Source organism: Cryobacterium inferilacus, assembly GCF_019599185.1.
GTDB classification, from domain to species: Bacteria; Actinomycetota; Actinomycetes; order Actinomycetales; family Microbacteriaceae; genus Cryobacterium; species Cryobacterium inferilacus.
Genome location: NZ_JAIEUL010000001.1, coordinates 172,743 through 228,816 on the forward strand (window position 1 = coordinate 172,743; position 56,074 = coordinate 228,816).

Here is a 56,074-nt window from a genome sequence, read left to right on the forward strand (position 1 = left end):
TGTTGGTGCACGAGGTGATGGCCGCAACGGCCACGGCGCCGTGGTCCAGGGTGTACTTGGCGCCGTCGGCGGTCGTGATCGGCACGGGGCTCGACACCGAGACCGGCGCGTGGCTCACGTGGCTGTGCGCAATCTCGTGGGCGCTCTCTTCGTCTTCCGCGGTGAACCCGATCGGGTCGGAGGCCGGGAAGGAGGCCTCGACGGCTTCGTCAACCCTGGACATGTCGTGGCTGGCGTAGTTCTGCAGGTCGATCTCGAACTGGGTCTTGGCGTTACTGAGTTCGACCCGGTCCTGCGGACGCTTCGGGCCGGCGATCGAAGGCACGACGGTGCCGAGGTCGAGCTCGAGGTATTCGCTGAAGGTGGGTTCCTGAGCCGGGTCGTGCCACAGGCCCTGCAGCTTGGAGTATGCCTCGACCAGGGCGACCTGGTCTTCGCTCCTGCCGGTGAGGCGCAGGTAGTCCAGGGTGACGTCGTCGATGGGGAACATGGCGGCGGTGGAGCCGAACTCGGGGCTCATGTTGCCGATGGTGGCGCGGTTGGCCAGCGGCACCTGGGCGACGCCTTCGCCGTAGAATTCCACGAATTTGCCGACCACGCCGTGCTTGCGCAGCATCTGGGTGATGGTGAGCACCACGTCAGTGGCGGTGACGCCGGTGGGGATGGCGCCGTTGAGCTTGAAGCCGACGACCTTGGGGATCAGCATCGACACGGGCTGGCCGAGCATGGCCGCCTCGGCCTCGATGCCGCCGACGCCCCAGCCGAGAACGCCGATGCCGTTGACCATGGTGGTGTGCGAGTCGGTGCCGACGCAGGTGTCCGGGTAGGCGCGCAGGACGCCGTTCACCTCGCGGGTGAAGGTGACGCGGGCCAGGTACTCGATGTTGACCTGGTGCACGATGCCGGTCCCGGGCGGAACGACCTTGAAGTCGTTGAAGGCGGTCTGACCCCAGCGCAGGAACTGGTAGCGCTCACCGTTGCGCTGGTACTCGAGCTCGACGTTGCGCTCGAGGGCGTTCTCGCTGCCGAACAGGTCGGCGATGACGGAGTGGTCGATGACCATCTCGGCCGGGGCGAGCGGGTTGATGGTGTTGGGGTCGCCACCGAGGGCGGCGACGGCCTCACGCATGGTGGCGAGGTCGACGATGCAGGGCACGCCGGTGAAGTCCTGCATGATCACCCGAGCCGGTGTGAACTGGATCTCGGTGTCGGGGTCGGCCGTCGGCACCCAGGCGCCGAGGGCACGGATGTGGTCGGCGGTGATGTTGGCGCCGTCCTCGGTGCGGAGAAGGTTCTCCAGCAGCACCTTGAGGCTGAACGGGAGCTTCTCGAATCCCTCGACGGCGTCCAGACGAAAGACCTCGTAGTCTGTCGAACCGACGCGCAGGGTGTCCCGAGCTCCAAAACTATTAACTGCAGACACGATGTCCTCTCCTTTGTGGAAACCGACGGAATACCGTCCGCAATCCCCAATCCTGACTATGGGACGCCCGCAATCGCCAGCAAGGGTAGCCTTACCAAACTATCTTGACGTCAAGATAACTATACCACCTCGACCCCCAGCGAAGCCGTGGCGCGCGCTCTGCCCAGAGCTACGCAGGCTAGTCCGTGGTGGGGGTTTTCGGGTTCGCTCCGGCGGTCGCCGCGTACACCGAACGCACCATCAGCCAGGACAGCACGAGGAGCGGCGCGTACAGCGGGATCCCCATCAGCAGCTTGGTCGCACCGAGCCACTCGATGTTGCCGGCGTAGTAGAGCGGCAGCTGTACGGCCAGGCGCAGGATGAACAGGCCGGCCCACATGAAGGTGAGGATCGCGAAGACCCGACGCTTGGACGGGTCGCTGCGCCACGCGAGCTGTTCCCCCATCAGGTAGCCCACCCCGACACCGATCAGTGGCCAGCCGATCAGGGCGCTGACCAGGAGGACGGCGCCGTAGACGCCGTTGGTCCAGAACCCGGGCAGGTAGAAGTCCTCCGCCCGACCCGTGAGGAGGGCGAGCACCGCGCTGATACCGATGCCGACGAGCCCGCCCACGGCCTGGGTGACCGTCTGCTTCTTGGCCAGTCTGAGCACGAAGAACACCACGCCGATGGCCACGGAGGCGACCAGCGCGGGCACGAGGTCCCTGGTGAGGGTGTACGCCACCAGGAAGACCAGTCCGGGCAGGACGGCCTCAACCACTCCGCGCACCCCGCCCATGGCGGCCATCAGGGCGTGGCCGCTGATCGGTTCGCCCTCTGCGGCCGGGCTGAACCCGGCTCGCCTGGCGGCGGCGGCCATACTGTCGGCCAGTGCCCCGCCCGCTGAGGCGTTGGTCTCGGTTTCGGCCGGTCGGCGGCTCTCCGGGTCTGTGGGTGAAGGGGAGTCGGTCATGGGGTGTCCGTCACCTGGTGGCTAGGCGCCGGTGGGCTCGGTGCTGCCGGCGGGAGTGGCGGGCATCCGCAGCGGGATGAGGTCACGGGGCGGCATCGGCGACGAGCCGCGCACCACGACGATGCTGCGGAACAGGTCCTCAATTGCGGCGGCGGCCTTCGGGTTGATGGCGCCCTCCCCCGCGATGACACCGCGCAGGAACCAGCGCGGCCCGTCAACGCCGATGAACCGAGCGAGCCGGGTGGTGCCGGAGGGACCCTGGCCGGCGGCGACCGGGATCTCGGCGACGAGTTCCGGGCCGAACGGGCCCTCGCGAGGGGTGGTGGACCCACCCTGCTTGGCGATCTGGTCGGCGATCTGGGTGCGGATCTCGTTCCAGAGGCCGCTGGAGCGCGGTGCGGCGAACGGCTGCACCTGCAGGGTGGAGCCGGCGTAGTCCAGACCGATGGCCACGACCCGCTTGCTGCCCTCCTCGATTTCGAGGCGCAGGTGCAGGCCTTCCCTGGGCAGGATCTTGACCCCGCCGAGGTCGACGTACGGCCGCACCGGGTTGGCTTCCGCCTCGTCCAGCGGGCCGTCGATGTCCCGGTTCTCCGGCGCGGACTTGGCCGTGGGGTCCTCGGTCTGCTCGTCGACCTCCGCCGGGGCCGTCTCGGCCAGGTCGGTCGCCGTGCTCTCGTCGGTCACCGTCGGCACGGCTGCGTTCTTGCGGGCCTTCTTCTCGGCCTTCTCAGCCTTTTTGGCGGCCTTGGTGTCGGCCTTGGTGTCGGTACTCGAGCGCGTGTCGGGATTCACGTTGTCACTCACAGGTTTTCTCCGCTCTGCTGGGCAGCCGCCGGATGCGGCGCCGCACTGGTGGGTGGGGTGGCGGCACCACGAGGCGCAACGCCGGTCGAACCGAAGCCGCCGTCGCCGCGCTGACTACCGGGAAGCCGTTCGACGGGGATGAACTGGGCGCGGACCACCGGCGACACGATGAGCTGGGCGATCCGGTCGCCGACGGCCACGGTGAACGCAGCGGCGCTGTCGGTGTTGAGCAGGCAGACCTTGATCTCACCCCGGTAGCCGGCGTCGACGGTGCCGGGTGAGTTGACCACGGTCACGCCGTGTTTGGCGGCGAGGCCGCTGCGCGGCACGACGAAGGCGGCGTAGCCATCCGGCAGGGCGATGGACACCCCGGTGCCGACGAGTGCCCGTTCGCCGGGGGCCAGGACAAGCGCCTCAGCGGCGTGGAGGTCGGCTCCGGCGTCTCCCGGATGGCAGTATGTCGGGAGAACGGACGCTGTAATCAGGACTTCGACGCTTTCGGACACGTGTCGAGGGTAGTGCAGTTATCTGATCGAATAGAGCCATGCCCGAATATCGCGAAAAACTCTGGCCATCCCCGTGGCTCTTCGTCATCATCGCCCTCGTCATCCCCGCGAGCCTGCTGGTGTTCCTGCCGATCTCACCGCTCGCCGGTGTGCTCACAGCGGCCGGTCTCTACCTCGGCAGCGCCGCGCTGTTGGTGCTGGCCTCCCCCACCGTGCGGGTAGCCGACGGCACCCTTACGGCCGGACGGGCGAGTATCGACACCAGCCTGCTCGGCGACGCCGTGCCGCTGGAGGGGAGCGAGGCCGCCCTCGAACGTGGCCAGCGGCTGGATGCTCGCGCCTGGCTGTTGATCCGCGGCTGGATCGCCCCCGTGGTGCGGGTTCCGCTGACCGACCCCACCGACCCGGCACCGTACTGGCTGATCTCCAGTCGCCGCCCACAGAAAATGGCCGCCGCGATCAATGGATCGCGACGGCCAGCATCAAGTAACTAAGCGCGCTTAGGCGTCGCACTCCAGGCAGACCGGGCCGAGCTTGGTCTCGTGCGACATCTGCGACCGGTGCTTCACGAGGAAGCACTCCACGCAGGTGAACTCGTCGGCCTGCGGGGGCAGGACGACGACGTCGAGGTCGAGGTCGGACAGATCGGCGCCCGGAAGGTCGAAACCACCGGGATTGTCGGAGTCGTCAACATCAACGACTCCGCTCATCTTGTCGGGTACACGCTCCTTGAGGGCCTCGATCGACTCTGAGTCGTCTTCGGTCTTTCGCGGTGCGTCGTAATCGGTTGCCATGCCCATCCATTTCATTAACGCCGATAAACGAAATCGGCGGCCATAGTTTGCAACAATCCGTGCGGAATAGCAAACCAATCACCAACCTCTCAGGTTGGCAATGACAGCAACTTGCGGCACGCCCGCAGTATTCCCCCGTTTTGGTCACTTTGCATGGCAAGGTTGGGCCATCAGTGATCGCGAGAGGGCTTTCGCCATGCAGGATTTGAAAGTTATCGGAGTCGAGAACGGCGCGCTGCTTGCAGCGTCAGAGGAGGGTGATCGTTTTAGGATCCCCATCGATGCGGTTCTCCAGTCCCGGCTTCGCCAAACCCAGACGGATGCGTCCGTCCGGCCCAAGTTGTCGCCCCGGGAGGTGCAGGCGCATATCCGTGCCGGCATGTCCGCGGAGGACGTGGCGGCGGTGACCGGCGCGTCGATCGACTTCGTGCGCAGGTTCGAGGGGCCGGTGGTCGCCGAGCGCGAGTACATCGTCTCCTCGGCGCTCAGCGTTCCGGTCCACGCCGCCATCGACCCGGAGCCGCTGGACGAGCCCGCCAACTTCGGCAGCGTCATCCGCGAACGTCTGGCTTCGCTGGGCGCGTCGAATGAGCGCTGGGCGAGCTGGAAGGAACCCGGCGCCGGTTGGATTGTGAAGCTCGCTTTCACGGCCGACGACATCGACCACGATGCCCGCTGGGCTTTCGAACCCAAGAAGAACGCCCTCTCGCCGATCGGCAGCGAGGCCATCGCGCTCTCTCAGCAGGGCGAGCTCAAGGGTGCCCTCATTCCGCGTCTGCGCGCCGTCGGCGCCGAGACCAGCCTCGCCGACGTGAGCCGTTTCGACAGCGGCGCCTTCACGTTCAAGGAGTCCCTCGCGGACGACATCCTCAACGACACCGCACCCCTGCACGAGGCGGTGCCGTACAACCGTTCGTCCGGTACCACCGAGGCCGTGTCCAAGGCGGCCATCAAACGAGCCGCTGAGCCGGCCAACAGCCTGAGCGAAACCGCGGATCTTCTCGAATCGCTGCGCCGCCGTCGCGGTGAGCGCGAAGCCGCCGCCGTGGTCACCGACACACCGGCGGCCCCGGAGGTCCGTACGGAACGCGCCCCCGCTGAGGCAGCGGTGCGTCGGGTGGACGAGAAGGCACCGGAGCCTGAGGCCGCCACGGCCACCCCGGAGCCGGCCCGCAGCGTCTGGGCCAGCCAGGCCGCCACCGGCCAGCCCCGCGCCGCGCAGACCGGACGTCGCGGTCGCGCCTCGATGCCCAGCTGGGACGAGATCGTCTTCGGCGCCCGCACGGATGACGACCTGGCCTGAGCCACACCGGCTGACGACAGCACGCCGGCAGCCAGAACACGTTGACGGCGCTGGCTGCCGAAACCGGTAGACCCTGCCACCCTGGTCGCATGACCCGCGCGACCCGCACCGACATCACCCGACGACGTCTGATCAGCCAGGGGCTCGCCGGGCCTGCGGCAGCCCTCGGCCGGGATCCGGCCCAGGTCGTCGACAGGCTCCTCGCCGTGCAGGCGCAGGACCTCCGCTGGGCCAAGTGGGCCGTGGGGGTGCGTGCCCCCGGCACCACCTCCGCCGACATCGACACCCTTCTCGACACGGGTCGGGTCGTTCGGTCCTGGCCGATGCGGGGAACACTGCACCTCGTGCCGGCAGAAGATCTGGGCTGGATGCTCGCGCTCACGACGCCCCGACTGTGGGGGGGGCGCGGCGACCCGCCGCCGTGAACTCGGCCTGGACGACGTCACCATCGAACGCGCCAGGGACGTTGCCACGGCCGAGCTCGCCGGCGGCCGGGAACTCAGCCGCGCCGATTTCCTGGCTGCGCTCGCTCGCCACGGCATCAGCACCGCCGGGCAGCGCGGCTACCACCTGATCATGCACCTGGCCCAGTCCGGCACCCTCTGCTGGGGACGCCAACTCGACGCCCAGCAGATGCTGGTGCTGCTGGAGGACTGGGTGCCCACACCCCGACGGTTGGAGCACGATGAGGCGCTGGGTGAGTTCCTGCTGCGCTATCTGGCCGGCCACGGTCCGGCTCCCCTCACCGACTTCGCCTGGTGGTCCCAGCTGACCATGGCGGCCGCCGGCACGGCCCTGGCGGTCGCCGGTGAGCGGTTGACCGCTCTCGAGGTGGACGGCGTGCGGTACCTGTACCCCCGGTCGAGTGATCTGGGCCCCGTGGGTCGGGCGGCCCCCGGGCGCGGACGGGACGCGGTGTTGGCACTGCCGGGATTCGATGAGTACCTGCTCGGCTACCGAGATCGCTCCCTCGCGATCGATCCGGCCAAACTGTCGCGTGTCATCCCGGGCAAGAACGGCATCTTCCTGCCCCTCCTGGTACAGCACGGCCGGGTCGTGGGTACCTGGCGCCGGCACTGGCAGCCACGGCAGATCACGGTCGAGCCCGAGCCGTTCACACCGTTGTCCCCCACCGCCGCAGGGCAGGTGCAGCGGTCGTTGCAGGACTACGCCAGGTTTCTGGGTCGCGAGGTGCAGGTACGGCCGTGAACGGATGCCGACCAGCGGAGGGGCCGCCGGGGCCTCGGTCCGCACCGGTGCCGATCGTGCGCCCCGTGCCGGCCTTGTACCCTATGACAGTGCGAATAACGGCCAGCCTGCGAGTGTCCAGACGGATCCCCCTTCTGCAGACCCTCAAGACCTCCGTGGCCGTGGCCGTGGCCTGGATCATCTCGCAGTGGTTGCTTCCGGGCGAACTGCCCATTTTTGCCGCGATGGCCGCGATCTTCGTGGTCCAGCCCAGTGTCAACCAGTCATTGGGCCGGGCCCTTGAGCGCAGTCTCGGAGTGGTGGGCGGGGTGCTGGTGGCTCTCGCCATCGGCATCCTGTTCGGCCAGGACAGCCTGATCGTGCTCTCGGCGACGATCGTCTGCATCCTGCTCGCCTGGGCGCTCAAGCTCTCCCCCGGCTCGGCGAATCAGATCCCGATCAGCGCGATGCTCGTGCTGACCCTGGGCGCCGCGACCCCGACCTACGCCAGGGACCGCATCATCGAGACGATCCTGGGGGCCGCGATCGCCGTCATCGTCAACGCCCTGATCGTGCCCCCGGTGCTGCTCACTCCGGCCCACGACGCCGTCACCCGCCTCACCGACGAGGTCGCCGCCACCTTCGACCGGGTGGCCAACGCGCTGCTGAGCCCGCAGAAGTACGCCGACCTCGAGACCCTGATGATTCAGGCCCGCCTGCTTCGGCCCATGCTCACGAAGGCGGAGAAGGCCATCAGCCAGGCCGAAGAGAGCCTCACACTCAATCCGCGTCAGTCCAGGCACCGCGAGGTTCTCGACGCCGACACCGCGCTCTACGCCCGGCTCGTGCCCCTCGTCACCCGCGCCCTGGGCATGACCCGCGCACTACGTGACCACTACGACGAATCCCTGCACCTCGAACCCACCGTGCAGGCGTTCTCGATCGAGCTCGAGCGAGCGGCCCACGACCTGCGGCTGCTCGCCACGGCCCCCGCCACCGTCTCGGCGGCAGCACCCGTCGTCGAACCACTGGCGCTCACGGCACCGTTGACGATCATGACCCCGCATCCGCAGCACTGGATCCTGATCGGCGCGCTGATGGAAGACCTGCGACGGGTACGCGAGGAGATCACCGGCGAGTAGGCTGCCCGCATGCCGAGCACATCGGGGCCAGGGCCTGGCCGCACGCCCCCCGATGATCGGCCGAGCGCCGACCGACGCACCGTGCTCTCCACCAGGCGGCTCGAGTCCTACACCGACGGTGTCTTCGCGATCGCGGCCACCCTGCTGGTGCTCAATCTCTCGGTCGACGGGTTCCGCGCCGTTCGCACGGATGCCGATTTCCTGAACCAGCTCGTCAGCGTGGCACCGAGCCTTCTCAACGTCGTGATCAGCTTCCTGCTGCTCAGCGTGCTCTGGCTCGTGCATGTCCGCCAGTTCGAGTTCATCCCCCGGGTGGACACCACGATCATCTGGCTCAACAATTTCCGCCTGCTCGGCGTTGTCCTGGTGCCGTTCAGCACGAGCCTGAACGACGAGTACAGCGACTTTCTGCTCGGGCGCACGCTCCTTCCGCTGAACTTCGTGCTGATCGTGGCGTTCAGCACCTGGCAGTGGTTCCACGCGAGTTCCCCGCGCCGGCACCTGGTGCACGGCGCGTCGGCGGAGGCGGTGCACAACGGCAGGGTCAATTCGATCAGCGCCCTCGCCCTCGCCGTCGGGGTCGTCCCGCTCGCGACGCTGATCGGGTCAGCGGCATTCGCGCTGTTCGCGCTCGACCCGGTCATCGCCAGGGTCTTGCGACGCCTCGGCGTGCTGCGGGCCACTCCGGACGGTGTTGTCGCCGGCTGACCCGGGCAGTGCCGAGGAACACACACCCAATTGATCACACACCTGAAACACACAACACCTTAAACACACAACGGGGACCCCACCTGGGGTCCCCGCCGTGATGGGTTCTGCTTAGGCCTGGAGTGCGCCCTGCAGTTCGAGCGTGATGGTGACCTTGTCGCCCAGCAGCACGCCGCCGGTCTCGAGAGCGGCGTTGTAGGTGAGGCCGAAGTCTTCGCGGTTGATCTCGGTCTTGGCGGTGGCACCGAACTTGTAGTTGCCGTAGGGGTCGCCGCCGAAGCCGCCGAAGTCGAAGTCGAAGGTGACCGGCTTGGTGACGCCCTTGATGGTGAGGTTGCCGTCGACGAGGTAGTCGCCCTTGACGACGCGCACGCCGGTCGACACGAAGTCGATGGTCGGGTAGGTCTCGGCGTCGAAGAAGTCGCCGGTGCGCAGGTGGCCGTCGCGGTTGGGCTCGTTGGTGTTGATCGAGGCCACGGTGGCGGAGGCGGTGACGCTGGTCTCGAGGGGGTTCTCGGTGGTGACGAAGGTGGCGTCGAAGTTCTCGAACGTGCCCTTGACCTTGCTGATCATGATGTGGCGGATGCTGAAGCCGACCGCGCTGTGCGTCGGGTCGATGGTCCAGGTTCCGGCTTTGTACCCGGGGATGGTGGTGGTGTCGATGTCGCTCATGGTGCTCCTCAAGTCCGTGGGGCAAGTGGATCCCTCACCCTCAGGTATATGCAAGCGCATACGACTCCACGTTATTCCATCCATCGCAAGAATTTCTGGGAACGATTCAGGAACGGCCGCGACCGCGTCTCGCCACGGGGAAGTAGGCTCGGTCCTTCGAGAGGACTCTTCATGCGACCCAGCCAACCGCGGCAGCCCGCACCCGGTCCCCGGACCCCGGCGCTGGGTATCCGCCAGATCGCGCCGGAGAGCGTTCTCGTGCTCGCCGGGGGTCGAGCCATCCTGCTGCAGTTGGCGAACCCCGCCGTCGGTCATGGAGTGGCCAGGCACAGCGACTTCGCCGCACGGCCGCTGGGCCGGCTGAACGGGACCCTCGCCTACGTCTACGCCGTCACCTGCGGATCCCCCATCCAGCGGGCGGCCGCGGTGCGGCGGGTCGCCCTCGCCCACCGGCCGGTCCACGGCGCGCAGGCGGCGACTTCGCCGGCCTATAACGCCTTCGATCCCGAGCTGCAACTGTGGGTGGCCGCGACCCTGTACGAGTCGGCGACGCGCATGCACGACCTGGTCTTCGGTTCCCTCGACGACGCCGACGCCGAGTCGGTCTACCGCGACTACGGCGTGCTCGGTACCGCCCTGCAGGTGCCGGCCGGAATGTGGCCGTCCGACCGTGCCGCCTTCGCCACCTACTGGCACCGCGCCACGGCCACACTGACGACCGACGCCACCACGCGTGCCGTCGCCGACCAGCTGCTCCATCCGCGCAGGGCTCCGCTCTGGTTGCGACTGGCCATGCCTGTGGCCCGGCTGATCACCACGGGGCTGCTGGATCCCGCCGAACGGGCGCTGTACGCGCTGCCCTGGTCGGCCGGTCGCCAGCGTCGGTTCGACCTGGTGCTCGGCGTGATCCGGGCGGTCTATCCCCGGCTCCCCGCCCGGCTGCGGCACGCGCCGATGCGACACTACCTCCGGGCCGAACCCACGGCCGACCCCACGATCGAACGAGCCTAGAAGAAGTCGTCCGGAGTACCGGCGGCGCGCCTGACCGCATCCGTCGAGACGCCGGCGGATTCGAGCTTGGCCAGGGCCACCCGCAACCCCGACTCCATCTGGGCGGCCCAGGCGTCGGTCTCGCGGGCGTTCTCCCGAACGGAGTCGAGCGTGGCCATGGCCTTCTCCTTGTCGGCACGTTCGGTGCCGACCTGGTGGATGCTGAGGGTGACGGCGTAGTAGGCCGCCACCATCGAGGCGATCGGCGTGGCGATCACGGCGAGGGCGATGACACTCTCGCTGGAGACGTTGACGAAGATCATGATCAGGAACGCCAGGGTCAGAACAGCGATTCCGACCAGCACGACGATGGCGGCCCGTTGAGGCGGACCGGTGCGCAGGTTCATCCCGGTGCGACTGCGGGGCGCGGTGCCGGAGGGAGCCGGGTCAGGGGCACCGATGGATGGGGCCGTCGGCTCGGCCGTCGGCATCCGCAGGCGTTCGGTGGTCGCCACCGGTTCGGCGGGCCGGTCGATCGGGCGGGTGCGGTCGAAGGGGTCGTAGTTCTGATCGGTCATCATCACTCCAGGGTCGAAAGGATGCCCTCGCGTGTGCGAGGACAGCGGACCCGGCACTGGGTCAGCCGCCGTGGTCGGGGGACGGGGGATCTTGTGCTGTCAGGGGCTGTGCTGTCGGGGGCTGTGCTGCCGAGGCCGGTTCTGCTGTGGAGGGTAGCGCGTCACCGGGCAGGAAGACCCGTTTGTAGCTTCGTCCGTCCGGCAGTTCGACGGTGCGGCTGGTGAGCTTGCCCCTGCTCACCTGCAGGTACACGGCCTGCGGGCTGACCCCGAGGCTGGCCGCGGCGTCGGCCACGGAGTGGCCGGGCAGGTCCGTCGGCACGCTGCTCGGCCGGATGCTGCGCTTGCGGCCCGCATCCAACCGGGCGGCGATCTCGGCGTCGCTGCCCTGCCACCGCCACTTCGCCGCTGTCGGTTTGAGTCCGGCAGCGTCGGCGATCTCCGGCCAGAGCGCCCCCTCGGCCAGTGCGTCCCGCACGCTCCGCAGCGCCGCAGGGTCGGCATCGAGGTGCAGCAAGACGGCGCGGATGGCACGCATCCGCTCGAGCGCCGGCGCGTCCCGGTCGGCGTCCAGGGCGGTCAGCCGCGCCAGTGCGGCGGCGGTGTCCGCGGACAGGAAGTGTCCCACTGCTGCTCCTTTGCGGGTTGTGGTGGTCGTGGTGGTCGTGGGTCAGATTCGCGGGTAGAAAATGGCGCCTCAGACGATTACGGCCACGGAGTGCGGCGGCAACAGTACCCGGCCGTTCTCCAGCGCCGGCACCGCGTCGGCGTTGTTGGCGAACGAGCTGACGATGCTCGTCCCGGTCACGGGAACCCAGCGACCGCTCGTGGACAGGTTGATCACGATGTCGGTGTCGCCTCTGCGCAGTCGCAGCCAGCCCTCGTTCTCGTCGAACGTGACCGCGACCTGGCCGAACCGGGGGTCGGTCACATCGGCGAGCTGCCGGCGGAGACCGACGAGGTCCCGGTAGAAGGCCAGCAGGCGGACGGCCTCTGGGCGGGTGGTCTCCGACCAGTCCAGCTTCGACCTCTCGAAGGTGCCGGGGTCCTGCGGGTCGGGCACCACGGCCGGGTCCCAGCCCATCCGGGCGAACTCGCCGATGCGACCCTCTGCCGTGGCAAGGCCCAGTTCGGGTTCCGGATGTGAGGTGAAGAACTGCCAGGGGGTACGGGCGCCCCATTCCTCCCCCATGAACAGCATCGGGGTGAACGGGCCGAGCAGGGTGAGCGCGGCGGCGATACCCAACTGGCCGGTGTCGAGCTGGGCGCTGAGCCGGTCACCGATGGCGCGGTTGCCGATCTGGTCGTGATTCTGCGAGGCGACGACGAGGCGCCAGGCCGGCATCCGCTCGACGTCGATCGGGCGACCGTGCACCCGCCCGCGGAAGCTGGAGAAGGTGCCGTCGTGGAAGAAGCCGCGGGTGAGCACCTTGGCCAGCGCACCGAGCGGGGCGAAGTCGGCGTAGTAGCCGACGGTCTCCCCGGTCAGCGCGACGTGCACGGCGTGGTGGAAGTCGTCACTCCACTGGGCGTCGAGCCCGTAGCCGTTGGCCTCGCGGGAGGTGATCAGGCGCGGGTCGTTGAGGTCGGACTCGGCGATCAACGTAAGCGGGCGACCGACGTGGGCACTGAGCACCGCAACCTCACCGGCGAGCTGCTCGAGCAGGTGCACGGCGGAGTGGTCCTTGAGGGCGTGTACGGCGTCCAGCCGGAGACCGTCGACGTGGTAATCCCGCAGCCACATCAGGGCGCTGTCGATGATGTATCGGCGCACCTCGTCGGAATCCTGCCCGTCGAGGTTGACCGATGCGCCCCAGGTGTTTCCCTCTGCGTCGCTGAGATAGGGGCCGAAGTTGGGCAGGTAATTGCCGCTGGGGCCGAGGTGGTTGTGCACGACGTCCTGGATGACGCCGATGCCCGCGGCGTGGCAGGCGTCGACGAAGGCCTGGTACGCGGCGGGTCCGCCGTAGCCCTCGTGCACGGCGTACCAGAGCACCCCGTCGTAGCCCCAGTTGTGGGTGCCATTGAAGCCGTTCACCGGCAGGAGTTCGATGAAGTCGACGCCGAGGTCGACCAGGTGGTCGAGGCGGCCCGCGGCCGCTTCGAGGGTGCCCTCGGGGGTGAAGGTGCCGATGTGCAGTTCGTAGATGGTGGCGCCGGCGAGCTGACGCCCGGTCCAGGAACTGTCCTGCCAGGTGTGTGCCTGCGGGTCGAAGGTGCGGGAGAGCTCGTGCACGCCCTGCGGCTGCCGGCGCGACCGCGGGTCGGGGAACGGACCTGCGCCGTCGACGAGGAAGCCGTAGTCGACGCCGTCAGCGCGGGCGGGCAGGGTGCCGTGCCACCAGCCGGCATCGTCGCGGGTCATCGGGGCGGTCGCGTGGGTGTCGGCGCCTGTGACCAGCTGCACGGTGTCGGCGGCGGGCGCCCACACGTCGATCGGTTGGGTCTGGTCTGTCGTCACGGGGCGACCTCCTCGGTCGGGGTGGGGGCATCGGTCGCTGCGGGCACCAGCAGGGCGACCGGGTAGCGGGAGAGCAGATCGGCCAGGCGCACCAGTCCGCCGTCGACGATCTCGCCGGTCAGGGTGTTCTGCCAGCGATGGCCGGCGAGCATGATGGTGGTGTCTCCCCAGCCGGTCTCGGCCAGGGTGAGGGGCAACCGGGTGGCCACCGTGACGGCGCCGCCGCGGTCGTAGGCCACCACGTGGGCGGCGGCCGGTCCGAACGCCTCGACCGGTGCGTGCCGGCTGAACAGCTCCGGCCGGTCACGGCGGAGGCGCAGGGCGCGCGTGCTGACGAGGAGCTTGGCCGCACCGGTCGCGTCGATCGGCGGCAGCCACCCCGCGGTGACGCGGGCGAGGTAGTCCCGCCGCACCGCGTAGTCCACCGGGCGGCGGTTGTCCGGATCGACGAGGGACATCTCCCAGAGCTCGCTGCCCTGGTAGATGTCCGGCACGCCGGGCGCCGTGAGTTGGATCAGCTTGAGGCTGAGGGAGTTGCTCCAGCCGGCCTGTTGCACCCGGTCGACGAAGGCGCTGACCGTGTCCTGCAGCGGGCCGGGCTCGGCCAGGCGGCGCACCAGGGCGCGCATGGCGTGCTCGAATTCCTCGTTCGGTGCGGTCCAGGTGGTCGAGAGATTCGCTTCCCGTGACGCCTTCTCTGCGTAGCCGATCAGTCGGTCGGTCGAGGCCGGCCACGACCCGATGATGGCCTGCCAGAGCAGGTTCTCGAACGGAGCATCACCGAGCGGGGCCAGTGCACGCAACTCGGCCAGGAGCTCCGCCCATTCCTCGGGCAGCTCCGCCAGAACCGAGATGCGCGCTCGCACGTCTTCGCCGCGCTTGGTGTCGTGGGTCGAGAGCGTGGTCTGCGACGCCGGGGCCACGGCCAGGCGGGTCTGCTGGCGGCGGTGGAACTCGTCCACGGTCACGGCGAATTCGCTCGGGTCTGCTCCGACCTCGTTGAGCGAGGTGAGCCGGCTGTAGCGGTAGTAGGCGGTGTCTTCGACGCCCTTGGCCATGACCATGCCGGAGGTCTGCTGAAAACGCACGGCGGCGGGATGGGCCGGGTCGGTGAGGACGGGGATCAGCGCGCTGATCGTGCCGTCGAGGTCGGGGCGGCGCTGCCGGGCGAGTCGAACGGCGGTGTCGAATTCATGCCGGCCGACGGGCAGGTAGGAGCGGTACACCGGGAACCAGGCGATCAGTTCGGCCAGGGCGTCCACGGCATCCGGCACCTCGGGGATCAGCCGGTCGAGTCGTCGCACCTCGCTCTGCAGGATGCTGTCGGCGATGCCGCGCTTGCCGGTGTAGACCAGCTCGGTCCAGGAGACCGGCTCGGCCGGGTCCTCCGATTCCCGCTCGGCCTGCAGGGTGGCCTCGAGGGCATCCAGGCCGGGCTGGCCGGCCGGGTCGACGAGTACCCGGTCGAAGTCCGCGAGGGCGTCGTAGCCGGTGGTGCCGTGGGTCGACCAGCTGCTGGGCAGCTGTTCGCGTCCTTCCAGGATCTTCTCCACCAGCAGGTAGCCGTCCGGCATGGCCGCGTGCAGCCTGTCCAGGTAGCCACCGGGGTCGGCGAGGCCGTCGGGGTGGTCGACCCGGAGTCCCTGCACCAGGCCGGTGTGCACCCAACGCAGGATCTCGCGGTGTGACTCGTCGAAGACCCAGGGCACCTCGACCCGGAGGCCCGCCAGGGTGTTGACCGCGAAGAAGCGGCGGTAGTTCAGGTCGGCGTCCGCCCGGCGCCAGTTGACCAGTTCGTAGTGCTGCCGATCGTGTACCTCGCGGGCGGAGGCGCCGTCGTCCGCGCTCCCAACGGCGAGGGGGAATCGGTTGTCGTAGTAGTGGAGTTCGTCGCCGACCACCGTGAGCCGGTCGAGTTCGGTGTCACCGTCGCCCAGCACCGGCAGCAGCAGGCGGCCGTTGCCGGCCGGCCAATCCACGTCGAACGCCTCGGCGTACCGGGAGTCCTGCCCGTTCTGCAGCAGGTCCCACCACCAGGAATTCGAGTGCGGCGTGTTCACACCCACGTGGTTGGGCACGATGTCCACCAGGATGCCGCGGCCGGCGGCGGCCGCCCGCTCAGACAGGCGGGCGAGCGCCTCCGGGCCGCCACGGGCCGGGTCGACGGCACCGTGGTCGACGACGTCGTAGCCGTGGTCAGACCCGTCCTCCGCCGTGAGCAGCGGGGACAGGTAGATCCAGTCGGCGCCGAGCTCGCTGACGTAGTCGAGCACGGCGGCCGCCTCGTCCAGGTCGAAGGCGGAGGTGATCTGCAGGCGATAGGTCGAGGCGGGGATGCTCATGATGCTTACGAGGGTCCTTCGGTCGAGGCGTAGGGGTCGCTCACCACGGGCAGGGTGATGGCGGATGTGGGCGGCGCCGGGTGGCTGGCGAGGGAGGCGGCGACGGAGTGGTCGGGGGCCACCTCCGGCTCGTGGTATTCCCGCAGCACCACGAGGGAACGCGACTTGACGGTGTGGCTCGCGCCGGCGGGGCGTGCTGCGGAGTCGGCGCCCTCTCCCCCGGTGTCGATCACGATTTCCCAGGCCGGGGAGTACTCGGCGCTGGGCAGCGTGAACTCGACGTCGTCACCATCCGCGTTGAAGAGCAGGATGAAGTTGACATCGGTGACGTCGCGGCCGCGGGAATCGCGCTCCCTGATGCCCTGACCGTTCAGGAACATGCCCACGGTACGAGCACGACTCTCGTCCCAGTCCTCCGCACGCATCTCGTCGCCGTCGGTGTTCAGCCAGACGATATCGGCCAGCGGGTCACCCTCGCCGCGCTTGCCGGGGTGACCGTCGAAGAAACGGCTGCGACGGAAGGTGGGGTGTTCCTTGCGCAGGCGCACAACGGCGGCGGTGAACTCGATCAGGGGCTGGTCGGCCTCGTCCCAGTGGATCCAGCTCAACTCGGAGTCCTGGGCGTAGGTGTTGTTGTTGCCCTGCTGGGTGCGACCCAGCTCGTCGCCGTGCAGGATCATCGGCACACCCTGGGAGAGCAGCATCGTCGCGATGAAGTTCCGCTGCTGGCGACCACGCAGGGTGCGGATCGCGTCGTCGTCCGTGGGTCCCTCGACCCCGGCGTTCCAGGACCGGTTGTGGCTTTCGCCGTCGTTGTTGTCTTCACCGTTGGCGTCGTTGTGCTTCTCGTTGTACGACACCAGGTCGTTGAGGGTGAAACCGTCGTGCGCGGTGACGAAGTTGATCGACGCCACCGGGCGCCGGCCGGAGTGCTCGTAGAGGTCGGCGGAGCCGGAGATCCGAGAGGCGAACTCGCCGAGGGTGGAGGGCTCGCCGCGCCAGAAGTCGCGCACGGTGTCGCGGTACTTGCCGTTCCATTCCGTCCACTGCGGCGGGAAGTTGCCCACCTGGTAACCGCCGGGGCCGACGTCCCAGGGCTCGGCGATGAGCTTGACCTGGGAGACGATCGGGTCCTGCTGCACGAGCTCGAAGAAGGTGGACAGCTTGTCGACGTCGTAGAGGTCGCGGGCCAGCGCGCTGGCGAGGTCGAACCGGAACCCGTCGACGTGCATTTCGATGGCCCAGTAGCGCAGCGAGTCCATGATCAGCTGCAGCGAGTGCGGGTGGCGCACGTTCAGGGTGTTGCCGGTGCCGGTGTAGTCCATGTAGTAGCGACCATCGTCATCCATCAAACGGTAGTAGGCGGCGTTGTCGATGCCCTTGAACGAGATGGTCGGGCCCAGGTGGTTGCCCTCAGCGGTGTGGTTGTAGACCACGTCGAGGATGACCTCGATCCCGGCGGCGTGCAGGTTCTTGACCATGCCCTTGAACTCCTGCACCTGCTGGCCGAGGTCGCCGCTGGAGGAGTAGGTGTTGTGCGGGGCGAAGAAACCGATGGTGTTGTAACCCCAGTAGTTACTCAGTCCCTGGTCCTGCAGGGTGGAGTCGTTGACGAACTGGTGCACGGGCATCAGCTCGATCGCGGTGACGCCGAGCTTCTGCAGGTGCTCGATGACCGACGGATGCGCGACGGCCGCGTAGGTGCCCCGCTGTGACTCCGGCACGTCCTGCATCAGCTGGGTGAGGCCCTTGACGTGCGCCTCGTAGATCACCGATTCGCTGTACGGGGTGCGCGGCGAACGGTCTCCGGTCCAGTCGAAGAACGGGTTCACCACCACGCCGAGCATCATGTGCGGGGCGGAGTCCTCATCGTTGCGGGAATCCGGTTCGCCGAAGTTGTAGGAGAACAGCGCCTGATCCCAGTCCATGACACCGCAGGTGGCCTTGGCGTACGGGTCGAGCAGCAGCTTGTTCGGGTTGGCGCGCTTGCCCTCGCTGGGGTTGTACTCGCCGTGTACCCGGTAGCCGTAACGCTGCCCGGGCTGCACCTCCGGCAGGTAGACGTGCCAGACGAAGGCGCTGGACTCGCGCACCTCGACGGGGGTTTCCTGGCCGTTCTCGTCGAACAGGCAGAGCTCCACCCGCTCCGCGGCCTCACTGAAGAGGGCGAAGTTGGTGCCGCTGCCGTCATAGGTAGCGCCGAGCGGGTAGGCAGATCCGGGCCAGGTTTCCACGGTGGACTCCTCGAGGAATAGAGCGAAAGGGTGAGGTGGGCGGTGTGCCTGCGCCGGGCCCACTTGTTCACGCTACCCCGTCCGGGGACCGTGGATTGCCGGTCCAGGCCCCGCAAGGTGACGCTCAGGCCATCAGTTCGTGCACCAGAGGTGCGACTTCGGTGCCGTACAGCTCGATGCTGGTCATCAGTTTCTCGTGGGAGAGGGTGCCCAGGCTGTACTTCAGGTCGAAGCGGGACAGGGACAGGCCGGTGGCCATCTTGGCGATCTTGGTGGCCACGGTCTGCGGCGATCCCACGAACAGGGCGCCGTCCGGGCCGGCATCCTGGTCGAAACGGGCCCTGGTCGCCGGACCCCAGCCACGTTCCCGGCCGATCCGGTCCTGCATGGCACGGTAGTGCGGCCACATCTCCTCGCGCGCCTGCTCGTCGGTGGCGGCGACGTAGCCGGGCGAGTGCTCGCCGATCGGCAGGCGTTCCCGGCCGAACTGGTCGAGGGCCCGGTGGTAGAGGTCGGTGAACTGGGCGAAGGCCAGGGGCTCGCCGCCGATGATGGCGAGCATCAGCGGCAGGCCGTAGTGGGCGGCGCGCACCACGGACTGCGGGCTGCCGCCCACGCCGATCCAGGTGCGGATGCTGCCGGACTCTGTGGGCGGGAACACCCGCTGGTTCGCCAGCGACCCGCGAGTCTTGCCCGCCCAGGTCACCGGCTCTTCCTTGAGGAGTTCGGTGAAGAGTTCGAGCTTCTCCTCGAACAGCTGCTCGTAGTCGCTGAGCTCGAGGCCGAACAGCGGGAAGGACTCGGTGAACGACCCACGGCCGAGGATGACCTCCGCGCGACCGTTGGACACCGCGTCCAGGGTGGCGAAGCGCTGGAACACGCGCACAGGGTCGTCGGAGCTGAGCACGGTGACGGCGGAGCCGAGCTTGATGTTGTTGGTCTGCCCGGCGATGGCGGCCAGAACCACTTCGGGGGCCGACACGGCGAAGTCTTCGCGGTGGTGTTCGCCGATGCCGAAGAAGCTGAGGCCGATCTCATCGGCGAGCACGGCCTCGGCGACGACATTGCGCAGCACCTGGGCGTGGCTGAGCAGACTGCCGTCCGCGGCGTAGGTGACGTCGCCGAACGTGTCGAGACCCAGTTCCAGTGTCGGTGCCATGGTGGTGCGCCCTTTCGATCGTTTTGTATGCATACGCATACTACGACCCAACCGGGGGCCGGGTGGTTCTATTCCACCCCATGGGTCCGGCCGGTGGGCACAGCGGGTCTGGTGGTCAGTCGGTGTCGCCGGTCGCGCCGCTGCCGGCGATCATCACGGGGATGTTGTGGTTGAGCCTCAGCAGGTTCTCCGGGTCATAGACCCGTTTCAGGGCGGCCAGCCGTTCCAGCTTGGCCGGCCCGTACACGGCCAGGGCCTGGGCGACGGGGTCGGACCCGGCTTCTGCGCCGAGGAAATTGAGGTACCTACCGCCGGACCCCAGCGCCTCCATCTCCGTGCCGAAGCCGCGCACGAACGCCACCCGTTCCGCGTCATCGGCCGGATCGGTCCAGAATCCGTAGATGTTCAACCAGAACCGCGCTCCCCGGTTGGGAAACGGTGTGGCGTCCTCTGGCACGCGCCCGAACGCACCGCCCATGTGATGGATGTCGAAGCCGGTGCCGAACCAGGTCTGCTCACCGCCACGACGCAGCACGGTCTCGATCACGGCCGGGTCGATCCTGTCGAACGAGGTGTTCCGCCAGTAGCCGCGCACCCCCTTGGGGAACATCCCATCGACCGCGGACTGCCACGCCGTCCACGGAACGGGCTCATCGACCTCGATCGCGGGCGGCGCGGCCCGGCGCATCCTGTCGATCACCTGTCGCCCCTCGCCGGCATCCGCGCCGGTCCAGACGAACCCGAGCAGCATCAGCGGCTCTGAGCCGAGTCCCATGGCGGGAGGCGGCACGAGCACGCTGAGGATGGAGGTGAGCTCATCCGGCAGGTCCAGGGTCCACTCCTCGTATGCGGCCAGCGTCGCCGCCCAGTGCTGCCTCGGGTAGACGAAGTTGCCCGTCACCAGACGAGCGGGCAACGGATGCGCCCTGAAGGTGAATGACGACACCACACCGAAGTTTCCGCCGCCGCCGCGCAGTCCCCAGAAAAGGTCGGGGTTCTCGGTGTCGCTGGCCCGCACGGTTTCTCCGGCCACGGTGATCATCTCTGCCGAGAGCAGATTGTCGGCTGTCAGCCCGTATGCCCTGGTCAACCAACCGACTCCACCCCCGAGGGTGAGGCCGGCGACCCCGGTGGCGGAAACCACGCCCAGCGGCACGGCGAGACCGTATACCTCCGTGGCCCTGTCGATATCGGCCATGGTCGCCCCGGCCTGCGCTCGAACCGACCGCGAGTCCGGGTCGACCTCAACGGTGTTCAGGGCGGACAGGTCCAGCACGATGCCGGCATCGACGGTTCCGTTGCCGGCCACGTTGTGTCCGCCGCCGCGCACGGCCAGCGGCAGCCGGTATCGGCGGGCGATGGCCAGTGTCGGCGCGATGTCGCTCTCGGTTCCTGCACGTACCACCAGCAGGGGGCGGCGGTCGATCATGCCGTTCCAGACCCGTCTGGCGTCGTCGTAGCCCGGGTCGGTGGCGACGATGAGATCGCCGGCCACAGCGGGGCGCAGTTCCTCGACCAGCTGGTGCGGATCCACGGTGTTCTCGGAAAAGGTGCTCGGTGTCATGAGAGTCCTCCTGATCACAGCAGAGATGACGACTACCCCTCTATGACAGCACCGTCAGTGACCGGAGGCAACGCCCGGCTCGCTCTCCCAGACCCGGCCTGCACGCACAGCCCAGTGCCGGTCGATCCGGACGGTGGCGAGCATTCGCCTGTCGTGGGTTACCAGCAACAGCGTGCCGGTGTACGACTCCAGCGCCTGTTCGAGTTGTTCGATCGCCGCGAGGTCGAGGTGATTGGTGGGTTCGTCCAGGACCAGCAGGTTCACCCCGGTAGCCTGCAGCAGCGCCAGGCCGGCGCGGGTTCGTTCGCCGGGCGACAGGGCGTCTGCCGGGCGGTTGACGTGATCGGCGGTGAGACCGAACTTGGCCAGGAGTGTGCGGATCTCGCCGGCGGCGAGCTCGGGCAGTCGCTCCTCGAAGATGGCCACCAGGGTGTGCTCGCCAGTGACACTGGCCCTGGCCTGGTCGATCTCGCCGACGGCGACACTGGCCCCCAGGCTTGCCGAGCCCTCGTCAGGGGTGCGGCGGCCCAGCAGCGCCCGCAGCAGGGTACTCTTGCCGGCACCGTTCGGTCCGGTGATGCCGATGCGCTCACCCGCGTTGACCTGCAGCGACACCGGTCCGAAGACGAAGTCGCCCTGTCGGATGAGAGCCTCGTTGAGGACGGATACCACGGCGCTCGAGCGCGGGGCGCTGCCGATGGTGAACTCCAGCTGCCATTCCTTGCGGGGTTCGTCGACCTCGTCGAGTCGACTGATCCGGCTCTCCATTTGGCGCACCTTCTGCGCCTGCTTCTCGCTGGATTCGGCGGCGGCCTTGCGGCGGATCTTGTCGTTGTCCGGGGACTTCTTCATCGCGTTGCGTACGCCCTGGCTCGACCACTCCCGCTGGGTGCGGGCCCGACCGACCAGGTCGGCCTTCTTGTCGGCGAACTCGTCGTAGGCGGCGCGCTTCTGCCGTCTGGCCGTTTCGCGTTCGTCGAGGTAGGACTCGTAGCCGCCACCGAAGACCCGGTTGGCACCCTGCGCGAGGTCGAGTTCGAGGACCCGGGTGACCGAGCGGGCCAGGAATTCCCGGTCGTGGCTGACCAGCACCACTCCCCCGCGAAGGCCGGTGACAAAGGCTTCCAGGCGTTCGAGACCATCGAGGTCCAGGTCGTTGGTGGGCTCGTCGAGCAGCACGATGTCGAACCTGGACAGCAGCAGGGCGGCCAGGCCGACCCTGGCGGCCTGACCGCCGGAGAGTGAGGTCATCAGGGTGTCAGCGGCCACGGCGGCGTCGAGAGTGAGGCCGAGGTCGTTCAGCACTCCTGGCAGCCTGTCGTCGAGGTCGGCCGCGCCGCTGGCGAGCCAGCGGTCCAACGCGCTCGAGTAGACATCGGCGGGGTCGGTCCCGCCTGGCGCTGGCGGCTCGGCCAGGGCGGAGGCAGCGGCGTCCATCTCCCTGGTGGCCGCTGCGCAGCCGGTTCGCCGGCCGATGTACTCGGCGACGGTCTCGCCAGGCACCCGTTCGTGTTCCTGCGGCAACCAGCCGACGAACGCATCGGCGGGCGACAGCGCCACGGTGCCGCCCTGTGGCTCGTCGAGGCCGCCGAGCAGCCGCAGCAGGGTGGATTTGCCTGCGCCGTTCACGCCGACCACGCCGACGACGTCTCCGGGAGCCACGGTGAGGTCGAGCGAATCGAACAGGGTGCGATGGGCGTAGCCACCGGCCAGTCCCTTGGCGACGAGAGTTGCGGTCATGGGTCTAGTTTCCCATTCCGGTGACGGGCACCGATTCACGCCAGGACGGGCGGGTTCACGCCAGAATGGAGAGAGTGCGAGCCCACCGGGGTGCGCCGAACGGAGCCACCATGAGCGAATCCGAATTGCTGACGCACTGGGCCACCGCCCGCTGGCACATCATCGTGTCCCAGGTCGCCCCGACCGTGCTTCTCATCGCCCTGATCGGCTTCACGGCCGTCGGGATCTCCGGCACACCGGTGAGTGTGCGTCTAGCGGCCGCCGGTGTCCTGCTTGCCTCCGGCATCCTGGGCGCCCTGGTTCAAGTCAGTGCGGCCAACGAGGGGCGTGCCGTCATCGACGACCTCAACTCGCTCGGCTCACCCTCGGCCCTGAGCCGTCGGGTGATCGCATCCGCCCCGTGGATCAACGTGGTGCGCCTGGTGACCCCGGCCATCTTCGTGGTCGTCTACGTCGCCCTGCTGACGGCCCTGTTCCTGCCCGCGTAGCCAGCGGCCGGGGGTCACCGCCAGCGGCCGGTCAGTCCGTCGCCTCGAGGTAGAACCAGACTCCCGCGACCTTCTCGAACCGGCTCACCTCGTGCTGCCGGGAGCGGTGGCCGCCCTGACGGGCGTACGCGGTGAACTCGACGATTCCCACGGTGTCCAGCATCCCCCCGCGTTCGGTTCGTTCGATGTCGAGGCGCATCCACCGCACCGTTCCATCGAGTTCCAGGTCTTCCGGCCGAGTGCGCGGATGCCAGGTGGCGAGCAGATAGTCGGCATCACCGACCGCGAAGGCCGAGTACCGCGACCGCATGAGCTGTTCTGCCGTCGCCGCCCTGCTTTCCCCACGGTGGAGTCGGCCGCAGCAGTCGACGTAGCCATTGCCGCTCAGGCAGGGACAGCGCACGGGCAGGGCGGACGGGACGACGGGGTCGGGTGTGGGCACCGTGCCATTATCGCCCGGATGCGCTCACGCCGAGGTGACCCGCACGAGGGCCTCGGTGTGACCGAGCGGGCCGGGTTTCCACCACGGATCGACGCGGGCGTAGTACAGGCCACCGAGAGGCTCCAGTCGGCAGGAACGCACCTCGGTGAGGAGGTCCCTGCCGCCCGCTCGGAGTCTGGCGGTGCTGAGTCGGCCGGCGAAGCGCAGGGCAGCGGCCTCGTGAGCCGGCATGGAGCGGAGCTGAACGGACTCCTCCAACGGAGCAGGGAGGTCGGCCGGGTCTGTGCCGGTCGCCACGACGATGCTCACCAGCTGACCGGTTGCCGCCATCGGGTCTAGCAGACCTCCCGATTCGAGCAGGACTCCCGATTCGACCGGCCCCACCGGTTCGACCGGCCCCACCGGTTCGAGCAGGAGCGGAGCGGTCACATCCAGGACCGCCCCTGCCGCGTTCTCGCCGCCCAGGTAGCGACGCAATACCCTGGCACCCGCCAGGCCGGCGCGGACAGACGCGGAATCGGCCCGCATCTGCACGAGCACCCGGGCCGGATAATGTCGGACGTCGAAGCGAGGAAATGCCCGCACCACCGTGTACGGCAGCTGCTCGGTCATACCGGGGAGTGTAAACCCGTGGGCCCTCGTGAGGGGGGTCAGGCCTTCTTGACCACGCTGGACTTGAGCTGGGTCGTGACGCCCTCGATCCGCGCCTCGATGTCGTGGTCGCCCACGCCCTGGCGCAGACGGATGTCGCGCACCTTCGTGCCCACCTTGAGCATGTTGGTGCCGCCCTTGACCTTGAGGCCCTTGATGATGGTCACGGAATCCCCGTCGGCGAGCACGCTGCCGTGCGCATCCTTGATCACGGTTGCAGCCGCCGGCTCGTCGGCCGCGGCGGCCTCTGCAGACCATTCGTGCGCGCAGAGCGGGCAGACCAACAGCGACCCCATCTCATAGGTCAGGTCGCTGGAGCATTCCGGGCACGGAGGCAGGGTGTCATTCACTCCCCCATCGTACCGGTCAGACTCTGAGCCAAATCGAGGGTAACGGGCGTACCGTGTGCGCTAGAAAACGTGACCGGGCGTACGACGCCGGCGGTCACCTCACACCGGGGCTAGGCGCTCCTGGGCGTCCCGGACAGCTGCTGAACGAAGGCGGAGCAATGGAACCCACCGAAACCGACACCGCACGCACCAACACCGCAGGCATCAACACCGCAGGCACCCGGACTGCCTGCACCACCACCGGCCGGTGGTCGCGGTGAGCGTCCTCGCGGAGATCCTGCTCGCCCTGGCGAGCATCATGCTCGTCTCCACCGCCGCCGTCATCATCGGTGTCAAGGTCGTGGTCGGCCGGCTCAGGCGGAGCCGGGCCGTCAGCGCGTCCGTCCTGCGGGCGCGCGCCAGATTGAGCGTCGGGCGGCAGCACGAGCTCCTCGCCCTCAGAGTGCGCCTCGCCGAGCTCCTCGCCAGTGGAGCTGCGGCCCTGGACATCGCCAAGCGGAACGACACCCCCCTCGGTGAACTCCGGGGGCTCTTCGAGCGCATCCGCACCGACGCCGCCGCACTGGATGCACAGCTCCTGCTGCTCCTCAGCGAACATGACAGCGCCGTCCTGACGGAGTCCATTCCCGCCGCACGGAACAGGGTGGACCAGGTCGGCACCTTGGTCAGGCGCCTCCGCGTGGCCGTCGCGGCGGGAATCGGCGACCCGACCGATGATTCCCTCGCCGTGCTCCGGGGAGATCTCGACCGGGAGATCGAAGCCCTCTCCGCCGGTCGGGGCGAGCTGCACGCGCTCTATCGACTCGACGACACCGGCGGCCAGACCGCGCTCACCCCCCGCACCGAACGGAGTCCCTCATGACACTGTCCTCCAGGCTGCGTGTGATCTTTCGTAGCAAGACCTCCCAGGCACTGGACCGGATCGAGGATCCCCGAGAGGCCTTGGACGACAGCTATGACCAACAGGTGAAGATGCTCCACCAGGTGCGCCAGGGTCTGGCAGAGGTCGCGACCGCCAAGAAACGCATCGAACTGCAGGGCCAGGAGATGGGTCAGCGCCACCGCCGCCTGGGCGCGCAAGCCGACCAGGCGCTCGATCAGGGACGGGACGACCTGGCCAGAACCGCTCTCGAGCGCCGCGCCCTACTGGAGAACCAGGTCGCTCTGATCCACGACCAGTACAGCGTGCTCGAACAGCAGCAGGCGCGCTTGCAGGACAACGAGCGTCGCCTGGCCGAGCGCATCACGGCGTTCCGCACCGAGAAGGAGACCATCAAGGCCAGCTACGCGGCATCCGTCGCCCAGGTCAAGGCCAACGAGGCCGCGGCCGGCATCGGCGGCCAGATGACGGACGTGGGCCTGAACCTCGACCGGGCCAAGGATCGGGTGGCGCAAATGCAGGCCCGCGCGGCTGCGACCGACGAGTTGTTGGCCAACGGCACCCTCACCGACCTCACCGCGACGCCGGACTCCGACCTCGAGCGGCAACTGTCGTCAGGGGCGATCGCGGCCGACGTCGAGCGTCAACTGCAATCGATGAAGTCCGCCAAGTCTGCCCACACGGCTCGTCCCGCCGGCGATGACAACCCCGATGCCTGGTTGAGCATCGGACGGTGAAACCGCAGAAAAATATAAAAGAAATCCACCGCGAAGAGTGGCACGAAAAAACCCCCGATGAACTTTCTCATCGGGGGTTTCTTTCGTTTTGGTGGATCCGAGGGGATTCGAACCCCTGACCCCCTGCATGCCATGCAGGTGCGCTACCAGCTGCGCCACGGACCCAGACTTTGTTTCGAATTCCTCCGAAACAACTTCATTAGGTTACTACATGTTTTGAGTGCTCGTGAACCAAACGCTAGTCCGCGGCCTCAATTTCGACCGGGGTTTCTGTTTCGGCGTCGTCGATGGCACGCGCACTGGCCAGGTCGATCGGGATGACCGGGCAGTCCTTCCAGAGTCGCTCGAGGGAGTAGTAGACCCTTTCCTCCTCGTGGAACACGTGCACGACGAGGTCGCCGAAGTCAACGAGGATCCATCGGCCCTCTGCGCGGCCCTCGCGGCGCAGCGGCTTGTAACCGGCCTCGATGAGCTTGTCTTCGATTTCGCCGGCAATGGCGACCACGTTGCGCTCGGAGCGCCCGGTGACGATGAGGAAGATGTCGGCCAACGGCAACGGGTTGGAGACGTCGATGGCAACGAGGTCCTCCCCCGCTTTCGAGTCGGCGGCGGCGGCAGCCACCTTGAGGAGCTCGAGAGCGTGGGCAGAAGCGGTCATCGATTGAATCCCTGAGTTAGTAAAAGCGAAAAGGATGGCAGGAGAAGATTTAGTAGATGTTGAAGGCGTAGCCCACAACGAAGAGCGACAGCACGCCGATGGCGAGGACCGCGGCGGTGATCGCCAGGACCGTCGGCAGCGACGCTCCACGCTTTCGAGGCGGCGTCATGACGCCCCTGGTGGAGGTGTGGGTGCTCACGGCGCGACTGGCGCTGACCGGGGCGACGTCATTGTGGTGACCGCCCTCATCGAGCTGGTCGAGCATGCGATCCATCTCGGACGAATCGAAGAGGTTCGGGTGCTGCCCGGTAGCGCCCAGGCTACGCGGCAGGTCGATCGAGCCGGTGATCATGATCTCGCCGGTGCTCGTGATCGGACCCGCGGTTCCCTGACGAGGGATCGCCGGCAGGATCAGTGCGTTGCTGGTCGTCGGGATTCCGCCGGCACCCATTCCGCTGCCGACCAGATCGTCGAAGGTCGTATCGTCACGGCGACCGATGCTCTGAATGTGGCTGTCGTCCTCGCGGTCGACAGACCAGTGCCCCACCGGAAGGTTCAGCCCCAGTGGCGCGGCGGCGGCTGGGCTCTTCTGAGCCGGGGTCGCCTGAGCAGAGTTCGTGTGAGCAGAGTCGGTGTGGGCAGCGTTCGTTTCCGCAGGGGTGACTCCGACGGGACTCACCGGCTCGGCATCCTGGGCGCCTGCCCCGTTCGCGGGGGTGACGCCGGCTGCCGGTTCCGCGCTGGCGGCCGCGGCGGCCTGCAGCGCACGCAGTTCCCGGCGGGTGAGAGTATGACCCGGCTGGACCACGACGGATTCTGTGACCTCGGTACGAGCAGCAGCGGGCGCATCGGGCAGCGGCAACGGCGCGGGAACGGGCGTGGCGGCTTCGGGCTCGACAACCTTGGGCTTGGCGGATGCCGGCTTGGCGGATGCCGGCTTGGCGGATGCCGGCCTGGCGGATGCCGGCCTGGCCGGTACCAGCTTGGCCGCCGCCGGTGCCTCGATACCCGGCGCGGTGTGACGGGAGTGCTGCACGGCGGGAGTGAGCGACGCGGGGTCGACCGACGGGTCGGTCTCCGACGAGGCCGGCTCGTTCTCCCGAGCCAACTCGCGCAACTGTCGTCGCGTCAGTGGCTGCGGGTCATTACCCAACGTCATGCCACACTCCGATACAAATGGTGCTTTGAGATGTACTGGACAACCCCATCAGGGACCAAGTACCAGACCGGGAAACCCCGGTTCACACGTGCCCGGCAGTCAGTGGACGAGATAGCCAGAGCCGGAACCTCCAACAAGCTTACGTCCTGGTTGGGCAATCCCGAAATGCTCAGGTCATGTCCCGGACGACTCACAGCCACGAAGTGGGCGAGCTTCCAGAGCTCGGCCACGTCTTTCCACCCCAGAATCTGGGTGATGGCGTCCGCTCCGGTGATGAAGAACAGCTCGGCATCCGGTCGCTCGGCGTGCAGGTCCCGCAGCGTGTCGATCGTATAGGTGGGACCGGTGCGATCGATGTCCACCCGGCTGACCGTGAACCGGGGGTTGGAAGCCGTCGCGATCACCGTCATCAGGTAGCGGTGTTCGGCCCGGGTGACGTCGGCCTTCTGCCAGGGCTGCCCCGTCGGCACGAAGACGACCTCGTCGAGGTCGAAGCTCTGGGCCACTTCACTGGCAGCCACGAGGTGTCCGTGATGGATGGGGTCGAAGGTGCCGCCCATCACGCCGATGCGTGGGCGGTGACGTGTCACCGGCTGCCTGTCGGCCTAGTGGCCACCGTGGCTGGCCGTGCCACCGTGCGCGGCACTGTACGCATCGGCCTTGGCGCTGTGGCGGTTCGCCACGTCGCGGAAGCTCCAGAGCACGAAGCCCAGGGCCGCAAAGAGCACCAGGGCGACGAGGCCGTAGACCCAGGTGGGTACGGGCAGCTGGGTGTGCTCGACCTCGGCAAGGACAGCGGTCACGAACAACATGGAATCTCCGTTCAGACAGACGTGGATCGGGTGAGAGCTGGCAGCGGCCTGCGGTACCCCGACCAGTCTAGCGGGGGTGCCCGCGCGGGCCGGTTACGCGCGAACCTGGCCGGTACCGCGCACGATCCATTTGGTGCTGGTCAGCTCCGACAGCCCCATCGGTCCGCGCGCGTGCAGCTTCTGGGTCGAGATGCCGACCTCGGCGCCGAAGCCGAACTCGCCGCCGTCGGTGAACCGGGTGGAGGCGTTGACCATCACCGCGGCGGAGTCAACCTCGGACAGGAAGCGTTCCGCGTTGACGATGTCGTTGGTGATGATCGATTCGGTGTGTCCGGTGGAGTAGCGGCGAATGTGACCGATGGCGTCGTCGAGCGAATCCACGATGGCCACGGCCACCTCCAGACCCATGTACTCGGTGCCCCAGTCTTCCGGGGTTGCGGGCACGGCCGTGGGGAAGATCGTGCGCACTCGCTCATCACCGTGGATGGTGACGCCGGATTCCACCAGCCTGGACAGCACAGACGGCAACAGCCGCTCGGCTGCGTCCCTGTGCACGAGCAGCGTCTCCAACGCGTTGCAGACGCTGGGTCGTTGCACCTTGGAGTTGTGCACGATGTCGACGGCCCAGGCCGCGTTGGCGCTCTCGTCGAGGAAGATGTGCACGACGCCCGCGCCGGTTTCGATCACGGGAACCTTGGACTGCTCCACGACCGCCTGGATCAGGCCGGCACTGCCGCGCGGAATGAGAACGTCGACGTGGCCTCTGGCCTGCATCAGGGCCGTTGCCCCGTCTCGCCCGAACGGGTCGATGGTCTGCACGGACTCCGGGGGCAGGCCGGCCGTGCCGAGCGCGCCCTGGAGCAGTGCCACGAGCACCCGGTTGGTGTTCTCCGCGGCGGACCCTCCCCGCAGGACCACGGCGTTGCCGCTCTTGATCGCGATCGCGGCGATGTCGACGGTGACATTGGGTCTGGCCTCGTAGATCACGCCGACGACGCCGAAGGGCACCCGGACCTGGCTGATCTTCACGCCGTTCGGCAGGCTGCTGCCCCGCACGATCACGCCGACGGGGTCGGTGAGCATCATGATCTGTTCGACGGCACCGGCGAGGCCCTCGATCCGTTCGACGGTGAGGGTGAGCCGGTCGAGCATTCCGCTGCTCAGGCCGTTGGCCGACCCGGCGGCCAGGTCGATTCGGTTGGCCGCCACGATCTCGGTGACGCTCCCGCGGAGCGCCTGCGCGATCGCGGACAGGGCCAGGTCCTTCAATTGGGTTGAGGCCCCGGCAAGGTCCAGGGAGGCCCGCCTGGACGCCTCGAGGATGGGCACAAGCTGGACGGTGTCGTTCAGTGGCTGCAACATCCGGCCAGTTTACGGGACCCTGCGCACCGGAGCCCGCGTGCGCAGGCGCTGCCTACGGGGCGTGGGTTCCAGGACGCTCGACGGCCTCGAACCAGGTTCCGACCCGTTCGCCGCCCAGTGCCTCGCTGATCAGGGCCGTGGACGTGACCAGCACGGCGGTGCCGTGGGACGCAGCCAGTCTGGCCGCGGAGACCTTGGTGGCCGCGCCTCCGGTGCCGACACCGGAGAGGCTCTCGCCGAACTCGATGCCGGTCAGCGGGTCGCCGGCGGCGACCGAGTCGATGCGTTCGGCGCCCGGCAGGTGCGGCGGCCGGGTGAAGAGCGCGTCGACGTCGCTGAGGAGCACCAGGAGATCTGCCTTCACCAGGGTGGCGACCATGGCAGCGAGCCGATCGTTGTCCCCGAACCGGATCTCGTGAGTGGCGACGGTGTCGTTCTCGTTGACAATGGGCAGGATGCGCAGGCCAAGGAGACGATCCATGGCCCGTTGGGCGTTGCTGCGGTGCGCGGGGTTCTCGAGGTCACCGGCGGTGAGCAGAACCTGTCCGGCGATGATGTCGTACCTGTCCAGGCTCTCCTGGTAGCGGAAGACGAGCAGATTCTGTCCCACGGAGGCGGCGGCCTGCTGGGTGGCCAGGTCACTGGGGCGCTCGTCGAGCTTCAGGTAGGGCATGCCGGTGGCGATCGCGCCCGACGACACCAGGACGATCTCGGCCCCGCGACCGTGCGCGGAGGCGAGGGCATCGACCAGTTTCGCGATCTGACCGACATTCTCTCCGCTGATGGAGGACGAGCCCACCTTGACCACGATGCGCGCCGCGTGGCGGACGCCGTCCCGACCCAGGACGCTCATGCGGGTACGAGAGCCGGGACGAGTGCGTGCGGCTGACGCGCGGGTGCTTCCATGACGCGTCGCTTGATGACTGTGGGCTTGATCACAGCAGAATACGACCAGGAGCTTGCGGAGACGGCTCGAACCACGTACCCACGTGTTCCCCACGCAGCGCGTCCGCGGCAAGCGGAGTTGCGGTGACCAGCACAGCAGTGCCTGCCGCAGCGGCAAGCCTGGCCGCCGTCACCTTGGTATCGGCCCCGCCGGTGCCCACACCCGATTCGCTCTTGCCGAACTCCATGCCGTCCAACGGCTGGTCCCAACCGATGTCCTCGATCCGCACCGCACCTGGCAGATGCGGGGGCTTGGTGTACAGCGCGTCGATGTCGCTGAGGAGCAGCAGAAGATCGGCCCTGATCAGCACGGACAACATGGCGGCGAGGCGGTCGTTGTCGCCGAATCGCAGACCGTGGGTGGCCACAGTGTCGTTCTCGTTCACGATCGGCAGGGTGCGCAGGTCGAGAAGACGGTTGATGGTGCGGCGGGTGTTGCTGCGGTGCGGTTCGTCGAGCAGGTCCCCCTCGGTGAGAAGAACCTGGCCGGCAAAGATATCGTGACGGCCCAGGGTTTCGCGGTAGATCGCGGCGAGCACATTCTGGCCGACGGAGGCAGCAGCCTGCTGAGTGGCCAGGTCCACCTGCTTCTCTTCCAAGCCGAGGTGACGCATGCCGCTGGGCACAGCGCCAGAGGAGACCAGAACGACCTCCACCCCACGGCCGTGGGTGGCCGCCAAGGTCTCGACGAGAGGGCCGATCTGGTCGACACGGTCTCCGGTGATCGAGGACGACCCCACCTTCACGACGATCCGCCGGGCCCTGGAGATCCGAGCCCGCTCGTGTGCGCTCATTCGGAGCCGCCGTCCTTCGTGCGCCGGCGCGCGGCGTTGTTCTCCGTGACCTCACCGTCGCTGCCGTTGTACTCTTCTTCACCGGTGGACCACATACCGGCTTCGCGTTCCCGGATGAGCTCGGCCCGGGCTGCGGACTTCGCATCCATGCGCTTGAGGTATTCCTCGCGCCGTTCGTTGCTGGTGCGACGCTTGGAGTCATCCATCCGGCTATCGGTTCCGCGGGGGGCGGTGATCAGCTCGGCCGTGGAGGTGAGTGTGGGCTCCCAATCGAAGACCATGCCGTCGCCGGGCCCGATAACGACTGTCGAACCGGCAACGGCGCCGGCCTTGAACAGTTCGTCCTCTGTACCCAGCTTCGCAAGCCGGTCCGCGAGGAAGCCGACGGCCTCGTCATTCTTGAAGTCGGTCTGCTGCACCCAACGCTCCGGCTTGGCGCCGAGAATGCGGAAGATGTTGCCGAACGAGCCGCCCTCGACACGCACGATGAAGCCGCTGTCGTCGACCGCCTTGGGCCGGATGACGATGCGCGGCTTGAGAGCCGCGGCTTCGGCGCTGGAGACACGGCCGGCCTCGACGGTCTCGGCCAGGGCGAAGTTCAGCTGGCGCAGACCCTCGTGACTGACCGTGGAGATCTCGAAGACCCGGTAGCCACGTTCCTCGAGTTCGGCCTTGACGAAGGCGGCGAGTTCGCGGCCCTCAGGCACGTCGATCTTGTTCAGTGCGATCAGCTGCGGACGTTCGAGCAGAGGGGTCTGGCCATCCGGAACCGGGTAAGCGGAGAGTTCGCCCAGGATGACGTCGAGGTCGCTGATCGGGTCGCGGCCCGGGTCGAGCGTGGCGCAGTCGAGAACGTGCAGCAGCGCGGTGCACCGCTCAACGTGTCGGAGGAATTCGAGACCGAGGCCCTTGCCCTCGCTGGCGCCCTCGATGAGGCCGGGCACGTCAGCGACGGTGTAGCGCACCTCACCAGCATCCACGACGCCGAGATTGGGCTGGAGGGTGGTGAAGGGATAATCGGCGATCTTGGGCCGGGCCGCCGACATCGCGGCGATCAGGCTGGACTTGCCCGCCGAGGGGTAGCCCACCAGGGCGACATCCGCCACCGTCTTGAGCTCGAGGTAGACGTCGCCCTCGAAGCCGTGGGTACCGAGCAAGGCGAAGCCGGGCGCCTTGCGCTTGGTCGAGGCGAGAGCGGCGTTGCCCAGTCCGCCTTGACCTCCGGGCGCCACGATGATGCGGTAGCCGGGCTCGGTCATATCGGCGAGCTCGTTGCCCTCCGCGTCTTTGACGACAGTGCCCAGCGGCACGGAGAGTTCGATTTCGTCGCTGCTGTACCCCGCGCGGTGGTCACCCATGCCGGGCCCGCCATTGGCGGAACTGCGGTGTGGGGAGCGGTGGAAAGCGAGCAGGGTCGTCACCTGCGGGTCGGCGACGAGGACGATGTCGCCCCCGCTGCCCCCGTTGCCACCATCGGGTCCGGCGAGAGGCTTGAACTTCTCGCGTTTGACCGAGACACAACCGTTTCCTCCGTTGCCCGCTCGCAGGTGGAGCGTGACTTGGTCAACGAACGTGGCCATGGGAATGCCCCTTTCAGGTGGCGATAAAAACAAACATGAGGACGAGCCGAAGCCCGCCCTCATGCTGAAAAGCTGTGTGGATGCCTAAGCGGCAGCTACCACGATGTTGACGACCTTGCGGCCGCCCTTGGCGCCGAACTCGACCGAGCCGGCTTCGAGGGCGAAGAGGGTGTCGTCGCCGCCACGGCCGACGTTGACGCCGGGGTGGAAGTGGGTGCCACGCTGACGGACGATGATCTCGCCCGCGCCGACAACCTGACCGCCGAAGCGCTTCACGCCGAGGCGCTGCGCGTTGGAGTCACGACCGTTGCGAGTGGAACTCGCGCCTTTTTTGTGTGCCATTAGTTATTCTCCTCGGGCCTAGGCGATGCCGGTGACCTGAACGCGAGTGAGCTCCTGACGGTGCCCCTGACGCTTCTTGTAACCGGTCTTGTTCTTGAACTTCTGGATGACGATCTTCGGGCCGCGGAGGTCGTTGAGGACCTCGGCGGTGACCTTGACGTTGGCCAGCGACGTCGAGTCAGAGGTGATCTTGTCGCCGTCGACGAGAAGCACGGCGGCCAGCTCGACGTTGCCGTCCTTGTCAGCCTTGATTCGGTCCATCGTTACGATGGTCCCGACCTCTACCTTCTCCTGCCGCCCACCGGCGCGCACAACTGCGTAAACCACTTTACGTACCTATCTCTGGGGAACCCCGGGGGCTCCGATTCCTATGATGGAAAGTTACCGAGTGCCCATGGACCAAGTCGGACCATGTCACGTCAGAAAACCTTGGGCGCTACCTGGACATAGTCCTTCGCACACCAACACTCGACTTTAGCTGATCGGAATGCCCCGGTCAAACCATGTCGGCCCCGCGTGTCGTGCCCGGCCAGTCCCTAAACTCACTTCATGAGCATACTGATCGACCAGCCGGCCTGGCCGGCGCACGGAACGCTCTGGTCCCACCTGGTCAGCGACTCCTCACTGGAGGAGCTGCACGCGTTCGCCGCCGCGCAGGACATCCCGCGGCGCGGGTTCGACCGCGATCACTACGACGTGCCCCAGGCCAGGTACGACAGCCTCGTGGCGGCCGGCGCCGAACCCGTCGACTTCCGCGGGCTCGTCACCCGGTTACGCGCCAGCGGCCTGCGGGTGAGCGGTGCGGAACGTCGCGCACACCCACCCATCCGGTGAGCCGCGGCCGGCCGTATCACCAGGTGGCGTCGATGCCGACGATGCTGCGGGTGATCGCGCCGCTGTCGAGCTCGACGAACACCGTCGTGGTCGTGGTGGCCTGCGGATCAACCGGGTACTCGTCGCTCACCTGGGTGTCGCTGTTCGGCACGGTCTGGATGGCCAGGTACTGGTCGTTGGGCGAGAGACTGAAGCCCACGATGGTCTCGTTGGCCAGGGCCGGTTCGTAGACTACCCGGCTGGACTCCGCTCCGGCAGCGCCGGTGACGAGGGTGAGGTATTGCACGATGCGGCCGGTCGCCTGGTCGAACTCGGCGACCCGCTGCACGTAGCCCTCTCCCCCGGTGAGGAAGTGCAGTTCGGCGGTGTACGGCGTGGTGCCGGCCACATCCTGAGCTTCAATGGCGTTCTCGGTGCCCGTGGACAGGTCGAGCACATACTGGCGCTCCTGATCGGAGACGGCGATGCGCACGCCGTCAGGCGCGAAGGCGTTGAGATTGGGGAATTGCCCGATCGGGATCGGCGCGTCATCGGTGCGCGGATCGACCAGCAGCAGCGTCGTGTCGAAGACCTGGGCGACCAATTCGGCACGGTTCGGCATGAAGCCCCAGCTGATCGCCTGCACGGGCTCGCCGTCGAGCCCGTCGACCGTGGCGAGAGTGCCCTGGGTGAGGTCAAGCAGGAAAAGGGTGTTGTCGTAGACGGTGCCAGGGGCCCCAGGCACGCTGCTGAAGGTGAATCCGACGGTGGCCGACACGCGCGAGGCCTGCAGGTTCTGCACGGTGCCGGTGCCCGGCAGGGTGAGCTCGGCCGAGCTACCGTCTGTGGCGACGAGGTTGAGTCTGCTGGTGAGGTCGTCGGCAAGGGTCACGACCACGAGTTCGTCGCCGGTGGGCACGAAGGCCTGGATGTACGGAGCGGTGAACACCTCGGTCGTCTCCGCCGTTCCCACGGCGGTGCGCACGATCCGGTCGGGGTCCTTGGTCGCGGCCCCCGGCATGGCTGGCGCCCTGGTCAGCACGTACATCGGGGACTCGTCGGTGCGGAAGGACGTGCTCAGGGTCGACACCCGCTCGGCGAACGGTCCGGTGACGCCGGTGACGTCGACGGTGTACTCGGTGTCGTAGTCCAACGGCTGGGAGAACACGATCACGAGGGTGTCGTTCGAGGTCTGCACGGACACGGCGCTGGCCGGGGTCACGGTCACCTGGTCAGCCGAGACGTCGTTCAGCTGCTGGTTGGTATCGAGGACCAGGCGCTGATTGGCCTTGGACACGACCGCGGCGGTGTCGACGGTGCTGCCGGTCAGCCGGGGACCGTTGAGCACATTGACGGCCACGAGCCCCAGGCAGACCACGAGGAGGCCGACCAGGAGGGTTGCCAGCGTGCGCCGAAATCGCCGGTCCTGCTCCTGCCGGTCGGTCGGGATGGTGTCTGCGGTCCCCCTGGCTGACCTCCGGCCGGTCGTCGGCTGGCCTTCAGTCATCCGCTCAGTAGACATACGGGTCACTGGGCTGTTCGACGGCGTCGATGGTCGTGGGCTCGACCGCGAGGGAGGCCTGCGCCGTGCCGCTCGGATTGGGTGTGAACGTGCCGGTCACCTCGACCCAGTCGTCGGTGCTGTAGTTGTTGGACCAGCCAGGCAGGTACACCGGAACACCGATGGGCTGGGCGTCGACGGCGCAGCAGGTGACCACGAACCTGGCGACGTAGAACACGTTGTCCGGGTCGTCGGCGTCGGGGAGCACAAAGCCGGTGAGGCTGGCGGTCTTGTCGGCGAAGAGCGCGGGGTCGTCGGACTGGGCCAGCAGGGACACCCATTCCTTGACGCTGAGCCGTTCGTAGTCCCCCGTTCCCACCAGGGTGGCGGCCTGCTCCGCGGCCTCGGTGGTGTCCAGCCCACCCGAGTTGATCTCGCGCTGCGTGGCCGTGGCACTCGTGAGCGTTGCCGGCGGCAGTGCCAGAACGGTGACAGCGGCGATGACGAGCAGCACCCCGCTGCCGGCGACGGAGAGCAGGAGGCGGCGCCGGGAGCTGCGTGCTGCGGGCTCGGTGGCGGCCAGGGCCGGGAAGAAGAAGGACGCCACCACGAAAGCGAGGCCGAGGACGGCCATGACCAGGGTGAAACCGAAGTACCTCGGGTGGATGTAGAGGCCGAGCTGGCCGGTGACGCCGAGCCAGACCGTGGCGACGACGACGATCAGGCTCAGACCGATGCCGCGCCACCGTTCGGCCACGCGCGCCGGCCAGGCGGGTGTGGTGTCTCGGTCAGTGGCCAGGTGGGAGTCTGGCATCCGCTTAGCCGACATAGTTCAGCAGCAATCCGGCCGCGGCGCTCATCAGGGCCACGAGCGCAGTGATCTGCACCAGGGTGCGGGTGGTGAAGGTCGTGCGCATCAGCGCCAGCATCTTGACGTCGATCATGGCTCCAAAGGTGAGGAAGGCGGCGATGCCACCCGGCATGAAGGTGTTGCCGAACGACAGCACGAAGAAGGCGTCGACGTTGGAGCAGACCGCGACGATGAACGCGAGGGCCATCATCGCCAGCACCGACCAGACCGGGTTGCTGCCGAGTGCCAGCAGGACCGATCGCGGAACGAACACCTGGGTGAGGGCGGCGACGAGGGACCCGACGAACAACGCCGGCATGATGACAGCGGTTTCGCGAGCGAAGAGGTCGACGGAGGTCTGGACCTTGCTCTGTGGCCGGCCGTGATCGTGCGCGTGGTCGTGGTCTGCGCCGGCGCCGGTCGGCCGGGCGCAGCTGGCGGCGAACGACGGCGTGAGCAGGCTGTCAGGGTCCGGGTGCCTGCTGTACAGCCAGCCGATGACGTTGGCGATGACGAAACCGGCCACGATGCGAGTGATCAGGATGCCGTCGCCGAACCCGAACGCCTGGTGGGTCGTGATGATCGTGATCGGGTTGAGGATGGGCGCTGCCAGCAGGAAGGTGATCGATTCAGGCACGGTGAACCCGCCGACCATGAATCCGCGGGCGAGCGGTACGTTGCCGCACTCGCAGACCGGGAAGAACATGCCGAGCAGGGAGATGGCCGCCCGGCGGAGAATGGGCTGCCTGGGTAGGAAGCGCAGGAGGAAGCCGTGCGGCAACCAGACCTGCACCACCGTCGACAGCAGGATGCCCAGGAAGACGAACGGCGCCGACTCGATGATGACGCTGAGGGCGAGGGTGACGGTGTCCTGGGTGCGATCGGAGAGCCCCCACCCCTCGAAGGCGGGACTCAGGGCACGCACGGTGAAGGCCAGCGCGACCAGGACGATCCCGACAATCAGACCGGTGGGCACACGGCGAATTGACCCCCGATCCGTGTGCATCGACCCAGCCTAACCGAGCCTCGGCGGCGGGGAACGCACGAAGCGGCACCACCCCGGAGGGTGGTGCCGCTTCATCGAGCGCGGCCGAGGGCCGGGCGTGGGCCTATCCGGCGTCCTCGGCCGGGCTCACGATCGGCTGCACCGTCGCTGCGGGTCCGCCTGCCGTGCTGACCCGACGGCTGCGGGAGCGCCCCTGACCTGGCTGCTTGGGCTCCGGCAGGGAGTCCAGCACCGAGTCGAGCAGCTGGTCGGTGACCTGCTTGCTCACCGGGCGCCGGTTGCGGGCGGACATCGTCAGCGGGATGTCGAGGATCTCGACGGCCGCGGGCTCCGATGCCTGCGCGTGGACGGCGGCCTCCGGCACGCGGGGTGCCTCGTCTGCTGCCGGCGCGGTGGTGCCCTCTCCGGCAGTGGCGTCTGCGGCAGTGGCGTCTGCGGCGGCGGCCTCGTCGGCGGCGCGGGTCGGCGCATCCGTCGGTGCATCGTTGGCGGGCGGCCGGCCGGAACGGTTGCCGGATCGACCGCGGTTACCCCGCGGGTTGGAGCGTCCGGTGGAGGTGGTCGCCGTGCTGGGCGATCCGCTGTCATCCGACTCGGTGCGGCCGGATGTCGCGCTGGCCGCCTCTGCCTCTGCGGGTCCCGGGTGTGCAGGGTCGGCCTCTGTCCCGTGCGCGGCGGTCGCCACGTCGGCAACCGGCGGCTCGGTCGGTGCGACGACCGGGATGGAACCGGTGAGCGACCGGGTGATGGTGCGCGCCGCGATCAGGGCGAGGGCGTGCTTGGCGTCCTCTGTGATGCCGTGGGTGCCGTGGCCGACCTTGGCGGCGTCGGTCTGCGCAGCGGCAGAGTGGCCGTTGCCACCACCGCCGCCGTTGCGTGAACCGGACTGGCCGTTGTCGTTCCCGTTGCCGTTCGACTTGCTGCGCGGACGACGTTCCTGGGCCGGCTGGGCGGTCTGGCGGTGCTTGATCACGGGATCGTGGTGGATGACGATTCCACGGCCGGCGCAGGCCTCGCAGTTTTCGCTGAACGACTCGAGCAGGCCCAGGCCCAGCTTCTTGCGGGTCATCTGCACGAGGCCGAGCGAGGTGACCTCGGCCACCTGGTGCTTGGTACGGTCCCGGCTGAGGCACTCGACCAGTCGACGCAGCACGAGGTCACGGTTGGACTCGAGCACCATGTCGATGAAGTCGACCACGATGATGCCGCCGATGTCGCGCAGGCGCAGCTGGCGCACGATTTCGTCGGCGGCTTCCAGGTTGTTCTTGGTGACGGTCTCTTCGAGATTGCCGCCGGACCCGACGAACTTGCCGGTGTTGACGTCGACGACGGTCATCGCCTCGGTGCGGTCGATGACGAGGGATCCACCGGAGGGCAGCCAGACCTTGCGGTCCAGAGCCTTCTCGATCTGCTCGGAGATGCGGTACTCGTCGAACGCGTCGCGCTCGCCCTCGTAGCGCTGTACGCGCTCGACGAGGTCGGGGGCCACCTGACGCAGGTAGGACTCGATGACCTCCTGGGCGTCGTCACCGGAGATGACCATCTTGTGGAAGTCCTCGTTGAAGACGTCCCGGACGATCTTGATCAGCAGGTCGGGCTCCGAGTGCAACAGGGCTGGACCGGAGACGGTGTCGACCTGCTTGGCGATGGACGCCCACTGCGCCGTGAGGCGGTTCACGTCGAGGGTGAGCTGCTCGTCGGTCGCGCCTTCGGCGGCGGTGCGCACGATGACGCCGACGTTGTCTGGCAGGACCTCCTTGAGGATCTTCTTCAGCCGGGCACGCTCGGTGTCTGGCAGCTTGCGGCTGATGCCGTTCATCGACCCGTTGGGCACGTAGACGAGGTACCGGCCGGGCAGCGAGACCTGGCTGGTGAGGCGCGCGCCCTTGTGCCCGACCGGGTCCTTGGTGACCTGAACGAGGACCTTGTCGCCGGGCTTGAGGGCCAGCTCGATGCGGCGCGTCTGGCTGCCGCCGGGCGAATTGACCGCTGCGGCATCCCAGTCGACCTCACCGGAGTAGAGCACGGCGTTGCGTCCGCGGCCGATGTCGACGAACGCGGCTTCCATGCTCGGCAGGACATTCTGCACCCGACCCAGGTAGACGTTGCCGATGAGCGACGCGTCCTGGTTCTTGGCGACGTAGTGCTCGACCAGCACGCCGTCTTCGAGCACGCCGATCTGGATCTTGTTGTGCTTGGCACGCACGACCATGGCGCGGTCGACGGACTCGCGGCGGGCGAGGAACTCGGCCTCGGTGATGACGGGACGGCGGCGGCCGGCGTCACGACCGTCACGGCGGCGCTGCTTCTTGGCCTCGAGCCGCGTGGAACCCTTGATCCGCTGCGGTTCGGTGATGAGTTCGGGTTCGCGGGTGGCCCGTACCCGGACGACGGTATTGGCGGGGTCGTCGCCGCGGCCCTCGTCGCCGGTGCGTCGTCGGGCGCGACGGCGCACCGTCGAGGTCTCTTCGGCGTCGTCATCCTCGTCGTCGAGCACGCGTCCGCCGGTTCGAACCGGAGCCGGCAGGATCGCCGGGGCCTGGAAGAGTAGGGATGTCGTCGGGCGGCGCACGACCTCGACGCTTTCGTCGAATGGCGTGGGCAGCGCGGGGAACGCGACGGACTGGTCGACGGCGTCCGCCTCGATCGCCTCCACGTCCACCACCGAGGGCGCAAGCGGAGCCGAGTCCTGCGGACCGGTGTCCGGTGTGACCTGCGGCGCCGGCTGAACCTTTCTGGTTGTCTTGCGAGTGCCGAAGAGGCCCTTGCGCTTCTTGTTGTCGTTGTCTTCCACCATCACTGGTGCGCTCCTTGACCGCTGTGGGTGACCGCGCCACCCACTCGGCTACTCTCTCGAGCGACGATTTCGCTTGCGCGAAAACCCCGCGAATTCTATTGCGTCCTGCAACCGGCTCTTGGCTCTGGTTGCTAATACCTTTGGTCTACGACCAATGAATCTGGGCGAGTGCCGCCCATTAAGCCTTATGGCATCGGTTTGAGCGCGGCTCAAACGACTGCTTACGATTATCGCACGCATTCCCAGGGTCGCGTGCGCGCCCCGTGACATAATCGCCAAGTGCCCCACACCGCGTCAAAAAAGCCTCCCATCGGCCTTGCAGTCTTCCTCATCATCGCCGCAAGCATCGGTATCGCGGCCGCTTTCGCGCTCACTCTGGACAAGTTCACGATGCTGCAGGATCCGTCCGCGCAGCTCTCCTGCAATTTCAGCGTCCTGGTCGGATGCAGCACGAATCTGGGCTCCTGGCAGGGTGAGTTGTTCGGGTTCCCGAATCCGCTCATCGGTGTCGCCGGATGGAGCGTGGTGATCACCATCGGAGCCGCGCTCCTCGCCGGCGCCCGACTGGCACGCTGGTTCTGGCTGGGCCTGAATCTGGGCGTGACCGGGGCGCTCGTCTTCGTGATCTGGCTGATGGGGCAGAGCTTCTTCGTGCTCGACGTGCTCTGCCCGTGGTGCATGGTCACGTGGGCGGTGACGATCCCGGTGTTCCTGGCCGTGACCCTCTACAACCTCAAGACCGGAATCATCCCGGCCCCTGCCGGTGTCCGTCGCCTCGCTGCCGGCTTGTACTCCTGGATCTTCGTGATCACCATCGCCTGTTACCTCGCCGCCGCCACGGTGGCCCAGCTCGAGATGGACTTCCTGAACCGTCTCTAGGGACGTTCCGCCCGTGCCGGCCCATGAGAAAAGCCCCGAAAACCAACGTGGGTTTTCGGGGCTTTCGGCGCGGCGGGAACGACTTCTAGGCGAACCAGAGGGCCAGCTCGCGGGCGGCGGACTCCGGCGAGTCCGAGCCGTGGACGAGATTCTGCTGAACCTTCAGTCCCCAGTCCCTGCCGAGGTCGCCACGGATGGTTCCGGGAGCGGCGGTGGTGGGGTCTGTGGTGCCGGCGAGGGCGCGGAAGCCCTCGATCACGCGGTCGCCTGCGACCCGGAGTGCCAGGATCGACCCGCTTTCCATGAACTCCACGAGCGGCTCGAAGAACGGCTTGCCGGCGTGCTCGGCGTAGTGCTCGGCGAGGAGCGAACGCTCGGCCTGCACGAGCTTGATGTCGACGAGGGAGTAACCCTTCGCCTCGATGCGGCGAAGGATCTCACCGGAGAGGTTGCGGGCCACGCCGTCGGGCTTGACCAATACGAGTGTTTCCTGAACGTTCGTCATGAGTTCTCCTTGTGCGCTCTGTCGAGCTGTTGTGGCTGGTCGGCCGTTGTGGCCGGCTAGCTGTTCTGTCTGTCAATGCGTGCCCCGGTGATCATGCAGTAGGCCCACATGCCGGTGAAGAGTGCCCCGACGAAGAACATCGCGGGGGTGAGGAATCCGGTGGCGAGAACGACGACCTGGACTCCCCAGCCGATCGCATAGGCCCAGTTGTACCGTAGCAACCCGAGCGTGGCGACCATGATCAGGCACAGCACGGCGCCGCCGCCGAGCGTGACCCAGGCCGGCAGATCGCTGAGACCGAAGACCACCAGGGTGCCCAGGAACACCACGACCAGCTCGAAACCGAGCACGATCGAGGCGAGCGAACGCCGCACAGAGGACGCGCGGCGAGCACTCACGGGGTCATCCAGTCCCCCGCGTCGGCCAACGCCACGGCGTCACCGACGAGGGTGATCGAGCCGGCCACGAGAACGGCCCGTTTGGGCTCGTCCTGCGCCCAGCCGCGCGCGGCATCCAGGGCCTGGGCGAGGTCGCCGAACCGGTGGGTGTCGGCGTCGCCGACGTGGTCGCTGACCAGATCGGCCAGATCGTCGGTGGCGATCGCCCGTTCGGAGTGTGACTGGGTGACGTGGAACCTGGTGGCGATGGGGCGCAGAGCCTCGATGATGCCGGCGGCGTCCTTGTCGGCGAGGATGCCGATCACCACGACGATCTCGTCGAAGTTGAAGTAGCTCTGCAGTGCCGCGGTGAGGGCGAGGGCGCCGTGCGGGTTGTGCGCGGCATCCACGAGCACGGTCGGTTCGATGCCGACCAACTGCAGGCGCCCCGGCGAGGTGGCGGTGGCGAGGCCCTCGACCAGGATGTCTTCGACCAGCGCCTGACTGCCGGCACCGAGGAACGACTCCACGGCCGCGATGGCCACGGCGGCGTTCTGCGCCTGGTGGGTGCCGTAGAGCGGCAGGAACAACTCGGAGTAGGTACCCGCGATACCGCGCACGGAGATCAGCTGGCCGCCGACGGCCACGTGACTGGCCAGGAGGGCGAAGTCGCCGCCCTCGGCCGCCAGGGTCGACTCGGTGAGCTCGGCTGCCCGGCTCAGCTCGGTCATGGCCTCCGGCAGCTGCGCGGCGGTCACGACGGCGGCCGCTGGCTTGATGATCCCCGACTTGGTGCGAGCGATCTCGGCGATGGTGTCGCCGAGCCGCTTGGTGTGGTCGAGGGCGATGGGGGTGAACACGGCCACCTGGCCGTCGGCCACGTTGGTGGAGTCCCATTCGCCGCCCATGCCGACTTCGAGCACGACAACGTCGACGGGCGCATCCGCGAAACAGGCGAAGGCGAGCACGGTGAGGGCCTCGAAGAAGGTCAGGGGCTCCTGGCCCGCCGTCTCCAATTCGGCATCGACCATGCCCAAATAGGGCTGGATGTCGGACCAGTTCGCGGCCAACGCCTCGTCGCTGATCGACTGACCGTCGATCACGATGCGCTCGTTGAGTCGCACCAGGTGCGGGCTCACCAGCAGGCCGGTGCGCAGACCGTATGCACGCAGGATGCTCTCGATGATGCGGCTGGTGCTGGTCTTGCCGTTGGTGCCGGTCACGTGGATGATCGGGTAGGAGTTCTGCGGGTCGCCCAGCAGTTCAACGGCCCGCCTGGTGGCCTGCAGCCTGGGCTGGGGTGCGTTCTCCCCCACCCGCTCGAGCAGCGCCGCCAGTACGGCGTCGCCGGCGTCGCGGAATTCGTCGGGGTAGTAGTCGTCAGACATTGATGGTTCCTCTTTCGCGGGCGACGGCAACGATGACCGGCCCGTGGTTCGCGTAGTGGTCGGCCTCGAAGCGAACGTAGTGTTCCACGACGGAGCCGGTCAGACCCGGCAGCCATTCGGCGGGGGTGCCGGCGGTATCGGCCGGTGCGGAGTGCGTGCTGAAGCGGGTGGCCAGGGTCTCACCGGCGACGTCGACGCTGCTGGCCAGGGCGAAGGTGGCCGCATCCGCGTCGTCGACGAAGACCAGGTCGAGTCGAATGCGGTCGCTGACCGCGAATCCGGCGGACTTGCGGGTGTCCTGCACGGCCCTGATCAGGTCACGGGCCAGGCCCTCGGCCTCGAGTTCGGGCGTGGTGCCCGTCTCGAGCAGCACGAAACCGCCACCGGCCAGCAGGGCGAGGGCCGAGCTGTTCAGGACGGATTCGGCGTCGGTGGACGTCGAGGCGGCCTGCAATTCCAGGTCGTACTCCCCCGTCACCAGGGCGATGCCGCCGGCGGTGACGACGCCATCCGTCTCTGACCAGTCACCGGTGCGCGCGGCCTTGATGACCTGCTGCACCTGCTTGCCCAGGCGTGGGCCGGCGGCACGGGCGTTGACCGTGAGCTTGGAGGTGATGCCGTAGCTCTCTGCGCTGTCGGCCTGCTGCTCGACCAGGGTGACGGCCTTGACGTTCAGTTCGTCGCGCAGAATACCCGCGAAGCCGGCCAGGGCAGCGGTGTCGGTGGTGACGACGGTGAGGTTCGCCAGTGGCAGGCGCACTCGCAGCCCCGCCTTCTTGCGCAGCGACAGCACGGTGGAGCTGATCAGGCGCACCTGGTCCATGGCGGTGACGAGGCCGGGGTCGGCGGGGAAGACCGTGGCGTCCGGCCAGTCGGTGAGGTGCACACTGCGCCCGCCGGTGAGGCCCTGCCAGATGCGTTCGGATACGAGCGGCAGCAGGGGCGCGGCGACCCGGGTCACGGTCTCGAGCACCGTGTAGAGCGTGTCGAAGGCGTCGGCTCCGGTGCCGTCTGCGGCCACTCCGCCCCAGAACCGGTCGCGGGAGCGGCGCACGTACCAGTTGGTGAGCACATCGGCGAAGTCACGGAGGCGCGCGGAGGCGAGGGTGCTGTCGAGGCGTTCCAGGTCGCCGGTGACGTCTTCGATGAGGTCGCGGGTCTTGGCCAGCAGGTAGCGGTCGAGCACGTCGGTCGAGTCGGTGCGCCAGGTGGCCGTGTAGCCGGTGGCGTTGGCGTAGAGGGAGAAGAAGTACCAGGTGCTCCACAGCGGCAGAAGCAGCTGGCGGGTGCCCTCGCGGATGCCTTCCTCGGTGACGACGAGGTTGCCGCCGCGCAGCACAGGAGAGCTCATCAGGAACCAGCGCATGGCATCGGAGCCATCGCGGTCGAAGACCTCGTTGACGTTCGGGTAGTTGCGCAGCGACTTGCTCATCTTCTGCCCGTCGTTGCCGAGCACGATGCCGTGGCTGATGACGTTCTTGAACGCCGGCCGGTCGAACAGGGCGGTGGAGAGCACGTGCAGCAGGTAGAACCAGCCGCGGGTCTGGCCGATGTACTCCACGATGAAGTCGGCCGGGTTGTGCGAGTCGAACCACTCCCGGTTCTCGAACGGATAGTGCACCTGGGCGAACGGCATCGAGCCGGAATCGAACCAGACGTCGAGGACATCCTCGATGCGGCGCATGGTGGACTGCCCGGTGGGGTCGTCGGGGTTGGGCCGGGTGAGCGCGTCGATGTACGGGCGGTGCAGGTCGGTGGGGCGCACGCCGAAGTCGGCCTCGAGCTCGTCGAGCGAGCCGTAGACGTCCACCCGCGGGTAGGCGGGGTTGTCGCTCTTCCAGACCGGGATCGGTGAGCCCCAGTACCTGTTGCGGCTGATCGACCAGTCCCTGGCGTTGCCGATCCACTTGCCGAACTGGCCGTCCTTGACGTTCTCCGGTACCCAGCTGACCTCCTGGTTGAGGTCGACCATACGGTCGCGGAAGTCGGTGACGCGCACGAACCAGCTCGACACGGCCTTGTAGATCAGCGGGTTGCGGCAGCGCCAGCAGTGCGGGTACGAGTGCTCGTAGCTGGCCTGGCGGAGCAGCCGGCCCTGCGCCTTGATCAGCTGGGTGAGCGGCTTGTTCGCGTCGCTCCAGAGCTGACCGGCGACCTCGGTGACGTCGGGCAGGAACTTGCCGCCGTCGTCGAGGGAGAGGATCACCGGGATGTCGTACGCGCGGCAGACGATCTGGTCCTCTTCACCGTAGGCGGGGGCCTGGTGCACGATGCCGGTGCCGTCGGAGGTGGTGACGTAGTCGGCGACCACAAAGCGCCAGGCGTTCTGCGTGCCCCACTCGCTCTCGTCGGCGTAGTAGTCGAACAGGCGGTCGTAGGAGACCCCCTCGAGGTCACGGCCCAGCACGGTGCGGCTGATCGCGGCCGTGGCGTCTGCGGCGCTCTCGTAGCCCAGGTCCTTGGCGTAGCTGCCGACCAGGTCGATGGCCAGCAGGTACTCGCCACCGAGCACCTCTGTGGTCGCCGCAGCGGCGCCGGCCTGCTCACGCAGCACCTCGGCATCCGGCGTGCCGCCCGGCCCTGCTGGGACGACGGCGTAGACGATCTCGGGGCCGACGGCCAGGGCGAGGTTGGTGGGCAGGGTCCACGGGGTGGTGGTCCAGGCCAGCGCGCGCACCGCGGTGAGGCCGAGGGTTTCGGCCTTGGCGCCGACCAGCGGGAAGGTGACCGTCACGGTCTGGTCCTGGCGCATCTTGTAGACGTCGTCGTCCATGCGCAGCTCGTGGTTGGACAGCGGGGTCTGGTCACGCCAGCAGTACGGCAGCACCCGGTAGCCCTCGTAGGCGAGGCCCTTGGTGTGCAGTTCCTTGAACGCCCAGATCACCGACTCCATGTAGCTGATGTCGAGGGTCTTGTAGTCGTTCTCGAAGTCCACCCACCGCGCCTGACGGGTGACGTACTTCTCCCAGTCTTTGGTGTACTCCAGCACGGATTCGCGGGCGACGGAGTTGAACGCGGCCAGGCCCATCTCTTCGATCTGGCTCTTGTCGGTGATGCCGAGCTTGCGCTCGGCCTCGAGCTCGGCGGGCAGGCCGTGGGTGTCCCAGCCGAACCGGCGGTGCACCTGCTTGCCGCGCATGGTCTGGAAGCGCGGGAACAGGTCTTTGGCGTAGCCGGTGAGCAGGTGACCGTAGTGCGGCAGGCCGTTGGCGAAGGGCGGGCCGTCGTAGAAGACCCACTCCTGGGCGCCCTCGCGGTTGTCGATGGAGGCCTGGAAGGTGCCGTCTTTCTCCCAGAAGTCCAGTACCTCGGTCTCGATCTGCGGGAAGTTCGGTGAGGGAACGACCGCTGTGTCCCTGGCGGGGTCGGCGGCGGGCAGGCCGAACGCGTTGTCTGTGGGCTGCTGCGGGTACGTCATGCTTCTCCTGGACGAGGCGGTGTTGATCCGCTGGCCTATTCCACGAGGACGCCCGCCCCGACAGGACGTAACGCGGTACCACCTCGCTTGCCGTTCCCTCGAGAGCGAACGACCGCTCGTACTAAGGCTGTGACGGGCCCGACCCGTTCGGCTCTACTGGCGGGCTTCCTGCCGGGGCAGACTGCCAACGTTCTTCCGAAAACTCCCCGGTGATAGCCGGATCAATGTCGATTAATACTACAGGGCCGCACGCCTCCCGGGGCAGGTGGGTGAGATGCAGATCAGGCCGGGTCGAGCACCGTGGCGAATCCCGCGCACACCGGCGAGATGGCGACGTCCACGTACGGGCCGAGGTCGCCGCGCCCCACCCCGGCCGCGGCCCACTCGGCCGCAGCGGTCGCGGCGGCCGCGACGACGGCCGTCGAGAAGGCCCGTCCGACCGGATCGGCGTCGACGGCGTGTCCGGGTCTGGCGCCGACGAACTCGTGCACCAGTCCGGCCTGCACCAGCAACCGGGCGAGGGCGGATGCCGCCAACTCGCTGGTCGTCGCCATGACCTGGTCGTGGGTGACGGACCAGGGCACCCGCCCTGGACCGAAGCCGGCGGCGACGCGCAGAAGGGCCTGGCGGACCGACTCTGTGACCGGCGCGGAACGGTCGCAGGCGGCCAGTGCCGCCGGCAGCGTTGCCAGACCGTCGTCGACATCCACCCAGAGCAGGTCGCTCTTGGCGGTGAAGTAGTTGAAGAAGGTGTTGCGGCTCACGCCGGCTCGCCTGGCGATGTCGCCGACGGTGGTCTTGGCATAGGTCTGCTCGAGGAACAGCTCGGCCGCGGCCTCCTCGAGCATGGCCCTGGAGGACCCGCGGGGACGACCAACGGCACGTGAATCCGACATGCGCCTCCGGTGTTCTACGATGGGACTCGATGCATCCAGTTATTGGATCGAGTCCAATAATGGCATACAGCCATCACCTCCCTCGTGAAACGTCACCTCCCTCGTGAAAAGAGACACCAGCATGCCCCGTCAGGGAACCGTTCGCTTCGCCCCGCGCCCCGTCACCCTCGCCCTGGTGGCCGCCACCGCCGCCGTCGGCCTCGTTCTGACCGGCTGCACGAGCGCATCCCCCGGCGGCGACGCGAGCACGCCGGCCAGCGGAGGCACGCTCACCTACGCCTCCGGCGACGCCGAGCCGACCTGCCTCGACCCGCACGTGGGTGGCAACTACCCCCAGGCACTGGTCGCCAGCCAATTCCTTGAGTCCCTGGTGTCGCTGAACGCCGACGGAGACGTCATCCCGTGGCTGGCCGACAGCTGGACCGTCAGCCCGGACGGGCTCAGCTGGGAGTTCACTCTCCGGGACGGCGTGAGCTTCACCGACGGCACGCCGCTGGATGCCGCGGCCGTGCAGGCCAATGTCGCCCACCTGCAGGACCCCGCGACGGGCTCCTCCACCGGCTACCTGGCCCTGGCCAAGGTCACCGGAACCGAGGCGGTCTCCGACTCCGTGGTGCGCCTCACCCTGGCCGAACCCGATTCGGCACTGCTCGAGTCGCTGTCCCAGCCGTGGTTGGCCATCCAGTCCCCCACCGCCCTGGAGCGCAGCCAGGACGAGAACTGCGCCGCCCCCGTGGGCACCGGACCGTTCATCGTCGACTCCTGGGTGAAGCAGAACGCCATCACCCTGGTGCGGAACGACGACTACACCTCCCCGCCCCAGGACGCGGCCCACGAGGGCGCTGCCTACCTGGAGAGCATCGTGTGGCGCTTCATCCCCGACTCCGCGTCGCGCTACGCCGCGCTGCAGGCGGGCGAGGTCGACGTGATCGACAACGCTCAGCCGGACACCATCAGCCAGGCAGAGTCCAGCGAGTCCATCGTGCACCTCGACGCCCCACGGCCAGGGGCATCCAACCGGATCGAACTGAACTCGGGCAAGGCGCCGTTCAACGACGCCGCCGTGCGTGAGGCGTTCATCCGCTCCGCCAACGTCGACGACGCCGTCACCGCCCTGTTCCAGGGCAGCGCGGAACGCTCGTACTCCGCCCTCTCCAGCGTCGAGCCGCTCGGCACTTCCCGCCCCGACCTGTTCGACTACGACCCCGACGCCGCCGCCGACCTGCTCGACGCGGCCGGCTGGTCGGAAACGGATGCCGACGGCTACCGCGTGAAGGACGGCGTGCGGCTCACCGTTGTGTTCCCGGTGAGCACCAACCAGTCCATTCCCGCCGAGCAGTCCCTCTTCGAGCAGATCCAGGCCACGGCCAAGGAAACCGGGTTCGACGTGCAGTTGAGCCGCCTCGACCTCGCCAGCTGGTACACCGCGCTCGGCTCCAACGACTACGACGCGGTCAGCGCCCCGTACACCAAGGTGGGTCCTGACGTGCTGAGGATCCTGTTCGACTCGGCCGGGATCGTTCCGGCTCCCAGCGGCTACTTCGCCAATCACGCCCAGTTGAACGACCCGGAACTGGATGCTCTGCTCGCCCAGGCGAATGCGACGAACGACGCAGACACCCGCGCCGCGCTGTACGCAGACGCGCAGGACATCGTGCTGGAAGGCTTCTACATCCTGCCGCTCTACGACCAGCAGAACCACTTCCTGCTCAGCTCCGCCGTCGAGGGCGCACGGGCCCTGCCCACCGTGTCGACACCCACGTTCTACGACACCTGGTTGAACCGCTGACAACGCCCAGGAGCATCCGACCTGGCGCCGTCGCCGTCGCGGGGCGGCGGCGCCTGCTCGGCGTCGTCCTGCTTCGCCGACTGGTCGGCGGGGTGCTGGTTCTCTGGGCCGTTGCCACCGTGACCTTCTTCGCCGTGCGCCTCATTCCGGGCGACCCCGCGGAGGCCATCCTCGGCGGGCCGGGGTCGCAGACCTCACCTGAGGCACTCGCCGCCGTGCGAGCAGAGTACGGCCTCGACCAGCCGGTGCTGCTGCAGTACCTGAGCCAGTTGGGCCGCCTGGCGACGGGCGATCTCGGCCGCTCATACGCCCTGAACATGGACGTGGGACCGCTGGTGTTCAGCCAGCTCGGCGGCACGCTCATTCTGGCGCTGCTCGCACTGACCGTGGCGTGGCTGATCGCGCTCCTGCTGGCCACCTGGTCGACCGGTCGCGGCCGCCTCGCCCGCCAGATCGGCTCCGGTCTGGAGATCGTGGCCGCGGCTCTGCCGCACTTCTGGCTGGCCACCACGCTCATCGTGGTCTTCAGCGTCTGGTGGGGGGTGCTGCCGCCGATCAGCACAATGGATGCGCGCGGCCTCGTCCTGCCCGTGATCACCCTGGCCATTCCCCTGGCGGGTTTCCTCGGCCAGGTGATGCGCGAGAGCCTGACCATCGCGCTCGAGTCCCCGTTCGTGCTCTCGGCCAGGGCCAGGGGCGAGAGCGACCGCGGGGTGCTCTGGCGGCACGCCCTACGACACGCCGCCCTGCCGGCGATCAGCCTGTCCGGCTGGGCGTTCGGTTCCCTGATCAGCGGCGCGGTCGTGGTGGAGACCATCTTCGCCCGGCCCGGCCTGGGCCGGACCCTGCTCAACGCCGTCACCGTGCGCGACGTTCCCGTTGTCGTCGGGGTCGTGATGATCGTGGCGCTGGCCTACATCCTGATGACCGTGCTGACCGACCTCGCCTCGCGTCTGACAGACCCGCGACCCATCCGCACGCCGACCGGAGCCGACGCATGAGCGAACTCGAAATCCAGCTGAGCGCCGGTACCCAGCCCGGCGACGGCGACCGCGCCACCCGCCGTGGCCGTGTCCCCGGTCGGGTCACGGCCGTGGAACTGGCCGCAGGGCTACTCGCCGCGTTCCTCCTCACGGCGGCCGTCGCACCTCGTCTCCTCGCCCCAGGCGACCCTCTCGCCATCGACCCGCTGGCCGCGTTCGGTGCGCCGTCGTGGTCGCACTTATTCGGCACCGACGAGTCCGGGCGGGACATCTTCACCCGGGTGATCGACGGTGCCAGGGATTCCTTCCTGATCGGCCTCGCGGCCACTCTCATCGGGCTGGGTCTCGGCGCCATCCTGGGCGTTGTCGCCGGCACCCTGGGCGCCGCGGTGGACTTCACCGTCAACCGGTTCCTCGAGGTGCTGTTCGCGTTCCCCGGGCTGCTTCTCGCCCTGCTCTTCATTCTGGTCTTCGGCCCTGGACCCGGCAGCGCCATCGTCGCGGTGGGGCTCTCCACGGCACCGGGGTACGCGCGCATCATCCGGGCCCAGCTGATCCGGGTGCGCTCGTCGGCGTTCGTCGAGGCCGCCACCGTGCAGGGCCTGAGCCGCGGCCGCATCCTCACCCGGCACATCCTGCCCAACACCCTCGCACCGTTGTTGGTACTGGGCACCCTCGGAGTCGGCCAGGCCATCGTCTGGGCGGCAGCACTGAGTTACCTCGGGCTGGGCGCGCAACCACCGGCCGCGGAATGGGGCGCGATGCTCTCCGCCGGGCGCACCTACATCACCTCGGCCTGGTGGATGAGCTTCTTCCCCGGCCTGTTCATCGTTCTCACGGCGGTGTGCGCCACCGCCCTCGGCCGCTCGATCGAACGACGGATGAGGCACGCATGAGCGCCGCAGAACAGGTCGGAGCACGCCGGCCCAACCCCGCCCTCGCCCTGCGGGTGCAGAACCTGCGGGTCGGTTTCGGCGATCCCACGGGCGAGGACGCCGTGCGCGGCATCTCCTTCGAGGTGCGCGCAGGCGAATGCCTGGCCATCGTCGGCGAATCCGGGTCGGGCAAGAGCGTCACCGCGCGCAGCCTCCTCGGCCTGGCCGGCAGCGCCGCCAGGGTCAACGCCGATGAACTGAGCCTCGCCGGGGAATCGGTGCTCGGACTGAGCGAGGCGGCCTGGCGCCGCCGACGCGGTCGGGACGTGGGCCTGGTGCTGCAGGATGCTCTCGCGTCGCTCGACCCGCTGCGACCGATCGTGCGCGAGATCGGCGACTCGTTGCGCCTGCACACCCGCCTCGACGCTGCCGCACGCACCCGTCGGGTGCTCGAGATCCTCGAGGCCGTCGGACTGCCGGACCCGCACCTCTACGCCGGCCGGCGCTCGGGTGAGCTCTCCGGCGGGCAGCGCCAACGCGCGTTGATCGCCGCGGCCCTCGCGCTCGATCCCCCGCTGCTGATCGCCGACGAGCCCACGACCGCGCTGGACGTGACCGTCCAGGCCCAGGTGCTGGCGCTGCTCGACCAGGTGCGCAGTCAGGGCACCGCCATCGTGCTGATCAGCCACGATCTCGCCGTGGTCGGCCGGATCGCCGACCGAATCGCAGTCATGCACAACGGCCGCATCGTGGAGACCGGCAGCGCCGCAGACGTTCTCGGCGCCCCTGAGCACCCGGAGACCCGGCGGATGCTGGCCGCGGTTCCCGTGGACAAGCCCCGCGGCTCCCGGCTCGCCCCGACACCGACCGGGGCCGCCGGCGGCACGGCGCCGACCACGGTCTCGGCCCCGTCCACCCCTGAACCGGTTCCGGCCCTTGCGGGCATCGGCCTGACCAAGTCCTTTCGCGGAGTACACGGCACCACCCACCTGGCGGTGGACGACGTGTCGTTCTCCCTGCCGCGCGGGGGCACCCTGGGCATCGTCGGCGAGTCCGGCTCAGGCAAGACCACCACTGCCAGGCTCGCCCTCGCACTCACGGCCGCCGACTCCGGCGAGGTACGACTGTTCGGCGAGCCGTGGAGCACGCTGCCCGAACGCGAACGCCGGGCCAGGCGCCCGCTCGTTGGCGCCGTGTACCAGGACGTCCTCGGATCGTTCGACCCCCGCCTGAGTGTGCGGGAGATCCTTCAGCACGCCGTTGCGGCCGCTGCCGGCAGCGGCCCGGAAACGCCGGGCCGGCGCAGCACGGCCGTCAGGGTGGCCACCCTCCTGGACAGCGTCGGCCTGGCCCAGACCCTGCTGGAGCGCCGGCCCACCGATCTCTCCGGCGGCCAACGCCAACGCGTGGGCATCGCCAGGGCTTTGGCCTCCGACCCCCGCATCCTCATCTGCGACGAACCCGTCTCCGCACTCGACGTCAGCGTGCAGGCGCAGGTGCTCGACCTGCTCGACGAGCTGCAGCGCGAGCTGTCGCTGAGCCTGTTGTTCATCTCCCACGACCTCGGCGTCATCCAGCACGTCAGCGACCGGGTGGCCGTGATGCAGAACGGTCGCGTCGTGGAATCCGGCCCGGCCGCTGAGGTGTTCACCGCGCCGGCGCATCCGTACACCCAGGCGCTGCTCAGTGCGGTGCCCCGTCTGATCTGAGGCTGGCATACCCTACGCTGAGCCCTGTGTTCTCCATCGTGACCTCGACGCTTCGCCTGGCAGCCTCACGCTGGCCGGTCCTTCTGGCGTTGTATCTGGCCGGCTGGCTGGCGCGGTACCTGCTCATCGAGGTCGCCGGCTTCGTCGGCACGACGAACACCCTGGGTGCGTTCCTGATCATGCCCGTTGCGATCCTCGCCCGGCTGGCGAGCTTCATCGGCATGTTCCTCGTGCTGCGGCCTGGCATGCCGGCGTTCGACAGACTCGCGACGCACGGCGAGGACGCCATCGATCGCACCGGTGGAGAGCCGGAACCGGCCCGGCCGAGCATGCAGGACCTGTTCCTGGCCAGCATCCTGCCGTTTTTCGCCTTTTACGCGGCCTGGCAGTTCCTGCAGGAGGATGTTCTGCAGTACGCGGCCTCCGCGCTGGAGAAGATCAATTTCTTCGACGCCGACGACTCCGCTGTGGGCGTGTTGGACATCCAGCTCAACTGGGCATCAGCCGCGGCCATCGTCGTGGCCCTCACCGGACGGTACCTCCTCAAGCGCTACAGCGACAGGTTGCCGCGTTGGACCCCCGTTCTGACGGTGTACCTCGAGGCGGTCTGGGTCTACCTCACCCTGTTCCTCATCATGAACTACCGCGACGAACTCGATTCGTGGCTGTCGAGCCGGGCGGCCACGAACTGGGTGGCTGACGTGCGCGGCTGGTTGGGCGATCTGTTCACCCCGATCGGCGTGGTGTGGGACGCCATCGGCTGGGCCATCGGTGAGGCCGGCGCACTGGTGCTGCTCCCTGTCGCCTGGCTCGCGCTCGCGGGCATCGTCTATGGTCGGGTCCTCTCCACCGGGCCCCTGGCGCTCCGCGTGCCGCAGAACAGGTACGCCGAGAGGGTACGCACCGGCTACGCCCGGGTGCCGAGCGCGGTGTCGCGCCGGGTAGCGGATGTCGGTGGCGATTTCGTCAGCCGGTGGAAGCCTCTCGCGAACGCCCTGACCCTGGTCTGGCGTGCCGGCGTCGTGCCGATGGGGATCTTCGTTCTCGCTTATACGGCGCTGGAGGCGTCCGGCGCGTGGCTGTCGTTCGGCGCAACCAGACTGCTGGGTGCGCACGACCTCGCGTTGTGGTGGATGAACGTCGACGGGGCGCTCGATTTCGGTATCGAGGTGCTGCTCGAGCCGTTGCGCATCTGCCTGATCGCCGCCGGCTACGACTTCTGCCTGCGGCGGCTGGGCGAGCGGCGCCGGGCGGCGGGGCTCGCCGACCCTGCCACCGCCGCATCGGTCTGAGGCTGCCCGGGTCAGTCGAGCGTGAACCTGGCGTACTCGGGAAGTTCCTCGTTCACGGAGATACCCAGGGTCAGTGCGGCCCAGTCGCCGGTGTCGGCCGGCACCACGAACTGCGCGTCGAAGGTGTACGGGGTTCGCAGCTCCCGGCTGCAGGAGGTGCGTTCGGGCGCGGTGCCGGCGAGCGGGACAGCCCCGCCAGAGGCGTTGGCCCAGCTGCGGGGCAGGTTTCCACCCCCGGTCTCTTCCAGCCGAACGGCGCACAGATCGTGATCCTCGTCGGATCCCGTGCTGCTCGGGACGACCCGCACGGTGACGACGATCAGGTCGGTGCCTGCGGGCAGGTCGCGCTCGACTCCCCCGACGCTGTCTGCCGCGTACCTGTCCGTCGATTCGATCTGCCACTCGGAGCGGCCGTACTGCACGGTGTCCCCCGCCGCCACATCCACCGGCCTGCTCGGCCACTGCTCGAAATAGCCCAGCCATTGGTAGGCGAACATGATCCCGAGCGTCGCCGGCAGCAGCACGGCCACGGCGAGCAGGGCCGCCCGGTTCTGCCTGAACCAGCCCGGGCGCAGCATCCGCCGTATCGGTCGTACGTGTGCGCGGGTCATTCTGCGCCCCACTTCGGGTAGGTCACCGTGATGCTCTTCTGCAGGTCGTCTCCGGTCAGGTCGAGGGGAACGACGATCTGGGAGTCAACCCGCGGGTCGGAGTTCGCCGCGAGTTCAAGCGTCGCGTGTGCGGCCGACGCGCCCGTCGCGACATCTGCCGGGAGTTCGAACATGAGCGGTCCGGTCAATGGGATACCGGTGGCCAGGCTGGTCGAGGCGACGGTGGCCTTTCCGGGTCGGGTGGAGGCGCTGAAGCCCGAGTCGCCCACCCTGAGTACGGCCGTTCCGAGCACGGCACGCTGATCGCTCACCACCGCCTCGACCGAGACGTCGACGACAACCCACACCCCCGAGGTGCCCCCTGCCCAGCCGTTTCCGGCGGTCACTGCTTCCGTCACAGCCACGGAATGCACGGTGGCGGCGATGTTGCGTCCGCTGGCCCGCTCACCGAGGACGCCGTCGACGATGATCGGTGACTGCTGAAGATCCCGGTCGGGCGCCGTGTGCAGCACCACAGCGGCGACGGCCAGGATGCCGACCAGTGTCACGCCGTTGGCCGCATGACGCCAGCGCGGGACGGGACCGGTCATTCGGACACCCCCGCTCCCACGTCGTCCAGAAC

Annotated in this window: 56 protein-coding genes and 1 tRNA gene (2 of these 57 only partly in view); 17 read left to right on the forward strand and 40 right to left on the reverse strand. The window is 68.2% G+C overall.

Translation table 11 applies throughout. From position 1 onward, the window contains the following. The 4 genes from acnA to dut all read right to left on the reverse strand — a co-directional run. Positions 1-1,423: the 5' portion of an aconitate hydratase AcnA gene (gene acnA / locus K2F54_RS00795; protein WP_308287436.1), read on the reverse strand. The gene continues 1,397 nt to the left of window position 1, outside the view; 1,423 of the gene's 2,820 nt are visible here — the first part of the coding sequence; the start codon lies at positions 1,421-1,423; the stop codon falls past the left edge of the window. Between the two features lie 178 nt (positions 1,424-1,601). After that, positions 1,602-2,375, reverse strand: a complete 774-nt coding sequence (locus K2F54_RS00800; RefSeq protein ID WP_220603939.1) for a DUF3159 domain-containing protein — start codon at positions 2,373-2,375, stop codon at positions 1,602-1,604. A gap of 21 nt (positions 2,376-2,396) precedes the next feature. Continuing rightward, a complete protein-coding gene (locus K2F54_RS00805; RefSeq protein ID WP_220604140.1) occupies positions 2,397-3,035 on the reverse strand; it encodes a DUF3710 domain-containing protein in 639 nt (212 codons plus the stop codon). 143 nt (positions 3,036-3,178) lie between these two features. Continuing rightward, positions 3,179-3,688 carry a dUTP diphosphatase gene (gene dut, locus K2F54_RS00810; protein ID WP_220603940.1) on the reverse strand — a complete coding sequence of 170 codons (510 nt, stop codon included), beginning with the start codon at positions 3,686-3,688 and terminating at the stop codon, positions 3,179-3,181. A 38-nt stretch (positions 3,689-3,726) separates the two neighbouring features. Here dut and K2F54_RS00815 point away from each other — a divergent pair, with 38 nt between their 5' ends. Then, positions 3,727-4,182, forward strand: a complete 456-nt coding sequence (locus tag K2F54_RS00815) for a DUF3093 domain-containing protein (RefSeq protein WP_220603941.1) — start codon at positions 3,727-3,729, stop codon at positions 4,180-4,182. Positions 4,183-4,188: 6 nt separating this feature from the next. Here K2F54_RS00815 and K2F54_RS00820 read toward each other — a convergent pair whose 3' ends face one another. Then, positions 4,189-4,482, reverse strand: coding sequence for a DUF4193 domain-containing protein (locus tag K2F54_RS00820; RefSeq protein ID WP_066599570.1), 294 nt, complete (start codon positions 4,480-4,482; stop codon positions 4,189-4,191). 196 nt (positions 4,483-4,678) lie between these two features. Between K2F54_RS00820 and sepH the strand changes: the two genes are divergently transcribed. The 5 genes from sepH (at position 4,679) to K2F54_RS00845 (ending at position 8,823) form a co-directional block, all read left to right on the forward strand. After that, entirely contained in the window at positions 4,679-5,785 is a 1,107-nt protein-coding gene (gene sepH / locus K2F54_RS00825; RefSeq protein ID WP_220603942.1) for a septation protein SepH, read from the forward strand. 89 nt (positions 5,786-5,874) lie between these two features. Then, on the forward strand, positions 5,875-6,210 hold the full coding sequence (locus K2F54_RS00830; RefSeq protein ID WP_220603943.1) for a DNA glycosylase AlkZ-like family protein: 336 nt from the start codon (positions 5,875-5,877) through the stop codon (positions 6,208-6,210). A gap of 22 nt (positions 6,211-6,232) precedes the next feature. Further along, on the forward strand, positions 6,233-6,994 hold the full coding sequence (locus K2F54_RS00835) for a DNA glycosylase AlkZ-like family protein (RefSeq protein WP_308287458.1): 762 nt from the start codon (positions 6,233-6,235) through the stop codon (positions 6,992-6,994). A gap of 83 nt (positions 6,995-7,077) precedes the next feature. After that, positions 7,078-8,115, forward strand: a complete 1,038-nt coding sequence (locus tag K2F54_RS00840; protein WP_255576543.1) for an FUSC family protein — start codon at positions 7,078-7,080, stop codon at positions 8,113-8,115. 9 nt (positions 8,116-8,124) lie between these two features. Then, positions 8,125-8,823, forward strand: coding sequence for a TMEM175 family protein (locus K2F54_RS00845; protein WP_220603945.1), 699 nt, complete (start codon positions 8,125-8,127; stop codon positions 8,821-8,823). Between the two features lie 111 nt (positions 8,824-8,934). Here K2F54_RS00845 and K2F54_RS00850 read toward each other — a convergent pair whose 3' ends face one another. After that, a complete protein-coding gene (locus K2F54_RS00850) occupies positions 8,935-9,495 on the reverse strand; it encodes a YceI family protein (RefSeq protein WP_220603946.1) in 561 nt (186 codons plus the stop codon). Between the two features lie 171 nt (positions 9,496-9,666). Here K2F54_RS00850 and K2F54_RS00855 point away from each other — a divergent pair, with 171 nt between their 5' ends. Then, a complete protein-coding gene (locus K2F54_RS00855; RefSeq protein ID WP_220603947.1) occupies positions 9,667-10,506 on the forward strand; it encodes an oxygenase MpaB family protein in 840 nt (279 codons plus the stop codon). Here K2F54_RS00855 and K2F54_RS00860 read toward each other — a convergent pair. From K2F54_RS00860 to K2F54_RS00895, 8 genes are all read right to left on the reverse strand, one after another. After that, positions 10,503-11,063 carry a hypothetical protein gene (locus K2F54_RS00860; protein ID WP_220603948.1) on the reverse strand — a complete coding sequence of 187 codons (561 nt, stop codon included), beginning with the start codon at positions 11,061-11,063 and terminating at the stop codon, positions 10,503-10,505. The genes K2F54_RS00855 and K2F54_RS00860 overlap by 4 nt on opposite strands. A gap of 61 nt (positions 11,064-11,124) precedes the next feature. After that, positions 11,125-11,691, reverse strand: a complete 567-nt coding sequence (locus K2F54_RS00865; RefSeq protein WP_220603949.1) for a hypothetical protein — start codon at positions 11,689-11,691, stop codon at positions 11,125-11,127. 69 nt (positions 11,692-11,760) lie between these two features. Then, a complete protein-coding gene (gene treZ, locus K2F54_RS00870; RefSeq protein ID WP_308287437.1) occupies positions 11,761-13,524 on the reverse strand; it encodes a malto-oligosyltrehalose trehalohydrolase in 1,764 nt (587 codons plus the stop codon). After that, positions 13,521-15,866 carry a malto-oligosyltrehalose synthase gene (gene treY, locus K2F54_RS00875; RefSeq protein WP_220603950.1) on the reverse strand — a complete coding sequence of 782 codons (2,346 nt, stop codon included), beginning with the start codon at positions 15,864-15,866 and terminating at the stop codon, positions 13,521-13,523. Before treY ends, treZ begins: the two co-directional genes overlap by 4 nt. Positions 15,867-15,871: 5 nt before the next feature. After that, entirely contained in the window at positions 15,872-18,100 is a 2,229-nt protein-coding gene (gene glgX / locus K2F54_RS00880; protein ID WP_220603951.1) for a glycogen debranching protein GlgX, read from the reverse strand. Between the two features lie 124 nt (positions 18,101-18,224). After that, on the reverse strand, positions 18,225-19,259 hold the full coding sequence (locus K2F54_RS00885; protein WP_220603952.1) for an LLM class flavin-dependent oxidoreductase: 1,035 nt from the start codon (positions 19,257-19,259) through the stop codon (positions 18,225-18,227). Positions 19,260-19,374: 115 nt separating this feature from the next. Continuing rightward, a complete protein-coding gene (locus tag K2F54_RS00890) occupies positions 19,375-20,823 on the reverse strand; it encodes an FAD-binding oxidoreductase (protein ID WP_220603953.1) in 1,449 nt (482 codons plus the stop codon). Between the two features lie 54 nt (positions 20,824-20,877). Then, a complete protein-coding gene (locus tag K2F54_RS00895) occupies positions 20,878-22,563 on the reverse strand; it encodes an ABC-F family ATP-binding cassette domain-containing protein (protein ID WP_220603954.1) in 1,686 nt (561 codons plus the stop codon). Between the two features lie 110 nt (positions 22,564-22,673). On the opposite strand from K2F54_RS00895, the gene K2F54_RS00900 reads away from it, so the two are divergent. Next, the gene (locus K2F54_RS00900) at positions 22,674-23,051 is read left to right on the forward strand and encodes a hypothetical protein (RefSeq protein WP_220603955.1); all 378 of its coding nucleotides are present in this window, start codon (positions 22,674-22,676) and stop codon (positions 23,049-23,051) included. Positions 23,052-23,082: 31 nt separating this feature from the next. Here K2F54_RS00900 and K2F54_RS00905 read toward each other — a convergent pair whose 3' ends face one another. Genes K2F54_RS00905 through K2F54_RS00915 form a run of 3 tightly spaced genes read right to left on the reverse strand, consistent with a single transcriptional unit; the run spans position 23,083 to position 24,494 of the window. Continuing rightward, positions 23,083-23,493: a YchJ family protein gene (locus tag K2F54_RS00905; protein WP_308287438.1), complete on the reverse strand. Its 411-nt coding sequence runs from the start codon at positions 23,491-23,493 to the stop codon at positions 23,083-23,085. A gap of 24 nt (positions 23,494-23,517) precedes the next feature. Next, entirely contained in the window at positions 23,518-24,105 is a 588-nt protein-coding gene (locus tag K2F54_RS00910) for an SOUL family heme-binding protein (protein WP_220603956.1), read from the reverse strand. A 38-nt stretch (positions 24,106-24,143) separates the two neighbouring features. Then, a complete protein-coding gene (locus K2F54_RS00915; RefSeq protein WP_220603957.1) occupies positions 24,144-24,494 on the reverse strand; it encodes a zinc ribbon domain-containing protein YjdM in 351 nt (116 codons plus the stop codon). A gap of 256 nt (positions 24,495-24,750) precedes the next feature. Here K2F54_RS00915 and K2F54_RS00920 point away from each other — a divergent pair, with 256 nt between their 5' ends. Continuing rightward, positions 24,751-25,356: a hypothetical protein gene (locus tag K2F54_RS00920; protein ID WP_220603958.1), complete on the forward strand. Its 606-nt coding sequence runs from the start codon at positions 24,751-24,753 to the stop codon at positions 25,354-25,356. Further along, the gene (locus K2F54_RS00925) at positions 25,353-26,111 is read left to right on the forward strand and encodes a PspA/IM30 family protein (protein ID WP_220603959.1); all 759 of its coding nucleotides are present in this window, start codon (positions 25,353-25,355) and stop codon (positions 26,109-26,111) included. The genes K2F54_RS00920 and K2F54_RS00925 overlap by 4 nt, the downstream gene beginning before the upstream one ends. Before the next feature lie 89 nt (positions 26,112-26,200). Here K2F54_RS00925 and K2F54_RS00930 read toward each other — a convergent pair. From K2F54_RS00930 to rplU, 11 genes are all read right to left on the reverse strand, one after another. Further along, a tRNA-Ala gene (locus K2F54_RS00930) sits at positions 26,201-26,276 on the reverse strand. Between the two features lie 73 nt (positions 26,277-26,349). Then, complete coding sequence (rsfS, locus tag K2F54_RS00935) at positions 26,350-26,769, reverse strand: ribosome silencing factor (protein ID WP_220603960.1); 420 nt, start codon at positions 26,767-26,769, stop codon at positions 26,350-26,352. Between the two features lie 49 nt (positions 26,770-26,818). Then, positions 26,819-27,928, reverse strand: a complete 1,110-nt coding sequence (locus K2F54_RS00940) for a hypothetical protein (RefSeq protein ID WP_220603961.1) — start codon at positions 27,926-27,928, stop codon at positions 26,819-26,821. Further along, positions 27,925-28,518, reverse strand: a complete 594-nt coding sequence (nadD, locus tag K2F54_RS00945; protein ID WP_220603962.1) for a nicotinate-nucleotide adenylyltransferase — start codon at positions 28,516-28,518, stop codon at positions 27,925-27,927. The genes K2F54_RS00940 and nadD overlap by 4 nt, the downstream gene beginning before the upstream one ends. 15 nt (positions 28,519-28,533) lie before the next feature. Next, positions 28,534-28,740, reverse strand: a complete 207-nt coding sequence (locus K2F54_RS00950; RefSeq protein WP_220603963.1) for a hypothetical protein — start codon at positions 28,738-28,740, stop codon at positions 28,534-28,536. A gap of 93 nt (positions 28,741-28,833) precedes the next feature. Continuing rightward, positions 28,834-30,102 (reverse strand): glutamate-5-semialdehyde dehydrogenase, encoded by a 1,269-nt coding sequence (locus K2F54_RS00955; RefSeq protein ID WP_220603964.1) that lies wholly within the window; start codon positions 30,100-30,102, stop codon positions 28,834-28,836. Between the two features lie 52 nt (positions 30,103-30,154). Further along, positions 30,155-30,955, reverse strand: coding sequence for a glutamate 5-kinase (gene proB / locus K2F54_RS00960; protein ID WP_220603965.1), 801 nt, complete (start codon positions 30,953-30,955; stop codon positions 30,155-30,157). Positions 30,956-31,037: 82 nt separating this feature from the next. Next, positions 31,038-31,841 (reverse strand): glutamate 5-kinase, encoded by an 804-nt coding sequence (proB, locus tag K2F54_RS00965; protein ID WP_220603966.1) that lies wholly within the window; start codon positions 31,839-31,841, stop codon positions 31,038-31,040. Then, positions 31,838-33,421 carry a GTPase ObgE gene (gene obgE / locus K2F54_RS00970; RefSeq protein WP_220603967.1) on the reverse strand — a complete coding sequence of 528 codons (1,584 nt, stop codon included), beginning with the start codon at positions 33,419-33,421 and terminating at the stop codon, positions 31,838-31,840. Before obgE ends, proB (K2F54_RS00965) begins: the two co-directional genes overlap by 4 nt. 84 nt (positions 33,422-33,505) lie before the next feature. Continuing rightward, entirely contained in the window at positions 33,506-33,763 is a 258-nt protein-coding gene (gene rpmA, locus K2F54_RS00975; RefSeq protein WP_066595878.1) for a 50S ribosomal protein L27, read from the reverse strand. A gap of 18 nt (positions 33,764-33,781) precedes the next feature. Beyond that, positions 33,782-34,090 (reverse strand): 50S ribosomal protein L21, encoded by a 309-nt coding sequence (gene rplU / locus K2F54_RS00980; RefSeq protein ID WP_066595881.1) that lies wholly within the window; start codon positions 34,088-34,090, stop codon positions 33,782-33,784. Between the two features lie 222 nt (positions 34,091-34,312). Between rplU and K2F54_RS00985 the strand changes: the two genes are divergently transcribed. Further along, positions 34,313-34,597, forward strand: a complete 285-nt coding sequence (locus tag K2F54_RS00985) for a DUF4031 domain-containing protein (protein WP_220603968.1) — start codon at positions 34,313-34,315, stop codon at positions 34,595-34,597. Between the two features lie 16 nt (positions 34,598-34,613). Here K2F54_RS00985 and K2F54_RS00990 read toward each other — a convergent pair whose 3' ends face one another. The 4 genes from K2F54_RS00990 to K2F54_RS01005 form a co-directional block, all read right to left on the reverse strand. Next, positions 34,614-36,083: a WD40 repeat domain-containing protein gene (locus K2F54_RS00990; RefSeq protein ID WP_220603969.1), complete on the reverse strand. Its 1,470-nt coding sequence runs from the start codon at positions 36,081-36,083 to the stop codon at positions 34,614-34,616. 4 nt (positions 36,084-36,087) lie between these two features. Continuing rightward, on the reverse strand, positions 36,088-36,891 hold the full coding sequence (locus K2F54_RS00995) for a TIGR03943 family putative permease subunit (RefSeq protein ID WP_220603970.1): 804 nt from the start codon (positions 36,889-36,891) through the stop codon (positions 36,088-36,090). A gap of 4 nt (positions 36,892-36,895) precedes the next feature. After that, positions 36,896-37,933 (reverse strand): permease, encoded by a 1,038-nt coding sequence (locus K2F54_RS01000; RefSeq protein ID WP_220603971.1) that lies wholly within the window; start codon positions 37,931-37,933, stop codon positions 36,896-36,898. A 103-nt stretch (positions 37,934-38,036) separates the two neighbouring features. After that, entirely contained in the window at positions 38,037-40,730 is a 2,694-nt protein-coding gene (locus K2F54_RS01005; RefSeq protein WP_220604143.1) for an Rne/Rng family ribonuclease, read from the reverse strand. Positions 40,731-41,009: 279 nt separating this feature from the next. Between K2F54_RS01005 and K2F54_RS01010 the strand changes: the two genes are divergently transcribed. Next, positions 41,010-41,609, forward strand: a complete 600-nt coding sequence (locus K2F54_RS01010; protein ID WP_220603972.1) for a vitamin K epoxide reductase family protein — start codon at positions 41,010-41,012, stop codon at positions 41,607-41,609. A gap of 85 nt (positions 41,610-41,694) precedes the next feature. Here K2F54_RS01010 and ndk read toward each other — a convergent pair whose 3' ends face one another. From ndk to K2F54_RS01035, 5 genes are all read right to left on the reverse strand, one after another. Beyond that, complete coding sequence (ndk, locus tag K2F54_RS01015; RefSeq protein ID WP_088456374.1) at positions 41,695-42,114, reverse strand: nucleoside-diphosphate kinase; 420 nt, start codon at positions 42,112-42,114, stop codon at positions 41,695-41,697. A gap of 56 nt (positions 42,115-42,170) precedes the next feature. Continuing rightward, positions 42,171-42,512: a DUF4233 domain-containing protein gene (locus K2F54_RS01020; RefSeq protein ID WP_308287441.1), complete on the reverse strand. Its 342-nt coding sequence runs from the start codon at positions 42,510-42,512 to the stop codon at positions 42,171-42,173. After that, positions 42,509-43,879: a bifunctional folylpolyglutamate synthase/dihydrofolate synthase gene (locus tag K2F54_RS01025; RefSeq protein ID WP_220603973.1), complete on the reverse strand. Its 1,371-nt coding sequence runs from the start codon at positions 43,877-43,879 to the stop codon at positions 42,509-42,511. Before K2F54_RS01025 ends, K2F54_RS01020 begins: the two co-directional genes overlap by 4 nt. Then, positions 43,872-47,297, reverse strand: a complete 3,426-nt coding sequence (gene ileS, locus K2F54_RS01030) for an isoleucine--tRNA ligase (protein ID WP_220603974.1) — start codon at positions 47,295-47,297, stop codon at positions 43,872-43,874. Before ileS ends, K2F54_RS01025 begins: the two co-directional genes overlap by 8 nt. 281 nt (positions 47,298-47,578) lie before the next feature. Next, positions 47,579-48,193 (reverse strand): TetR/AcrR family transcriptional regulator, encoded by a 615-nt coding sequence (locus K2F54_RS01035; protein WP_220603975.1) that lies wholly within the window; start codon positions 48,191-48,193, stop codon positions 47,579-47,581. A gap of 121 nt (positions 48,194-48,314) precedes the next feature. Between K2F54_RS01035 and K2F54_RS01040 the strand changes: the two genes are divergently transcribed. The 5 genes from K2F54_RS01040 (at position 48,315) to K2F54_RS01060 (ending at position 54,841) form a co-directional block, all read left to right on the forward strand. Then, positions 48,315-49,982 carry an ABC transporter substrate-binding protein gene (locus K2F54_RS01040; protein WP_220603976.1) on the forward strand — a complete coding sequence of 556 codons (1,668 nt, stop codon included), beginning with the start codon at positions 48,315-48,317 and terminating at the stop codon, positions 49,980-49,982. 80 nt (positions 49,983-50,062) lie between these two features. Then, on the forward strand, positions 50,063-50,983 hold the full coding sequence (locus K2F54_RS01045) for an ABC transporter permease (RefSeq protein ID WP_374107256.1): 921 nt from the start codon (positions 50,063-50,065) through the stop codon (positions 50,981-50,983). Then, on the forward strand, positions 50,980-51,861 hold the full coding sequence (locus K2F54_RS01050; protein ID WP_220603977.1) for an ABC transporter permease: 882 nt from the start codon (positions 50,980-50,982) through the stop codon (positions 51,859-51,861). Before K2F54_RS01045 ends, K2F54_RS01050 begins: the two co-directional genes overlap by 4 nt. Next, a complete protein-coding gene (locus tag K2F54_RS01055; RefSeq protein WP_220603978.1) occupies positions 51,858-53,549 on the forward strand; it encodes a dipeptide ABC transporter ATP-binding protein in 1,692 nt (563 codons plus the stop codon). Before K2F54_RS01050 ends, K2F54_RS01055 begins: the two co-directional genes overlap by 4 nt. Before the next feature lie 26 nt (positions 53,550-53,575). After that, positions 53,576-54,841, forward strand: coding sequence for a hypothetical protein (locus K2F54_RS01060; RefSeq protein WP_220603979.1), 1,266 nt, complete (start codon positions 53,576-53,578; stop codon positions 54,839-54,841). An 11-nt stretch (positions 54,842-54,852) separates the two neighbouring features. On the opposite strand, the gene K2F54_RS01065 is transcribed toward K2F54_RS01060, so the two are convergent. The 3 genes in view from K2F54_RS01065 to K2F54_RS01075 are tightly spaced (each overlapping or abutting the next) and all read right to left on the reverse strand, a layout consistent with a single transcriptional unit that may run on beyond the window. Further along, positions 54,853-55,452 (reverse strand): hypothetical protein, encoded by a 600-nt coding sequence (locus K2F54_RS01065; protein WP_220603980.1) that lies wholly within the window; start codon positions 55,450-55,452, stop codon positions 54,853-54,855. Further along, positions 55,449-56,042 carry a hypothetical protein gene (locus K2F54_RS01070; protein ID WP_220603981.1) on the reverse strand — a complete coding sequence of 198 codons (594 nt, stop codon included), beginning with the start codon at positions 56,040-56,042 and terminating at the stop codon, positions 55,449-55,451. Before K2F54_RS01070 ends, K2F54_RS01065 begins: the two co-directional genes overlap by 4 nt. Beyond that, positions 56,039-56,074: the 3' portion of a hypothetical protein gene (locus K2F54_RS01075; protein ID WP_220603982.1), read on the reverse strand. Its footprint extends 615 nt past the window's final position; only the last 36 of its 651 coding nucleotides appear in the window; its start codon lies off the right edge, out of view; its stop codon occupies positions 56,039-56,041. Before K2F54_RS01075 ends, K2F54_RS01070 begins: the two co-directional genes overlap by 4 nt.

Excerpts from the sequence above, each read along its gene's own strand:
- K2F54_RS01025 (WP_220603973.1), bottom strand. The coding sequence starts at position 43,879 with ATGTCTGACGACTACTACCCCGACGAATTCCGCGACGCCGGCGACGCC.
- K2F54_RS00890 (WP_220603953.1), bottom strand. The coding sequence starts at position 20,823 with ATGACACCGAGCACCTTTTCCGAGAACACCGTGGATCCGCACCAGCTG.
- K2F54_RS01065 (WP_220603980.1), bottom strand. The coding sequence starts at position 55,452 with ATGACCCGCGCACACGTACGACCGATACGGCGGATGCTGCGCCCGGGC.
- K2F54_RS00990 (WP_220603969.1), bottom strand. The coding sequence starts at position 36,083 with ATGACTGAAGGCCAGCCGACGACCGGCCGGAGGTCAGCCAGGGGGACC.
- K2F54_RS00950 (WP_220603963.1), bottom strand. The coding sequence starts at position 28,740 with ATGTTGTTCGTGACCGCTGTCCTTGCCGAGGTCGAGCACACCCAGCTG.
- K2F54_RS01035 (WP_220603975.1), bottom strand. The coding sequence starts at position 48,193 with ATGTCGGATTCACGTGCCGTTGGTCGTCCCCGCGGGTCCTCCAGGGCC.
- K2F54_RS00995 (WP_220603970.1), bottom strand. The coding sequence starts at position 36,891 with ATGCCAGACTCCCACCTGGCCACTGACCGAGACACCACACCCGCCTGG.
- K2F54_RS01055 (WP_220603978.1), top strand. The coding sequence starts at position 51,858 with ATGAGCGCCGCAGAACAGGTCGGAGCACGCCGGCCCAACCCCGCCCTC.
- K2F54_RS01005 (WP_220604143.1), bottom strand. The coding sequence starts at position 40,730 with ATGGTGGAAGACAACGACAACAAGAAGCGCAAGGGCCTCTTCGGCACT.
- K2F54_RS00820 (WP_066599570.1), bottom strand. The coding sequence starts at position 4,482 with ATGGCAACCGATTACGACGCACCGCGAAAGACCGAAGACGACTCAGAG.
- K2F54_RS00910 (WP_220603956.1), bottom strand. The coding sequence starts at position 24,105 with ATGACCGAGCAGCTGCCGTACACGGTGGTGCGGGCATTTCCTCGCTTC.
- K2F54_RS00985 (WP_220603968.1), top strand. The coding sequence starts at position 34,313 with ATGAGCATACTGATCGACCAGCCGGCCTGGCCGGCGCACGGAACGCTC.
- K2F54_RS00855 (WP_220603947.1), top strand. The coding sequence starts at position 9,667 with ATGCGACCCAGCCAACCGCGGCAGCCCGCACCCGGTCCCCGGACCCCG.
- ndk (WP_088456374.1), bottom strand. The coding sequence starts at position 42,114 with ATGACGAACGTTCAGGAAACACTCGTATTGGTCAAGCCCGACGGCGTG.
- rpmA (WP_066595878.1), bottom strand. The coding sequence starts at position 33,763 with ATGGCACACAAAAAAGGCGCGAGTTCCACTCGCAACGGTCGTGACTCC.
- K2F54_RS00900 (WP_220603955.1), top strand. The coding sequence starts at position 22,674 with ATGAGCGAATCCGAATTGCTGACGCACTGGGCCACCGCCCGCTGGCAC.
- K2F54_RS01050 (WP_220603977.1), top strand. The coding sequence starts at position 50,980 with ATGAGCGAACTCGAAATCCAGCTGAGCGCCGGTACCCAGCCCGGCGAC.
- K2F54_RS00885 (WP_220603952.1), bottom strand. The coding sequence starts at position 19,259 with ATGGCACCGACACTGGAACTGGGTCTCGACACGTTCGGCGACGTCACC.
- K2F54_RS00860 (WP_220603948.1), bottom strand. The coding sequence starts at position 11,063 with ATGACCGATCAGAACTACGACCCCTTCGACCGCACCCGCCCGATCGAC.
- K2F54_RS01070 (WP_220603981.1), bottom strand. The coding sequence starts at position 56,042 with ATGACCGGTCCCGTCCCGCGCTGGCGTCATGCGGCCAACGGCGTGACA.
- ileS (WP_220603974.1), bottom strand. The coding sequence starts at position 47,297 with ATGACGTACCCGCAGCAGCCCACAGACAACGCGTTCGGCCTGCCCGCC.
- K2F54_RS01000 (WP_220603971.1), bottom strand. The coding sequence starts at position 37,933 with ATGCACACGGATCGGGGGTCAATTCGCCGTGTGCCCACCGGTCTGATT.
- K2F54_RS00830 (WP_220603943.1), top strand. The coding sequence starts at position 5,875 with ATGACCCGCGCGACCCGCACCGACATCACCCGACGACGTCTGATCAGC.
- rsfS (WP_220603960.1), bottom strand. The coding sequence starts at position 26,769 with ATGACCGCTTCTGCCCACGCTCTCGAGCTCCTCAAGGTGGCTGCCGCC.
- obgE (WP_220603967.1), bottom strand. The coding sequence starts at position 33,421 with ATGGCCACGTTCGTTGACCAAGTCACGCTCCACCTGCGAGCGGGCAAC.
- proB (WP_220603966.1), bottom strand. The coding sequence starts at position 31,841 with ATGAGCGCACACGAGCGGGCTCGGATCTCCAGGGCCCGGCGGATCGTC.
- K2F54_RS00845 (WP_220603945.1), top strand. The coding sequence starts at position 8,125 with ATGCCGAGCACATCGGGGCCAGGGCCTGGCCGCACGCCCCCCGATGAT.
- K2F54_RS00850 (WP_220603946.1), bottom strand. The coding sequence starts at position 9,495 with ATGAGCGACATCGACACCACCACCATCCCCGGGTACAAAGCCGGAACC.
- treY (WP_220603950.1), bottom strand. The coding sequence starts at position 15,866 with ATGAGCATCCCCGCCTCGACCTATCGCCTGCAGATCACCTCCGCCTTC.
- sepH (WP_220603942.1), top strand. The coding sequence starts at position 4,679 with ATGCAGGATTTGAAAGTTATCGGAGTCGAGAACGGCGCGCTGCTTGCA.
- K2F54_RS00840 (WP_255576543.1), top strand. The coding sequence starts at position 7,078 with ATGACAGTGCGAATAACGGCCAGCCTGCGAGTGTCCAGACGGATCCCC.
- K2F54_RS00925 (WP_220603959.1), top strand. The coding sequence starts at position 25,353 with ATGACACTGTCCTCCAGGCTGCGTGTGATCTTTCGTAGCAAGACCTCC.
- K2F54_RS00895 (WP_220603954.1), bottom strand. The coding sequence starts at position 22,563 with ATGACCGCAACTCTCGTCGCCAAGGGACTGGCCGGTGGCTACGCCCAT.
- K2F54_RS00815 (WP_220603941.1), top strand. The coding sequence starts at position 3,727 with ATGCCCGAATATCGCGAAAAACTCTGGCCATCCCCGTGGCTCTTCGTC.
- K2F54_RS00940 (WP_220603961.1), bottom strand. The coding sequence starts at position 27,928 with ATGACGTTGGGTAATGACCCGCAGCCACTGACGCGACGACAGTTGCGC.
- proB (WP_220603965.1), bottom strand. The coding sequence starts at position 30,955 with ATGAGCGTCCTGGGTCGGGACGGCGTCCGCCACGCGGCGCGCATCGTG.
- K2F54_RS00800 (WP_220603939.1), bottom strand. The coding sequence starts at position 2,375 with ATGACCGACTCCCCTTCACCCACAGACCCGGAGAGCCGCCGACCGGCC.
- K2F54_RS00955 (WP_220603964.1), bottom strand. The coding sequence starts at position 30,102 with ATGTTGCAGCCACTGAACGACACCGTCCAGCTTGTGCCCATCCTCGAG.
- K2F54_RS01040 (WP_220603976.1), top strand. The coding sequence starts at position 48,315 with ATGCCCCGTCAGGGAACCGTTCGCTTCGCCCCGCGCCCCGTCACCCTC.